The organism is Rathayibacter sp. VKM Ac-2928 (assembly GCF_022815545.1).
In the GTDB taxonomy this organism is placed as follows: domain Bacteria; phylum Actinomycetota; class Actinomycetes; order Actinomycetales; family Microbacteriaceae; genus Rathayibacter; species Rathayibacter festucae.
Window position 1 is genome coordinate 110509 of the sequence record NZ_JALGRU010000005.1, and the last position, 56317, is coordinate 166825.

The following is a 56317-nucleotide window of genomic DNA, read 5'->3' on the forward strand; positions in this document are numbered from 1 at the left end:
GGTCGCCGCGCGACGAGGCGGATCGGCGCGATCGCAAAGAACGGACGCACGGGCGGGATCGCAGCGAGAGGAACCACAGCGGCGACGAACGCCGGGCGATGCTTCGACTCTCGCGAGCACTTCAGTGCTGGGGTACCTGGACTCGAACCAAGAACAACTGAACCAGAATCAGTCGTGTTGCCAATTACACCATACCCCAATGGTCATCCGGCGGTGAGGCCGGGACCAGGCGGCGACCGGAGTGGAACTCGGCGCCGAGAGACGACAGTACCCTACGGACGCACGCCGCTCAAATCGGCTCCGCGATCGTGCACGGCGAGGGCCTCCGACTCGGGCGCGGCCTCGCCGAGGCGGGCACGGACGAGGTCGCGGTTGATCGCCGAGGCGACCTGCGCGCCGGAGCCCGCGGCGACGATCAGCTGCTGCGGTCCGGGGGCGGTGACCTCGCCGGCGGCGTAGAGGCCGGGGACAGAGGTGCGGCCGCCGGCGTCGACGCGGAGGAAGCCGTCGGGGTCGACCTCGGGGCCGGCCGGGTCGAGGTAGTCGAGGACGGGGACCCAGACCGGGCGGACGAAGGCGCCGGTGCGCGGGATCACATCGCCGTCGGCGAGGGCGACGCCGGTCATCACGGCGCGCTCCCCCACCAGGTCGGCGACGGGGCGGCGCTCGATGCGGATGCCGATCGAGTTCAGGAGCGACTCGTCGGTGTCGCTGACGACTCCGACGCCGTTGGTGAAGACGATGAGGTCGGTCGACCACTGCGAGAGGAGCATGGCGCGCTCGGCGAGGTCGGCGGTCTCGCCGATCAGGGCCAGCGGCTCGCCGGCCTTCTCGTAGCCGTCGCACTCCATGCAGCTGTGCACGGCGGTGCCGTAGTAGGCGCGGAGGCTGGGCAGCGTCGGGAGGCGCTCGGAGAGGCCGCCGGCGACGACGACCGCGGTCGCCAGCACCGAGCGGTCGGCCGAGCCGCGGACGCCCTTCGCGGTGACGACGAACTCGCCGCCGGAGCGCTCGACGGCGGTGACCATCGCGTTGTGCACCTCGGCCTCGTCGTACTGCTCGAGCTCGGCGCGGCCGAGGCGGCGCAGCTCCAGCGGCGAGACGCCGTCGCGGGTGAGGAAGCCGTGCGAGTGCAGGGTCGCCGCATTGCGCGGCCGGTTGCTGTCGAGCAGCAGCACACTGCGGCGCGCGCGGACGAGGTTCAGCCCCGCCGAGAGTCCCGCGGGACCGGCGCCGATGATGACGACGTCGTAGTGGCCGCCCTGCACCTCCGCCACGATCAGCTCCGGGTGTCGGCGAGGCGGGCGAGGCGGGCGATCGACTCGGACTTGCCGAGGATCTCCATCGACTCGAACAGCGGCGGCGAGACGCGGCGGCCCGAGATCGCGGTGCGCAGCGGCCCGTAGGCGATGCGGGGCTTGAGGCCCAGGCCCTCGATCAGCGCGCCGGCGAGCGCCTCCTGGATCGAGGCGGTCAGCCACTCCCCCTCGGGCACGAGCTCGAGGGCGCCGATCGACGCGGCGATGACCTCGCCGGCGTTCGCGGGCAGGCCCTTCAGCGCGTCCTCGTCGTAGGAGAGGGCGTCGGCCGTGGTGAAGAGGAAGCCGAGCATGCCGGGCGCCTCGCCGAGCAGGCCGATGCGCTCCTGGACGAGCGGGGCGGCGGCGTCGAGGACGGCGCGCTGGTCGGCGGTCGGCTCGGTCTCGAGGACGCCGGCGGCGATCAGGTAGGGGATCGTCCGCTCGGTGAAGTCGTCGACCGCGAGCAGGCGGATGTGGTCGCCGTTGATCGACTCGGCCTTCTTGAGGTCGAAGCGCGCCGGGTTGGGGTTCACGTCGGCGACGTCGAAGGCGGCGATCATCTCGTCGATCGAGAAGACGTCGCGGTCGTGGGTGAGCGACCAGCCGAGAAGGGCGAGGTAGTTGACCAGGCCCTCGGGGATGAAGCCGCGGTCGCGGTGGTGGAAGAGGTTGGCGGAGGGGTCGCGCTTGGAGAGCTTCTTGTTGCCCTCGCCCATCACGTAGGGCAGGTGGCCGAAGCGCGGGACGAACGTGGTCAGTCCGATGTCGATCAGCGCGTGGTACAGCGCGATCTGGCGCGCGGTCGAGGGCAGGATGTCCTCGCCGCGGAGGACGTGCGTGATCTGCATCAGCGCGTCGTCGACCGGGTTCACCAGCGTGTAGAGCGGCTGGCCGTTGGGGCGGACGACGACGAAGTCGCTGAAGGACCCGGCCGGGAAGGTGATTTCGCCGCGGACGAGGTCGTCGAAGGAGAGGTCGGCGTCCGGGACGCGCAGGCGCAGCGCCGGGCTGCGGCCCTCGGCGCGGAAGGCGGCGCGCTGCTCCTCGGTGAGGTCGCGGTCGAAGTTGTCGTAGCCGTGCTGCTTGGCGCGGCCGGCCGCCTCGTTGCGCGCGTCGATCTCCTCGGCGTTCGAGTAGCTCTCGTAGAGGTGGCCGGAGGCGAGCAGGCGCTGGATGACGTCGGTGTAGACGTCGCTGCGCTCGGACTGGCGGTACGGGCCGTGCGGGCCGCCGACGCCGACGCCCTCGTCCCAGTCGAGCTTCAGCCAGCGGAGCGCGTCGATGAGCTGCTCGTAGCTCTCCTCGCTGTCGCGGGCCGCGTCGGTGTCCTCGATCCGGAAGACGAAGGTGCCTCCGGTGTGCCGCGCGTAGGCCCAGTTGAACAGGGCCGTGCGGATGAGGCCGACGTGCGGCGTCCCGGTCGGGGACGGGCAGAAGCGGACGCGGACGTCGCTCCCGGTCGCGGTCGTGAACGGGTGCGCGTCGTGGGCGCGATCGGAGGGCGGGGTGAGCTCAGACATACGGGGCGATTCTAGCGGCGGGGCGGGGATCGGCGCCCGGACTGGACAGGGGGCCGACTCGGGCGTCGGTCCGGCTCGCGGGACCGATCCGGCTCGCGGGCGGCAGGAGCTCTTAGCGCGAAGCAGTGCTCCGAGTCAACGGACTTCTCCAACGGGAGGAGCAGTGGTGGCCTGTGGCTACTGCTTCTCCCCCGGGGCCGCTCGACGACGAGCGCGCCGCATCCCGCCGCCCCGGACGCGCCAGCATGCCCGGAAAGGGGTCCCGATGAGCACGGTCGTTCTCGACACCGCCCTCTCAGCGCTCGCCCCCGCGACCGACTCGCCGAGCGAGCCCGCCTCGCCGCGCGAGGAGAAGGACGCCCGCACCCTCTCGCTCTTCCACGCGGCGGCGACCGCCGATGACGCCGAGGGCGCCCGCATCCGGGAGCGCATCGTGCTCGACCACCTCGGGCTGGCCGAGGCGATGGCGAACCGGGTGTCCCGCGCCGGCGGCGACCGCGCGGATCTCCGCCAGGTCGCCTACGTGGGGCTGGTCAAGGCCGCCCGCCGCTTCACGCCGGAGCGCGGCGACAGCTTCGCCGCCTTCGCGGTGCCCACCATCACCGGCGAGCTCAAGCGCCACCTGCGCGACCTCGGCTGGATGATCCGCCCGCCCCGCGGCGTGCAGGAGCTGCACCGCCGCTCGGCCGTCGTCGCCGACGAGCTCGCGCAGGAGCTCGGCCGCCACCCGAGCGATCGGGAGATCGCCGCGCGGCTCGGCGTCGAGCCGGCCGAGGTCGCCGACGCGCGCGCGGCCGGGCATCCGCTCTCCCTCGACGAGACCGTCGGCGAGACCGGCGTCCGGCTGGCCGAGACGATCGGCGGGGAGGACGAGGACCTCGCGGCGATCGACCGCCGGCACGGCCTGGCCCGGGCGCTCGCCGAGCTCGAGAACGGCCAGCGCGAGCTGCTCCGGATGCGCTTCGTCGAGGAGATGACGCAGCAGCAGATCGCCGACGCGCTCGGCACCACGCAGATGCAGGTCTCGCGGCTGCAGCGCCGGATCCTCGCGCAGCTCGCCGACCGCCTCGGCGCCCCGTCGCGCAGTCATCAGCCCACGAACCGCGCGCGGGTCGCGTCGGTCGCCGTGGTCACGCCCGTCCACCCTGCGGCGCGGCTGCGGACCGCCTGAGGTGCGCGTCGGCGCGCGAGGGCAGGGTGGCGAGCGCGTCGAGGACGTGCTCGGTCCGCACCGCGAGCAGCGCCGGGTCGGGCTCGGAGGAGAAGACGTCGCCGCGGCGCAGCGACGCGTCGGTCAGCACGACGTGCGGTCCGCTCACCGGCGGGCCCCACGCCTCGGGCGGCGCCGGTCCGAAGATCACGACCGACGGGATGCCGTAGGCGGACGCCAGGTGCGCGGCACCGGTGTCCACCGTGACGAGCACCTCGGCCGCGGCGACGACCGCGGCGAATCCGCTCAGGTCGATCGCACCGGCGAGCACCTCGCCCGTTCCGGCCAGCTCGGCGACGCGGCGGGCGCGGTCGGCCTCGTTCGCGCCTCCGGTGTAGACGACGCGGTGCCCCTCGGCGGCCAGCGACTGCGCGACCGCGGCGAAGCGCTCCTCCGGCCACTCGCGCGAGCCGTAGAACGCGCCGATGTGCACGATCGCCGCGCCGTCGACGGGCGCGGGCACGGCCGGGGCGGCGATGCCGACGTCCTCGGGGTCGGCGTCGAGGCCGATGGAGTTGACCAGGCGGGCCCAGCGCGCGCGCTCCAGTTCGCCGTCGAGCCAGAGCGGGCGCGGGTCGTCGTGGCTCGCGTCGGGGTCGAGAGCGGGCACGCGGAACTCGAGGCGGCGCTCGGGCTCGAGCGCGATCAGGGCGTCGCGGGACTCCGGGCCGTTGCCGTGCAGGTTGACGGCGAGCTCGATGCGCCCGGGCGCGACCGGCAGCGGATCGTCCAGCCCGCGCAGGGTCGGCACGAGGGCGTCGAGGCCGTCGATGAGGTCGACGATCGGCTCCAGCCAGGGCGTGGTCGCGAGGATCAGCCGGTGCTCGGGGAAGCCGCGGCGCAGCGCCTTCAGGGCGGGGACGGCCACGAGGATGTCGCCGAGCTTGAGGGCTCGCAGGGCGAGGATCTCCGGGGTTCCGTCCGGGTCGGTGAGAGCGCGCACGGCGCCTCCTTCCTGTCGGAGGTCCCGTACCCCGCTCCGGCGACCTCAGACGCGCGGATCTCGCCCAGGCGGTCCCGCGGCTCCGACGCGCCCGAGCGGACCACTTCTCCTCCCCCGCGTTTGGAACCCGGAGGAGGGGGGTACGAGGGAGAGGTGAACGACTCGATCCAGCCGGGCTCCGCGCACCGCACCGCGGAGGACGCCCCCGCCCCGCGCGCCGCGCGGCTGCGCGGAATCCTCTTCGACCGCGACGCGACGCTCGTGATCGACGTGCCCTACAACGGCGACCCGGCACTGGTCGAGCCGATGCCCACCGCGCTGGACGCGGTCGAGCGGGCCCGCGAGGCGGGACTGAAGCTCGGCGTCGTCACGAACCAGTCCGGCATCGCCCGCGGCATCATCGACCGCGCGCAGGCCGACGCCGTGAACCGCCGCGTCGACGAGCTGTTCGGCGGCTTCGACGCCTGGATGCTCTGCCCGCACGGCCCCGAGGACGGCTGCGCCTGCCGCAAGCCCGCGCCGGGCATGGTGCTCGACGCCGCGCAGAGCCTCGGGCTGCCCGCCGGCTCCCTCGCGGTGATCGGCGACATCGGCGCGGACGTCGGCGCGGCTGCGGCCGCGGGGGCCCGCGGCGTGCTCGTGCCCACCCCGATCACCCGGGCCGAGGAGGTGGCCGCCGCTCCGCTGCGCGCGGCGACGCTCCTCGAGGCCGTCGAGCTGCTGCTGGCGATGCAGCCGGACGAGGACGCCGAATGACCCGCCGCGTGCTGGTGGCGCGCCTCGACAGCGCCGGCGACGTGCTGCTCTGCGGACCGGCCGTCCGCGCGATCGCGGCCGACGCCGAGGTGCTGCTGCTCGCCGGACCGCAGGGCGCGCCCGCCGCGGCGCTGCTGCCGGGGCCGACGCGGGTCCGCACCTGGTCCTGCCCGTGGATCGGCGACGCCTCGCGCCCGGTCGACGCCGCCCTCGTGGCGGAGCTGCGGTCGATCGTCGAGGAGTTCGCTCCGGACGAGGCCGTGATCCTCACCTCCTTCCACCAGTCGCCGCTGCCGCTCGCGCTGCTGCTGCGCCTGTCCGGCGTCGCGCGGATCTCCGGCGCCTCCGTCGACTTCGCCGGCGCGCTGCTCGACGTGCGGCTCGTCCCGGGCGAGACGCTCGAGGAGGACCAGCCCGAGCCGGAGCGCGCCCTCGCCATCGCGGCGGCCGCGGGCTTCGCGCTGCCCGAGGGCGACGACGGGCTGCTGCGGGTGAACCGCGAAGGCGTCCTCCCGGCCGCGCTCGAGGGCGTCGGACCGTACGTGGTCGTGCATCCCGGTGCAGCGGTTCCCGCGCGGGCCTGGCCCGCCGAGAACGCGGCGCGCGCGGTCGAGCTGCTCGCCGACTCCGGAGTCGCGGTCGCCGTCACCGGCGGCCCCGGTGAGCGCGCGCTGACCGCGCAGGTCGCGGGCAGCCGCGGCATCGACCTCGGTGGCGCGACCGACTTCGCCGGCGCGGCCGAGGTGCTCGCCCGCGCCGAGGTCGTCATCAGCGGCAACACCGGGCCGGCGCACCTGGCGGCGGCTGTCGGCACCCCGGTGGTCAGCCTGTTCGCGCCCGTCGTCCCGGCGATCCGCTGGGCGCCCTACGGCGTCCCGGTCGAGCTGCTCGGTGACCAGCAGGCCGCCTGCGCCGGCTCGCGCGCCCGCGTCTGCCCCGTTCCCGGCCACCCCTGCCTGGCGGGGGTGAGCGCCGAGGAGGCGGTCGCCGCCGCCCACCGGCTCCGCGCGCTCCCGCGGCGCGACTCCACGACATCCACCACGACACCCTCGGAGGCGCTCGCATGAGGATCCTGCTCTGGCACGTGCACGGCGGCTGGGCGGACGCGTTCGTCCGCGGCGACCACGAGTACCTGCTGCCCACCACCCCCGCCCGCGACGGCTGGGGCCTCGGCACCGGCGGCCGCGACTGGCCGAACACGATCGAGATCGCACCGGAGGAGCTGCGCGACGCCGACGTCGACGTCGTCCTCCTCCAGCGCCCCGACGAGCTGGCCGAGGCGGAGCGCCTGCTCGGGCGGCGGCTCGGCCGCGAGATCCCGGCGGTCTACGTCGAGCACAACACGCCCCGCGGCGACGTGCCCGACAACCGCCACCCGCTCGCCGACCGCGACGACCTCCTCCTCGTGCACGTCACGCACTTCAACGCGCTGATGTGGGACACCGGATCGACGCGCACCACGGTGATCGAGCACGGGATCAACGACCCCGGCCCCCTCTACACCGGCGAGCTCGCGCGCTTCGGCGTCGTCATCAACGAGCCGGTGCGCCGGCAGCGGGTGACCGGCACCGACCTCCTGCCGCGCTTCGCCGCGGTCGCCCCGCTGGACGTCTTCGGGATGAAGACCGAGGGCCTCGTCGGGACGCCCGGGCTGCCCGCCGACCGCCTCGACGTGCTCGGCGACGTGAAGACCGGCGCGATGCACGCGGAGCTGGCCCGCCGCCGGGTCTACCTGCACCCGTTCCGCTGGACCTCGCTCGGCCTCGCGCTGCTCGAGGCGATGCACCTGGGGATGCCGGTCGTGGCGCTGGAGACCACGGAGGCCGGCCGCGCTGTGCCGCCCGAGGCCGGGGCGGTCTCGAACGACCTCGACGCGCTGGCGGCAGCCGCCCGTGCGCTGATGGAGGACCCGGAGCGGGCCGCCGTCGCCGGTGCGGTCGCCCGCGAGGCCGCGCTCGCGCGCTACAGCCTCGGCCGGTTCCACCGCGACTGGGACGAGCTGCTCGGCGACCTCGCTGCCGCCCCGCGCACCCTCTCCACCGCCGGAACCCGCGAAGGGAGCACCCGATGAGCACCCCCCGTCCCCTCTCGATCGCGATGGTCTCCGAGCACGCCAGCCCGCTGGCGACGCTCGGCGGCGTGGACGCCGGCGGCCAGAACGTGCACGTCGCGGCCCTCGCTGACGCGCTCGCACGCCGCGGCCACCGCGTCACCGTCTACACCCGGCGCGACGACGCGTCGCTCCCCCGCCGGGTGCCCTTCACCTCCGGCGTCGAGGTCGTGCACATCGACGCCGGCCCGGCCGCCAAGGTCTCCAAGGACGAGCTGCTGCCGTTCATGGGCGACTTCGCCGTCGACCTCGCGAACGACTGGCTCGACTCCCGCCCCGACCTGGTGCACAGCCACTTCTGGATGTCCGGGGTCGCCGCGCTCGACGCCTCCGAGCGGGTGGAGCGCGCCACCGGGCGCCGCGTGCCCGTCTTCCACACCTTCCACGCGCTCGGCGTGGTCAAGCGCCGCCAGCAGGGCGCGCTCGACACCAGCCCCGAGGAGCGCGCCTGGCTCGAGCCCGGCGTCGGCCAGCGGGCGGACGGCGTCGTCGCCACCTGCTCCGACGAGGCCTTCGAGCTCAAGGGCCTCGGCGTGCCGACCTCGAGCATCTCGGTGGTGCCCTGCGGCGTGGACCTCGAGCGCTTCACGCCCGACGGACCCGTCGCCGAGCGCACCGCGCGCGTCCGGCTGATGAGCATCGGCCGGCTCGTGCCCCGCAAGGGCATGGGCCACGCGATCGAGGCGCTCGCCCGCCTGGTGGCCGACGGCTGCGACGCCGAGCTGGTCGTCGTCGGCGGCTCCGGCTCGGGCGACGCGCTCATCGCCGACCCGGAGTACCAGCGCCTGCACGGCGTCGCCGAGGGCCTCGGAGTCGCCGACCGCGTGGTCTTCGCGGGCCAGCTCTCGCAGACCGAGATGCCGGCGATGCTCCGCTCCGCCGACATCGTGATCTGCGCGCCCTGGTACGAGCCGTTCGGCATCACCCCGCTGGAGGCGATGGCGTGCGGCGTGCCGGTGGTCGCCTCCTCCGTCGGCGGCCTGATCGACACGGTCGTCGAGGACGTCACCGGTGTGCACGTGCCGCCGCGCGACCCCGCTGCTCTCGCCGAGGCCCTCGCCGCGCTGATCGCCGACCCCGAGCGCGCCCGCGCCTACGGAGCCGCCGGCCGCGCCCGCGTCGAGTCCCGTTACTCCTGGGACCGCGTCGCCGCGGACACCGAGCGCGCCTACCTGACCACCCTCGCCGGACTCGGCGACGGCGATGCCGCCAGGAGCGGCACCGCTCGCACCTCCCTCTCCTCCACCCCCCGGAAGGCGGCCCCGCGCAGATGAGCATCGACACCGTTCTGGACACCCCGACGGACACGCCGTCCGGCTCCCCGACGGACGCCGCCCGGCGCCTCGTCGACGACCACGTCGCCCGCGCGCTCGACGTCGTCGCGCAGCTGGAGCGGCACTCCGACCGGATCGTCGCCTGGGGCGTCGAGCTGGCCGACCGCCTGCACACCGGCGCCCGGCTGCTCGCGGCCGGCAACGGCGGCTCGGCCGCGGAGGCGCAGCACCTCACCGCCGAGCTGGTCGGCCGCTTCGACGGCGACCGCATCCCCTTCTCCGCGATCTCGCTGCACTCCGAGACCTCGAGCCTCACCGCGATCGGCAACGACTACGGCTTCGACCACGTCTTCGCCCGCCAGGTCACCGCGCACGCCCGCAGCGGCGACGTCGTCGTGCTGCTCTCGACCAGCGGCCGCAGCGCCAACCTGCTGCACGCGGCCGAGGCGGCCCGCGCGGCCGGCGCCCGCACCTGGGCGCTCACCGGCGACGGACCGAACCCGCTGACCGAGGCTTGCGACGAGTCGATCGCGCTCGAGGGCCACGGCTCGAACGTGCAGGAGGCGCAGCTCGTGCTGGTGCACGCGCTCTGCCGGGCGTTCGAGCACCGGATCCGCGTGCGGACGGGGGCGGCCGCGTGAGCCGCCTGCGGATCGCCGTGGTCGGCGACGTGATGCTCGACGTCGACCTCTCCGGGCCGGCCGAGCGGCTGAGCCCCGACGCGCCGGTGCCCGTGGTCGACGTGTCGACCCGCGGGGTGCGCGCCGGCGGCGCCGGGCTGGTGGCGCGGATGCTGGTGCGCGACGGCCACGAGGTCGTGCTGGTGACGGCGCTGGCCGACGCCGCCGATGCCGATGCGGCCGAGCTGCTCGCCGCCCTCGACGGCGTGCGAGTGGTCGCCGGGCCCTCCGGCGCGCCGACGCCCGTGAAGACGCGGGTCGCCGCCTCCGGTCAGGCGGTCGTCCGCTTCGACCGCGGCTGCGAGCGCCCGCCGGTGCCGACCGTGACCGAGGAGATGCTCGCCGCGCTCGGCGAGGTCGACGCGGTCGTCGTCGCGGACTACGGCCGCCGGCTCACCGAGGACGCCTCGCTCCGCGCGGCCCTCGACGCGCTCACCGTGCCGCTGGTCTGGGATCCGCATCCGCGCGGGACCGAGCCGGTCGCCGGGACGACTCTCGCGACGCCGAACCTGGGCGAGGCGACCGGCTTCTCCGGGGCGAGTGGCCGCGGCGTCACCCTCGCCGAGACCGCCGCGACGACGCTGCTCGAGCGCTGGGGCTGCGGCGCGGTCGCGGTGACGATGGGCTCCGGCGGCGCTCTGGTCCGCTCGCGCGGCGCCGGCGTGCCGGTGGTGCACCCCGCCGCCGCCGTGCCGCCGACCGATCCCTGCGGGGCGGGCGACCGCTTCGCCGCCTCCGCCGCCGTCGCGCTGGCCGGCGGGGCCACCCCCTCCGAGGCGGTCGGCGCGGCCGTCGCCGCGGCCGGCGCCTACCTGCTCGCGGGCGGAGTCTCCTCCCTCGGCGCTCCGGCCGACACCGCCGCCCTGCACGGGGCGTCCGGAGTGGACGCGCTGCGCGTCGCCGAGGCCGTCCGCGGCGCCGGCGGCACCGTGGTCGCGACCGGCGGCTGCTTCGACCTGCTGCACGCCGGCCACGCCCGCACCCTCTCGGCCGCCCGGGCGCTCGGCGACTGCCTGATCGTCTGCCTCAACTCCGACGACTCCGTGCGCCGGCTCAAGGGACCGGCCCGGCCGATCATCCCCGAGGACGACCGGGTCGACCTGCTGCTCGCGCTCGAGTGCGTCGATGCGGTCCTCGTCTTCGGCGAGGACACCCCCGACGAGGCGCTGCGCCGCATCCGCCCGGACGTCTGGGTGAAGGGCGGCGACTACTCCGCCGAATCGCTGCCCGAGACCGCGACGGTCGCCGAGTGGGGCGGCCGCGTCCTGACGGTGCCGTACCACGCGGGCCGCTCGACCACCCATCTCGCCGCCGCGCTCGCGCGCGTCGGCTGACCGCGTCGGCTCCGGCCGACCACCGCCCCGCTGCGCCGATCCCGTCGGCGCTGACGATCCTGGAAGGGACACCCATGACCACCACCCCCACCCCCATCGGCCGCGTCCTGATCACCGGAGGCGCCTCCGGACTCGGAGCCGCCGTCGCCGCCGCCGTCACGGCCGCGGGCGGCACCCCGATCGTCCTCGACCGCGACGTCTCGAACGTGCAGGAGGGCGTCGCCGCCTACCAGGTGGACGTCGCCAAGACCCGTGAGGCCGAGAAGGCCGTCGTCGAGATCGCCCGTGAGCACGGCGGCCTCGACGCCGTCGTCACCGCGGCCGGCATCGACCGCTGCGGCCGCCTCGTCGACGTCGACCCGGAGGAGTGGGAGCGCGTGATCTCGGTCAACCTGCTCGGCACCGCCGCCGTCGTCCGCGCCGCGCTGCCCTTCCTGACCGAGACCCACGGCCGCGTCGTCACCGTCGCGTCCTCGCTCGCGATCAAGGCGGTCTCGGACGCCACCGCCTACTGCGCGTCGAAGTTCGGCGTGCTCGGCTTCACGCGGGCGCTCGCTGCCGAGACCAAGGGTGAGATCGGCGTCACCACGCTGATCCCCTCCGGCATGAAGACCCGCTTCTTCGACGACCGCGACGCCCAGTACAAGCCGGGACCCGACGCGCTCCTCAACGACCCGGAGAACGTCGCCAACGCCGTGATGTTCGTCCTCGGCCAGCCCCGCGGCTGCGAGGTCCGCGAACTCGTCATCACCCACGAGGAGGAGCCCTCCTGGCCGTGACCTGACGCCCCGGACGTCTGACGCTCCCCCGCGTCCGACCCCTCCCGCGAGATGCCACTTATGAGCGCGACACGCCGGTGTCGGCGCTCATAAGTGGCATCTCGTGGTGGGGGGGCAGGGCCCGGGCGACGTCAGCGGGTGGAGGCGAGGACGCCGCGGACGTCCTCGAGGACCCGGGCGACGGGGACGTCGTCGACGAAGGACAGCTCGTGCTCGCAGCGCGGAGCGGTCCAGCCGACCTGGGTGACGTCGATGCCGCAGATCGGGCAGCGGGTCGTCCAGCTCAGCTGCACGCGGTGGCGCTGGCGGCCGAGGGGCTGCGCGTTGATGGCGTTGCCGACCCAGAAGACGCCGACCGTGGGCGCGCCGACCGCCGCCGCGAGGTGCCGCGGTCCGCTGTCGTTGCCGAGGACGAGGTCGGCGAGCGAGAGCAGCGGACCGAGATCCGGGAGCTCGACCCGGTCCGCCCAGGACACCGCGCCCGGAGCGCCCGCGACGATCGCCTCAGCGGCGGGCGCGTCGGAGGCGTCGCCCACGACGAGCACGCGCGCGCCGTCGGCCAGCAGGGCGCGGGCCACCTCGGCGAAGTTCGCGGAGCTCCAGCGGCGCCGGACGTCGGTCGCGCCCGGGTGGATCAGCACCAGCGGCCCGCCGGCGGGCAGGGCGGCGGCGAGGCGGTCGCGGCGCTCCGGGTCGACCTGCAGCGACGCCTCGAGCCGGACGGCCGGGGCCCCCGCGAGCCCGACGATCTCGAGCGCGCGCAGCATCTCGTGCTGGTAGTAGACGTAGGGGATCGTGCGCTCCAACTCGGCCGCGTCGTCGGTGCGCGAGCCGACGGTGTGCCGTGCGCCGAGGCGCTGCAGGAACGGGTTGGAGAAGCGGCCGCCGCCGTGCAGCTGCACCGCGAGGTCGAAGCGGCGCGCGCGCATCCGCTCGGTGAAGTCCTCGACGACCCGCGGGTCCTCACCCTCGCCGTCGCGGACGCCCTGCGCCACCGGCAGGATCTCGACGTCGCTCACCGGCGACTCCACGCCCTGCAGCAGCACGCGGTGCGCCGGAGTGCCGAGCAGCACGATCTCGGCGCCCGGGTAGGCGGCGGCGAGCGCGTCCACGGCGGGCAGCGCGAACAGCAGGTCGCCGAGTCCGCCGCCGCGCAGCACGGCGATCCTCTCGACTCCGTCGAAGCGGTCTCGGAGCGGGGCGATGGCGACCACGGGCGTTCCTCTCGATGGGGCGGAGTCGCGCGCGGCGACTCCGGGGAAGGGGCACTCCTCCTCTTCCCCGTCCGAGGCGATCCGAAACCGTCGGCGACCGGTGCGGGAGCATCGCAGCGGACCGAGAATCCCTTCGAGCCGCCCTGCTGAGGCCCGCGGGTCTCGATACGCCCCTCCGGGGCTACTCGACCAGCATGGTCGGGTCATGCTGATCGAGTAGCCCGCGCAGCGGGCGTGTCGAGATCCACCAGCGTCAGAACGTGAGTCTGCAGACCCGCCCTGCTGATCACGGCGGGTCTCGAGACGCCCCTCCGGGGCTACTCGACCAGCATGGTCGGGTCATGCTGATCGAGTAGCCCGCGCAGCGGGCGTATCGAGATCCACCACCGTCAGAACGGGGGTCTGCAGACCCGCCCTGCTGGTGACGGCGGGTCTCGATACGCCCCTGCGGGGCTACTCGACCAGCATGCAGGGAGGGGCGCCGCCGCGTTGCTCTCGGCGCTCACTCCGCGGCGAGCGCCCCGCGGCGGATCTTGCCCGCGTCGTCGCGCAGCGGTGAGCGCTGGAGCCGCAGAGCCCGCGGCGCCCGCGAGCCGAGGTGCTCGCGCGCAAAGGCGAGCAGCTCCTCCTCCGTCACGTCGCTCTCCGCGATGTCGACCACCGCCTCCACCGCCTGGCCGAGCTCCGCGTCCGCGACGCCGAAGGCGACCGCTCCGCGCACCGCTGGGTGCTCCTCCAGCACCCGCTCGATCTCCGCCGGGTAGACGTTCACCCCGCCGCGCAGGATCAGGTCGTCCTCCCGGTCCAGCACCGTCAGGTAGCCGTCCGCATCGACGGAGCCGAGGTCGCCGAGGGTGTCCCAGCCGTCGTCGGTCCGCTTCGACTCCCCGCCGAGGTAGCGGTAGGTCGGCTCCCCGCGGCGCATCTGCACGAGCCCGGGCTCGCCGGACGCGCACCCCGACCCGTCCGACCGCAGCACCCGCAGCTCCGTCCCGCCGATCGGCCGGCCGACGCTCCCCGGCCGCTCCCGCCACTCGTCGCCGCGGATCATCGTCAGCCCGTTCGACTCACTGCCCGCGTAGACCTCGACGACCCGCTCGGCGCCGAGCCACTCGATCAGCGCGCGCTTGTCCGCGGGCGGGCACGGCGAGCCGAGGTGCAGCACCGTCTCGAGCGAGGAGACGTCCACGTCCCGGTGCCCGGGCGTCCGCAGCAGCCGGTGGATCATCGTCGGCACCAGCAGCGCCCAGGTCACCCGGTGCTCCGCGATCGCCGCGAGCACCCGCGCCTCGTCGAAGCGCGGCAGGACCACCAGCCGCTGCCCGGTCAGCAGCCCGCGGAAGGCGTAGGTGAAGGTCGCGGAGTGGGTGAGCGGCCCGGCCACGAGCTGCACCCCCTCCCGCGGCAGGAAGGCCGCGACCGGCTGCGAGGGATCCATCAGCGCGGGCGCCGCCGCGAGCACGATCTTCGGCCGCCCGGTGCTGCCGGAGGAGGCGGGCGCCTTCCACGACGCAGCCCAGATGTCGGGCAGCTCGTCGTCCGGCAGCGCCGGGTCGGGCTCGAAGCCGGCGGGGACGAACGGCACGCCGTCGAGCTCGACCCCGATGCTCAGCGAGGGCCGCCCGAGCGCGCCCACCTCGGCGAGCTCCCGCGCCGACAGCCCGCGCGACAGCGGCTGCGGCGTCGCGCCCGCCTTCCAGATAGCCGCGCAGGCGAGCACCAGCTCGGCGCTGTTCGGCAGCGAGACCGCGACGAGCGAGTCCGGAGTGACGCCGAGCGCCGCGTAGGCGCGCGCGAGCCGGTTGGAGGCCCGGTCCAGGGCGCCCGCGGTAAGGGTCGCGTCATCGGCGACGACCACGACGCCCTCGGGGTCCTGCTCGGCGAGCGCCGAGAAGCAGCGCGAGAACGACCGGCGCATCACAGGCCCACGGATCGGCGGCCGAGGTGAGCCCGGTACAGCGCCTCGTGACTCGCGGCGACGTCGTCCCAGGAGTGCGAGAACGCGAGGTCCCGCCCCGCCCCGGGCTCCGGCGCCTCCCCCGCGAGCGCCGCGGCGAGCGCACCCCGGATCCCCGCCACGTCGCTCCCGAACGCCACCGTCTCCCCGAACACCTCGCGCAGCACCGGCAGATCGCGCGCGACGACCGGCACCCCCGCGGCGAGCGCCTCCATCGCCGCCAGCCCGAAGCCCTCCTTGGTCGAGACGAAGCCGAGCACCGCCGCACCGGCGACGAGCGCCGCGAGCCGCTCCTCCGGCACCGTGCCGAGCACGAGCGGCGTCACGCCCAGCTCCGCCGCCCGGCGCTCGAACTCCTCGCGGTAGCCGCGGTAGTCGAACAGCGTCTCCCCGCCGCCGAAGACGAGCGCGGTCCCCGGAGCCAGCCCCGCGAACGCCTCCAGCAGCTCGATGCTGCCCTTCCGCGGCTCGATGCCGCCGAGCGCGAGCACGTAGCGGCCGAGCTCGGCCCGCCACTCCCCCGCGGCAGCACCGCCGGCCGCGGCCGCGAACCGCGCGGCGTCGACGCCGTTCGGGATCACCGCCGGCGCCCGCCCCCAGCCCGCCGCCACCTCGTCCGCGACCGCCCGCGACACCGCGAGCAGCCCGGCCGGTCCGGTGATCGCGCGCTCGTGGCAGGCGATCAGCGCCGGCGTCGTGAAGGCGTCGAGATGGTGCACCGTCCGGAGCAGCCCGCCGGCCCCCGCGAAGCCCGCGTCGAGCGCGGCGTTGGCCGAGATGCAGTCCTGCGCGTGCACGACGTCCCACTCCTCGCCGTCCTCCCCCAGCGCCACAGCCATCGCATCGAGCGAGCGGACGATCCGGTCGCCGACGTCCTCCCCGTCGCGCGCCGCGAACGGCACCACCCGGACCGCCACCGCGGGGTCGACCGCGCGGAAGAAGGCGGAGTCGCCGCCGCGGCCGAGCGTCCAGACGGTCACCTCGTGCCCGCGCCGGGCCAGCGCCTCCGACAGCGCGAGCGTGTGCACCACGCCGCCGCGGGGCTTCGTGGAGTAGGTCAGCTGCGCGATCCGCACGGGGTCTCCTTCAGGCGGGGCGGCGCCCACGGGCGGCACCGGTCGGACGGGCGGGCCGGGAGCTCAGACGGTGGGAGCCGCGCGGTGGTACGCGTGCTCGGCGCGGTCGCGCAGGTGGTCCATGCTGCGGCGGGCCCGGGCGACGGAGGCCGAGACGTCGTCGGTCGCGACCGCCAGCCCGCCCTTCGCCCAGGTCTTCGCGAGGATCTCGCCGGCCGGATCGACGACCTTCGCCTGCCCGAGGAAGCGCAGCCCGCCGAGCACCCCGGTCTGGTTCGAGGAGACCAGGTAGACCTGGTTCTCCGCGGCGCGCGCGCAGTCGTAGAGGTCGAACAGGTGCGCCTGGCGGTCGTTGCGGATCCGGTCGGAGCGGTCGGTGACGCTCGCCGGCCAGGCGCTGAGGCAGCAGAGGATCTCGGCCCCGTCGAGGGCGAGCGAGCGCGCCGACTCCGGGAAGGTCTTGTCGAAGTCGATCATCATCCCGATCCGCCCCACGGCCGAGTCGAACGAGCGGAAGGAGTCGCCCGCGGCGTACGCCTCGGACTCGCCCAGCGGCAGGTGCACCTTGCGGTGCGTCCCGATCACCTCACCGCCCTGCACGCAGACCGCCGAGTTGTAGCGCCGCACCTCACCGCCCTCGAGCGCGCGCTCCGCGATGCCGAAGCACACCGTGGTGTCCCCCGCCATCGCCGCGACGGCCGCCACCTCCGGCCCGTCCACCTCCACGGCCTGCGGCAGGTCGTCGGGGCCGGGGTGGTGCATGTCGAGGAGGTAGCCGCCGAGGGTCGCGTCGGGCAGCACCAGCAGGTCGATCCCGCGCTCCTGCGCGCTCGCGATCATGCCGGGCAGCTTGACGAGGGTGCGCTCGATGTCGCGGCCGAAGTGCGCCGCGACCGCGGCCATCGTGATCGTCGACATGGTCCTTCTCTCCCGCCCTCTGCGGGCGGCCGGTGCGCCGGGGCGGACGGAGAGCCTCCGCCCTCCTCCGCCCCGCGCGGCAGAGCGGTGCGCTCGGGCCGAGCGCGTGGCCGTCACCGTACCGCGGCGCCCTCGAGCCGGTCCATCCGCGCGCCGCCGAGCAGCTGCTCCGCCACGTGCTCCGCGTCGCGCGCGATCGCCTCGAAGCGCCCGGAGCCCCAGGTGTTCAGCCACGGCAGCCCGAGGAAGTGCAGCCCGGGCACGGCGGTCGCGCCGCGCCGGTGGGTGGGGTGCCCGGCGCCGTCGAAGACGCCGATCTGCATCCAGGAGTAGTCGGAGCGGAAGCCGACCGCCCAGACGATGCTCGTGATGCCGGCGGCCGCCAGGTCCAGCTCCTCGATCTCGCGCTCCGGCCGCCAGACCGGCGCGTACCGGGCCTCGGTCGGCGCCGAGCCCCCCGAGCGCTCGATGTAGGCGTCGATGTCGTTCTTGATCGACTCGGCGACCGAGTCCGCGTAGTCGAGCGACGCCTCCGCCGTCGGGGCGAATCGGAGCGACCCGCCGTCGACCTGCTGCAGCCGGCCGTAGAGCGTCATCCCGTCGCGCGCGAACGCCCGCAGGTCGATGTCGCGGCCGCCGCCGCGCCCGGTGACGTAGTGGTTGGTCGACTCCCGCTTGGAGAGCCCTCCGACCTGCGCGTGCACCGGCACGTCGTAGACGCCCATGTCGGCGAGCCAGGCGACGCAGTCGCGGCCGCGGTAGAACCGGGCGACCCGCGGGGCCGTTCCCAGCGCCAGGTGCACGTCGCGGCCCTCGAGGAAGAGGTCCTCCGCGATCTGCGCGCCGGACTGGCCGGAGCCGACCACGAGCACCCCGCCCTCCGGCAGCGCCGTGGCCGAGCGGTAGTCGGCCGAGTGCAGCTGCACGATCGAGTCCGGGATGCGGTGCGCGACCGCCGGGAGCACCGGCCGGTGGTAGCCGCCGGTGGCGACGACGACCTGATCGGCGGTGATCGTGCCGCGCGAGGTGACGATCTCGAACGCCCCGTCCGCGCTCTCGCGCATCCGGAGCACCTCGGTGTCCTCGGCCACCGGCGCGCCGAACGACTCGGCGTAGCGCCGCACCCAGGCGTGCACCTCGGCGCGGGTCATGAAGCCGTCCGGGTCGTCGCCGTCGTAGGGGTAGCCGGGCAGCCGGCACTGCCAGTTCGGCGTGACGAGGGTGAAGTTGTCCCAGCGGCGGTCGATCCAGTCGTGCGCGATCGTGTCGCGCTCGATCACGAGGTGCTCGACGCCCTGGTCAGTGAGCAGGCGGCTGATCGACAGCCCGGCCTGGCCGGCGCCGATCACGGCGACCGGCAGGTGCCGGCCGTTCTCGAGCGCGGTCATGCGCGCGCCCCCTGCGCGGACGCCGGGACGGAGGCCGGAGGCAGCGGCGGGTCCATCGCCAGCACCCGCACCCGCCCGCCGTCGAAGCGCGCGGCGGCCGCGAGGATCTCCGACTCCTGCTGCAGCGCGGAGGTGCAGGCGAAGCCGAACTTCGCGCGCACCCGCTCGCTCGCCAGCCGCAGAGCCTCGGTCGAGCGCCCGACGAAGTCCTCGATCGGGTAGCTCTCGCCCTCGGCGAGGTAGTCGTGCATCACCAGGCTCGGCGAGTAGCAGCGCTCCTCGACGCCGTCCGGCCAGCGGACGTGGAAGGTCATCTCAGGCATGGACCAGCCCTCCGCTCCAGACGCGGTCGATGTCGTAGGCGTCCGGCCGGCGGTCGCGGAGGTGGAACATCCCGCCGCGCATCGCCTCGAAGGTGCCGCGCACGTCGATGTCGGCGACCGCCATGCCCGAGCCGAGCAGCGTCGTCGCCAGGACGTTGCCGCCCGGATCGACGACCTTCGCGTTGCCCACGTAGCGGAGCGACCCGAAGGTGCCCGACTGGTTCGACGCCAGCCAGAACACCTGGTTGTCCAGGGCCCGCGCGATGTCGAACTGGTTGAAGCGGTAGGTCCAGCGGTCCTCCTGGAGGTTCTCCGCCGTCGCCGTCCGCGCGGCCGGCCAGGCCGAGAGCGAGGCGATGATCTCCGCTCCGTCCAGCGCCATCGAGCGGGCCGCCTCCGGGAAGGCCTTGTCGTAGCAGATCTGCAGCCCGACCCGGCCGACCGGGGTCTCGAAGACCGAGTAGCCGGGCCCGGGCGAGTACGACATGTGCTCGCCGAGCGGCTGGTGCACCTTGCGGTAGCTGCCGTAGATCTGCCCGCCGTCGAGCAGGGCGGCCGCGTTGTAGCGGGTCTCCCCGTCCGCGTCGAGCTCGCAGAAGCCGATCGCGACCAGCAGGTCGCCGGCGATCTCCTGCACCCGGCGCAGCTCCGGCCCGTCCAGCGCGATCGCCGGGGGCATCGAGCGGGTGGTCGTCTTGACCGTGTCGCCGTGGTTGCCGAGGGAGGAGAGGTAGCCGCCGATCGCGGCCTCGGGCAGGACGAGGAACTCGACCCGCTTCTCGCGGGCCTCCTCGGCCAGCGCGGCGATGAGCGCGTAGTTCTGATCGAGGTCGCGGGTGAAGTTCGCCGCGACCGATCCGACGACGGTCATGGCGGGCGCCTAGAGGTTGTAGGTCGAGTTGATGATGGCGCCCTTGCGGGCGTAGTGGATGACGGCGTCCTGGACGTCGAGCGGGTGGCAGGGGATGGTGCCCTCGATCAGGTCCTCCTCGCGCAGGCCGTGCAGCGCCATGCCGAAGCGGCAGACGAAGACGCGGTTGCCCTCGTCGATGAAGGTCTTCAGGGCGTCGTTGATGTTCTGCTCGCCCGGGAAGCCGGAGTCGCCGACCGTCGGGAAGCCGCGGGTGGCCATCGCGTTGATCGTGCCGGGGCCGTAGAAGTAGACGGCCGACTCGAAGCCCTTGCGAGCCGCGCGGGTCGCCTGCAGGATCGCGACGAAGCTGACCGAGGACTCGTGCGCGATGCCGTGCACGAGGGTGAAGTAGGACTGGCCGGGCTCGGCCTGGTAGTCGGGGAAGACCTTGGTGGAGCCGTAGAGGTTGCTGCCCTTGGGCAGCGAGGGGTGCGCGATCTCGGAGCGCGACTTCTCGATGTTGGCGCTGATCTGCTCTTCGATCGAGGCCTGGTCGTCGGTGCTGTGGTCGGCGGGGGTGGTCTGGTCGTCGGTCATGAGAACCTCCGGGGTTCGGTGAGGAGCGCGCCGGACGGGGCGCGAGCGAGTGGTGCAGGGACAGGAGTGCCGGGTGGAACGGGCGGTGCTGTGATGCAGAGGCCGGTGTCGCTCGGGCGGGACAGAGGACGAGCGGAGCGACGGGGCCGGGTCGGGAGCGTTCGTCCCGACTGCGTCCAGTCAAGGCCGCTCGTGTTTCGGAGTGGTTTCGGCCAGAAGAAGCCTGCGTGACGCCGGGCACGCATCGGGTGGGCGCCGGGGCCGCCGCCGGATGTAACACGATCGCGTTCCCGATGTCATCGCTCCGAAACACCGCGTTGACCTAATGGAGGCTCACGACGTCGGACTCCGCCGTCGCGCACCGCTCGACTCGAGACTCCGAGGAGCACCATGACCGATCTGCAGACGCCCCGCCTCCGCACCGCCGATCCCGCACCCTCCGACTCCGCCGACTCCTCCTGCGCCGCCGACGCCTGCGGTTCCGCCCCCGTCCGCCGCACCGGCTCCTCAGCCCTGCGCACCCGCGTCGACATCGCCCTCCAGGGCATCCGCGTCGACGCCCCCGTGCACCGCGAGGCCGGCGCCGGCCCGAGCGACGACGGGCACGTGATGCTCGGCGGGCTCGGCGCCGCCATCCCGGTGAACCCGAAGAGCCCCTACGCCGTCACCAACGGCCGCCTCCTCCTCGACGGCGCCGACATCGGCCTCGACGTCGAGCCGGTGAAGCGCCCGCGCTTCTACGACCTGAGCACCGCCGACGGCGTCTCCTACGAGAAGATCGCCCGCCTGCACGGCCGGAACATCCTGGCCACCACCGTCGTGCAGACCTGCATGCGCTACGACGAGGCCGAGCGCTGCCGCTTCTGCGCGATCGAGGCCTCGCTCGCCAACGACTCGACCATCGCGGTGAAGACCCCGGCGCAGCTCGCCGAGGTCGCCGAGGCGGCCGCCCGGCTCGACGGCATCCGCCAGATGGTGATGACCACCGGCACCTCCAAGGGCCGCGACCGCGGCGCCCGGCACCTCGCCCGCTGCGTCCGCGCGGTGCTCCAGGCGGTGCCCGGGCTGCCGATCCAGGTGCAGTGCGAGCCGCCGGAGGACCTCGCCGCCCTGCAGGAGCTCAAGGACGCCGGCGCCCTCTCGATCGGCATCCACATCGAGTCGATGGACGACGACATCCGCCGCCGCTGGACCCCCGGCAAGGCGCGCGTCTCGACCGCGAAGTACTGGGAGGCCTGGGACGAGGCGGTGCGGATCTTCGGCCGCAACCAGGTCTCGACCTACCTGCTCGTCGGCCTCGGCGAGGACCCGGACGAGCTGGTCGCCAGCGCCGGCGAGCTGATCGAGCGCGGGATCTACCCGTTCGTGGTGCCGTTCCGGCCGCTCAAGGGGACGCTGGCGACGGAGGTGGACCACATCCTCCCGCCGGCCGGCTCGCTGCTGGAGAAGGTCAGCGAGCAGGTCGCCGCGCTGCTGATCGCCGCGGGGATGCTCTCCTCCGGGCAGAAGGCGGGCTGCGCGGCCTGCGGCGCCTGCGGCGTGCTGAAGACCGCCGGCGCCTGATGGAGCTCTCGATCCTCGAGGGGGTCCGCGCGGTCGCGCCGGCCGCCCGCGAGGCCTTCGTGGTCGTGGTCGCCGATGCGGCCGAGGTGGCCGCCTACCGGGCGCTGCGCCGCGAGGTGTTCGTCGGCGAGCAGGGCCTCTTCGACGCCGACGACCGCGACGCGCTCGACGAGGATCCGCGCACCGTCGTGCTGGTGGCCCGCTCGGCCGACGGCGTGCTCGGCGGGGTGCGGATCGCGCCCGCGCTCGAGCAGGATCTGGGCTGGTGGACCGGCAGCCGATTGGTGGTCCGCCGCAGCGCCCGAGGCGGGGCCGGAATCGGCGCCGCGCTGGTGCGCGCGGCCTGCGCCGAGGCCGAGGCGCGCGGCGTGATCCGCTTCGAGGCGACGGTGCAGACGCAGAACGAGGTGCTCTTCCGCCGGCTCGGCTGGGACCGGCTCGGCGCCGTCGAGGTCGCGGGGACTCCCCACGTGCGGATGCGCTGGCCGATCGACCGCTTCGACCGTCTCGCGCGCGGCGCCAAGGCCGCGCTCGGTCCACTGCTCGACGCCTTCGCCGGCCAGCTCGGCGGCCCGGGCTTCCGCGGCGACGACGGCGCCCCCGTCCCCGGCTCCGACCTCGTCGCCGTCTGCGACGCGATCGTCCCCTCGATGGTCGAGCGCGATCCGGAGTGGGCGGGCTGGTGCTCGGTGCTCGTCAACGTCAACGACCTCACGGCGATGGGCGCGGATCCGGTCGGCCTGCTCGACGCGGTCGCCGCGCGCGACGCCTCCTTCGCCGCCCGCGTCCTCCGCGGACTGCGCGCCGGCGCCGAGGCCTGGGGCGTGCCGCTGCTCGGCGGGCACACCCAGCTCGGCGTCCCGGCCGCACTCTCGGTCACCGGCCTCGGCCGTACCGCGCGCCCGGTCCCCGGCAGCGCCCCGGTCGGCCACGAGCTGAGCCTCACCGCGGACCTCGCGGGCGGCTGGCGCCCGGGCCACGCCGGGCTGCAGTGGGACTCGACCTCGGGCCGCTCACCGGAGGTGCTGCGGGCGCTCGCGGCGAGCGTCGGCGCCGCCGCCCCCGACGGCGCGAAGGACGTCAGCATGGCCGGCCTCGTCGGCACCGTCGGCATGCTCGCCGAGGCGTCCGGCGCGGGCGCCGAGCTCGACGTCGCCGTGATCCCCCGCCCCGCCGCCGCGGGACTCGCCGACTGGCTCTCCTGCTTCCCCGGCTTCGCGATGCTCACCGCCGACCGGCCCGGCGCCTCCCGCATGGGCACGCCGCACACGACGACCGCCGCCCTCGGCCGCGTCGTCCCCGGCGAGGGCGTCACCCTCCGCTGGCCCGACGGCGAGACCACCCCCGCCATCACCTCCGCCGTCACCCGCCTCGGCCCCGCCTGACCCCCGCGGTCCGCGCACAACATCAGCTGAGAGTGGTCGGCCTCGGCTGACAGAGGAGGCCCACCCTTCTCAGCTGATGTTCTGCGGCGGTATCCGTTTGAGCCGCCACAGCGCGGGTATCGGAGGAGGGCATCAGCGTCCGCGACCCCTGCGGACGCCTCCGACCGAGAGGTGACCGTGACCATCGACACCGCGACCCCCGCCGCCGGCACGACCGGCGCCACCGCCGACCTCGCCGCCGACGCCGTCTCCCGCGCCCGCGCCGCCTTCCGCGCCTGGGCCGCCACCGCGCCCGCCGAGCGCGGCGCCCTGCTGCGCGCCGCCGCCCTCCGCGTGGCCGCCCGCGAGCAGGAGCTCGCCGACCTCAACACCGAGGAGACCGGCAAGCCCGCCGGCGACGCCCTCGGCGGCGTCCGCGCCGGCGTCGACACCCTGCTGCAGTACGCCGAGCTCGGCCCCCTGCACCGCGGCAAGAGCCTGCGCGGCGGCGCCCTGAACGTCGACCTCGCCCTGCCGCACCCGCGCGGCGTGGTCCTCGCGCTCACCCCCTGGAACGACCCGGTCGCCGTCGCCGCCGGCATGCTCGGCGCCGCGATCGTCTCCGGCGACGTCGTCGTGCACAAGCCCAGCGAGCGCAGCCCCGGCACCGGCGCCCTCTTCACCCGCCTGCTCGCCGAGGCCCTGCCCGAGGGCGTCCTGACCCTCGTCGAGGGCGACGGCGCCGTGGGCGACGCCCTGGCCCGCACCGACGGCGTCGACGTCCTCGCGCACGTCGGCTCGACCGCCACCGGCCGTGCCCTCGCCCGGATCGCCGCCGTCACCGGCACGCACACCATCCTCGAGAACGGCGGCAACGACGCGCTCGTCGTCGACCGCGACGTCGACCCTGTCTGGGCCGCCGAGCAGGCCGCCCTCGGCGCCTTCGCCAACGCGGGCCAGATCTGCACCTCCGTCGAGCGCATCTACGTGCACCGCGACGTCGCCGAAGCCTTCACGGCCGCGCTGGTCGTCGAGGCCGAGCGCTGGCGCGACGGCCCGCTCCCCCGCCTGGTCGACGCCCGGATGCGCGACGCCGTGCACGAGCACGTCACCTCCGCCGTCCGCGACGGCGCCCGCGTCCTCACCGGCGGCGAGCCCGGCGACGGCACCTTCTACCCCGCCACCGTCCTCGCCGACTGCACCGACGAGATGCTGGTGATGACCGAGGAGACCTTCGGCCCCGTCGCCCCCGTCCTCGTCGTCGACGACTTCGACGAGGCGCTCACCCGCGCCGCCGCCGGTCCCTATGGACTCGCGGCCACCGTCCTCACCGCCGACATGGAGCACGCGCACCGCGCCGCGGCGACCCTCCCGGTCGGCACCGTCAAGATCAACGGCGTCTTCGGCGGCGCCCCCGGCGGCAGCGCGCAGCCCCGCGGCACCAGCGGCTCGGGCTTCGGCTACGGCCCGGAGCTGCTCGACGAGATGACCACCACCACCGTCGTGCACTTCGGCCTCCCCGTCCTCCCCGGCGCCGGGCGATGAGCCTCGAGGGCTCCGCACTCCAGCGGGCGAGCGCGCTGGTCGCGCACGTGCGCGAGCGGCCGCCGGTCGTCGCCGTCGTCGGCGACCTCATCCTCGACTCCTGGTGGCTCGGCGAGGCGGAGCGGGTCACCCGCGAGGCCCCCGCCCCGGTGCTGCGCCTCGAGGACGTCGTCGACGTCGCCGGCGGCGCGGCCAACACCGCGGCGAACCTCTGCGCGCTCGGCGCCGTCGTCCGCACGGTCGGAGTCGCGGGACGCGACCCCGAGGGCGACCGCCTCCTCGCCGCGCTCGAGCGCGCGGGCCTGGACACCGGTGCGATCGTCCGGACCGACGCCGCGACCACGATCAAGACCCGCGTCGTCGGCGGCGACAGCGTCATGCTGCGCGTCGACTCCGGCCCGCACCGCCCGTCCGACCCCGAGCTGGCCGAGCTCGCGGAGGCCGCCGTCCGCGCGGCCGACGGCGCCGACGCCGTGCTCGTCTGCGACTACGGCTCCGGGATCCTCCGCGAGGCCGTCGAGCGCGTGCTCGCCGCTCAGCGCCCCGGCCTCCTCGTGATCGACGCTCACGAGCTCGCCGACTGGGCCTTCGCGGCCCCCGACCTGGTCACCCCGAACGCCAAGGAGGCGGAGCGACTCCTCGGCACCCCGCTCGGCCGCGGCACCGAGCGCGCCGCCGCCGTCCGCGCCGCCGCCGAGAGGCTCCGCGAGCGCTCCGGCGCCCGGCACGTCGTGGTCACCCTCGACCGCGACGGCTCGACCGCCCTCGACGCCGACGGCACCGTCTCCCGCACCTTCGCGCAGCCGGCAGAGGAGAAGCAGGCCTCGGGCGCCGGCGACACCTTCGCCGCCACCGCGACCCTCGCCCTCGCCGCCGGCCGCTCGCTGGCGACCGCCGTCGACCTGGCGCAGGCCGCGGCCGACGTGGTCGTGCAGCGCCCCGGCACCTCCGTCTGCACCGCGGACGACCTGCTCGCCTCGCTCGCCGCGCCCGGCGCCGTCGTGCTCGGCGAGGACGGCCTGGTCGAGGTGCTCGCCGAGGAGGCCCGCCGCGGCCGCCGCATCGTCTTCACCAACGGCTGCTTCGACGTCCTGCACCGCGGCCACACCGCCTACCTCCGTCAGGCGCGCGAGCTCGGCGACGTGCTGGTCGTCGCCGTGAACGACGACGACTCCGTCCGCCGGCTGAAGGGCGAGGGCCGCCCGATCAACCCCGAGGGCGACCGCGCGGGCGTCATCGCCGAGCTGGGCTGCGTCGACTACGTCACGCTCTTCAGCGGCGACACCCCGATCCCGCTGCTCGAGCGCGTGCAGCCCGACGTCTACGTGAAGGGCGGCGACTACGCCCCCGACATGCTCGCGGAGGCGGTGGTCGTCCGCTCCTACGGCGGCACCGTCACCACCGTGGGCTACGTCTCCGAGCACTCGACGACCGAGATGGTCCAGCGCATCCGCTCGTCGTCGGCGCCGTGAGCAGCCGGCGCTGGTCGGGGCTCTGGGGGCGCGACCTGCCCCCGGAGACCCCGGCCGTCGACGTCCTGATCCCGACGGCCGGCCGCTCGGCCGAGCTTGCGGCGACCCTCGCGGGCCTCGCGGCGCAGGACGACCCGCCGTTCCGCGTCGTCGTCAGCGACCAGTCGGACACCGCGGTGACGGAGACGGACCCGACCGTCGTCTCGATGCTGCGGATCCTCGCCGCGCAGGGCCGCGCTCCGCTCGTGCGCCGGCACCTCCCCCGGCGCGGCCTCGCGGAGCAGCGGCACTATCTCCTCTCGCTCGCGACCGCCCCCGCGGTCCTCTACCTCGACGACGACGTCTGGCTCGAGCCGGGCACGCTGGCGCGGCTGCACGACGCACTCGAGCGCCTCGGCTGCGGCTTCGTCGGGTCGGCCGTGCAGGGGCTGTCCTACCTCGGCGACGAACGGCCGCACGAGCAGACCGCCTTCGCGCCCTGGGACGACGGCGTCCAGCCCGAGCGGATCCGACGCGGGACGCCGGAGTTCGAGCGCTGGCCGCTGCACAACGCGGCGAACCTCACCCACGTCGCCGCGCGCCTCGACGTGCCGGAGGGCGCCTGGCGCGCCTACCGCGTCGCCTGGCTCGGCGCGTGCGTGCTCTACCGTCGCGAGGCGCTCGTCGCCTGCGGCGGCTTCGACTTCTGGGAGCAGCTGCCCCCGGAGCACAGCGGCGAGGACGTCGCCGCGCAGTGGCGCGTCATGGAGCGCTTCGGCGGCGCGGGGCTCGTCCCCAGCGGCGCCGTGCACCTCGAGACGCCCACGACGGTCACCGACCGGCGCGTGGACGCCTTCGACCGGCTCTTCACCGAAGAGCACCAGCACTGACCGAACGACGAAAGGACAGCACGATGGATGCACCCAACCCGATCCAGGTCCAGAAGTACCTCTCCGGGATCGACTACCCGGCCTCGAAGGACACGATCGTCGAGACCGCCGAGAAGGAGGGCGCCGACAGCGACGTCCTCGACGCCCTCCGCGCCATCCCGGCCGGCGACTACGACAAGCCCACCGACGTGAGCTCCGCCGTCTCGAACGTCTGACCCCCTCCGCGAGATGCCACTTGTGAGCACGACACGCCGTGTCGCCCGCTCACAAGTGGCATCTCGCACGTGGAGGTCGCACCTGCGGTGCGGCTCCCCTCCATGCGGACCGAGCAGCCCCGGGTCACGAGGTGGCACCTCCGGTGCGGCTGCCCTTCCATGCTGGTCGAGCAGCCGTCCGCAGGACGGCGTATCGAGACCCCGCCCCGCCCGCACTCAGGCCGAGACCGCCTCGCGCTCCTTCAGCACGCCGGACTCCAGCGCCGCGAACGAGAGCACCTTGTAGCCCTCGGACTCGAAGAAGATCGTCGCGCGGTCGTCCTCGACGCTCATGACCGTCCCCGCACCCCACTCGCGGTGCTCGACGGCCTCGTCGACGCTCAACGGCGCATCGGCAGGAGCCGCGGACGCCGCCTCGTCGGCCGCCTCCTGGCGCGCCTCGTGCCGCTCGCAGCCGTCGCAGTTGCCACACCACTCCGGCCCCTCGACGCCGAAGTAGTCCAGCAGCACGCGCCGCCGGCACTGCGAGGTCTCCGCGTAGGCCCGCATCATCGACAGCCGCGACTCCGCGATGCGCTCGCGCGAGGCGAGCCCCTCCTTCACCGCGCGCACCGCGTCGTCCCCGCTGGAGTCGCTCACGGCCCGCAGGCCGCCCTCGGTCTCGAGCAGATCCGCCTCGGCCAGGTCGTTGACCAGCCGCGCGACGGTGCGCGGCGACTTGCCCAGCGCCTCCGCCAGCTCGTCGACCTGCACGCCCGGCTTGTCGGACACGGCCGCCCACACCACGCGCAGCGCGGCCGGCTCGACCCGGCGCTTGGCGAAGAAACGGCGCAGCCCGAGGTCCTCGAGCCGGTAGTGCAGCGCGGCCGTCGCGGGCTCGCTGTCGCGACCGGCGCGTCCGATCTCCTGGTAGTACGCATCGAGCGACTCGGACGTCGTCGCGTGCAGCACGAAGCGCACATCGCCGCGGTCGATCCCCATGCCGAAGGCGGAGGTGGCGACCACGACGTCCAGCTCGCCGTCGCGCCACTGCCGGTGCACGTCGCGCCGCTCGCTCGTCTTGAGCCCCGCGTGGTACGCCGCGACGGAGCGGCCCTCGGCAGCGATCTCCGCCGCGTAGGTCTCCGTCTCCTTGCGAGTGGCCACGTAGACGAGCCCCGGAGCGGTCCAGCTGCGGGCCTCCTCGGCGACGGCCGCGCGCTTCTCGTTCTCGCTCTCGTGGCGGTGCACCACGAGGCGGATCTCGGGGCGGTCGACGCCGTGCACCTGCACCTCGGGGTCGGTCATGCCGAGCCGGTCGATGATCTCCTCGCGCACCGGCCGGGAGGCAGTGGCCGTCATCGCGAGCACCGGCGGGTCGCCCAGCGCACTGCGGACGTCCTTGAGCCGCAGGTAGTCCGGGCGGAAGTCGTGGCCCCAGGAGGAGACGCAGTGCGCCTCGTCGACGACCAGGAGCGAGACGCCGGCCGTGGCGAGCCGGGCGACGTTCTCCTCCTTGGCCAGCTGCTCCGGAGCGAGCAGCACGTACAGCGGGCCGCCCTCGTCGATGCGCTCCCAGGCCCGCGCGACGGCGGCGGTGCCCTGCGCGGAGTTGATGGCGACGGCGGGCGGCGCGGCCGGCGCGGCCTCGATCGAGGCGAGCTGGTCGGCCTGCAGCGCGACGAGCGGCGAGACGACGAGCACGACGCCCCCGCGCTCGGCGCCGGCGATCTGGTACACGGCGGACTTGCCGCCGCCCGTCGCGAGCACGAGCAGCGTGTCCCGGCCCGCGGCGGCCGACTCGATGGCCTCGCGCTGCCCCGGCAGCAGCGACGTCCAGCCGAAGTCCTCGCGAGCGATGCGATCGACGCTGCTGCGCGTGATCTTCTTCGTGGCGGTCTTCTTCGCGCCGGTCTTCTTCGCGGTGGTCGTCTTCGCGGTGGTCTTCTTCGCGCGGCTCTTCTCAGCGGCAGCGGTCGTCGTGGCAGTGCTCTTGGTCGTGGCGGTGGTATCGGAACTGCGGGTCGGGCGGGACGAGCTCATGCTTCGACGCTACGACTCCGTCCCCGTCGAGCGTCTCCACTTGACAGCTCCGGGGAGCACGGTGAAGCCACCGCCCCGCCTCGTGCCGGTCGCAGAGCGCCCCCATGCTGGCCGAGTAGCGCCGCAGGCGCGTATCGGGACCCACCTACCGCCGGAACGTGTCAAGACCCTAACGCCCGCCGCCGCCCGCGTGCTCCGATGGACACTCCGACGAGAGGAGCCCCCGTGCCCGAGAACGTGAACGAGGACCTGCCCGAGCAGGAGTCCGACCTGACCCCGAACACCGGCGGCGCCCAGACCGTGCTGCCCGGCGAGGACGCGACCGACGCGAGCGCCGCGGGTGCCGCTCCGGGCGGCACCGCCATCGACCGCGGCGTCTCCGACTCCGTCACGGAGGGCGACAGCGCCGGTGACACCGTCTCCGGCGACGCCGACCTCCCGGGCGACACGGACGGCCCCGTCACCGACGACCGCGCCTCCGCCGACTGAGTCGAGCCCGTCGACGTCCGCGAGATGCCACTTGCGCACGCGACACGCCGTGAAAAGCGTGCACAAGTGGCATCTCGCGAAGACGCGTCAGGCTCGGGTCACCACCGGGCTGAAGAGCGTGCCGATGCCCTCGATGTCGATCGCGACCGTGTCGCCGTTGGCGATCGGCCCGACGCCGGCGGGCGTCCCGGTCAGGATGATGTCGCCCGGCAGCAGCGTGAACACCCGCGAGACGTAGGCGATGATCTCGGGCACCCCGTGGATCATGTCGCCGGTGTTCCCGGACTGCAGCCGCCGTCCGTTCACCCGCGTCTCCAGCGCGCTCTCGTTCCAGACGAACTCGGTCTCGATGACCGGCCCGATCGGGCAGAACGTGTCGTAGCCCTTCGCCCGGGCCCACTGCCCGTCCGACTTCTGCAGGTCGCGCGCCGTGACGTCGTTCGCGATCGTGTACCCGAAGACGACGTCCTCGTAGTCCTCCGCCCGCACGTTCCGCGCGATCGCCCCGATCACGACCGCGAGCTCGCCCTCGAACTCCACCTGCTGGCTGTCCTCGGGCAGCACGATCGCCTCGTCCGGCCCGATCACCGAGGTGTTCGGCTTCAGGAACATCAGCGGCTCGGCCGGAGCGTCGCCGCCCATCTCGGCCGCGTGGTCGGAGTAGTTCTTGCCGATCCCGATCACCTTCGAGCGCGGGATGACCGGCGCGAGCAGCTTCGCCTCGGCGAGCGGGATCCGCTCGCCCGTGGTCTCGAAGCCCGCGAACATCGGGTCGCCGGCGAGCACGACCAGGTCGTCCTCGTCCAGGATCCCGAAGTGGATCGCGCCCCCGTTGTCTCCGGAGCGCTGCGTGGCGAATCGTGCGATCTTCATGCGTCCAACCTCGTCATCCAGCCGTGCGTGTCCTCGCGACGTCCGTACTGGATGTCGGTCAGCTCCTCGCGCAGCGACATCGTCAGCGCGCCGGCCGGCGCGCCCTCGTGGCCCACCGAGAAGCCGTCGCCCTTGAGCTCGGCGATCGGAGTGATGACCGCCGCGGTCCCGCAGGCGAACACCTCCACCACGTCGCCGGACTCGACCCCGTCGCGCCACTCGTCGATCGACACCTGGCGGCGCTCCACGCGGTGGCCGCGGTCCTCGGCGAGCTGCAGCACGCTGTCGCGGGTGATCCCCTCGAGGATCGAGTCCGACTCCGGCGTGACGAGCGTGCCGTCCTTCTTCACCAGCACCACGTTCATGCCGCCGAGCTCCTCGATCCAGCGCGACTCCTGCGAGTCGAGGAAGAGCACCTGCGCGCAGCCGTGCTGGTACGCCTCCTGCTGCGGCAGCAGCGACGAGGCGTAGTTGCCGCCGGTCTTCGCCGCGCCGGTGCCGCCCTTGCCCGCGCGGGCGAAGGACGTCGACAGCCAGATCGACACCGGGGCCACGCCGCCGGAGAAGTAGGCGCCGGCCGGGCTCGCGATCACGTAGTAGCCGACCTCCTCGGCCGCGCGCACGCCGAGGAACGCCTCCTTCGCGAACATGAACGGCCGCAGGTAGAGGCTCGTCTCCGGCTCGGACGGCACCCAGGCACCGTCCGCCGCGATCAGCTGCCGCAGCGACTCGACGAACAGCTCGGTCGGCAGCTCGGGCAGTGCGAGCCGCCGGGCGGAGCGCTGCAGCCGGCCGGCGTTCGCCTCGGGGCGGAAGGTCCAGATCGAGCCGTCCGCGTGGCGGTAGGCCTTCATCCCCTCGAAGATCTCCTGCGCGTAGTGCAGGACCGCCGCGGCGGGGTCGAGCTGGATCGGGCCGTAGGGCTCGACGCGCGCCTGGTCCCAGCCGCCGGCGCGCGACCAGCGGATGTCGACCATGTGGTCGGTGAAGTGGACCCCGAAGCCGGGGTTCGCGAGGATGCGGGCGCGCTCCTCGTCGGAGCGGGGCGCGGGGTTGGCGGTCACCTCGAAGGCGAGGGCCTGCGCGGGGAGAGTGTCGGTCATGAGGGGTTCTTCCTGGAGTGGCGTGGGGCCCGGGGGCGGGGGCCGGAGAGGAGGGTCAGCGGAGCCGCGAGACGACGGAGTCGCCGATCGCGGCCGTGGAGCGCGGGGTGCCGTCGCGCGACTCGATGTCGGCGGTCACGGCCGCCGTCACGCGGGCGGCCTCGTCGCCGCGACCCAGGTGGTCGAGCAGCAGCGCCACCGACAGGATCGCGGCGGTCGGATCGGCGAGCTGCTTCCCGGCGATGTCGGGCGCGGATCCGTGGACCGGCTCGAACATGCTGGGGAACGCGCCGTCGGGGTTGATGTTGCCCGAGGCCGCGAGTCCGATGCCGCCGCTGATCGCGCCGGCCAGATCGGTCAGGATGTCGCCGAACAGGTTGTCGGTGACGATGACGTCGAACCTAGCAGGATCGGTCACCAGGAAGATCGTCGCCGCGTCCACGTGGAGGTAGTCGACGGCCACGTCCTCGTAGGTGGCCCCTACCTCGTCCACGAGCCGCTTCCACAGCGAGCCCGCGAAGACCAGCACGTTCGTCTTGTGCACCAGCGTCAGCTTCGAGCGGCGCTTGCGGGCCAGCTCGAAGGCGTGCCGGACGACGCGCTCGACGCCGTAGGCCGTGTTCACCGAGACCTCGTTGGCGATCTCGTGCGGCGTCCCCTGGCGGATCGACCCGCCGTTGCCGACGTACGGCCCCTCGGTGCCCTCGCGGACGACGACGAAGTCGACCTCGCCGGGCGCCGACAGCGGCGACGGCACGCCAGCGTAGAGGCGGGTCGGACGGAGGTTGACGTAGTGGTCGAGCGCGAAGCGCAGGCGCAGCAGCAGCCCGCGCTCGATGTTCGCGTCCCTGAGGCGCGGGTCGCCGGGCACGCCGCCGACGGCGCCGAGCAGGATCGCGTCGTGCGCGGAGATCGAGGCGAGGTCCTCGTCGGTGAGGACGTCGCCGGTCTCGAGGAACCGGCCGGCGCCGAGCGAGAACGGCGTCTTCTCGATCACCAGGTCGGAGTCGGCGGTGACGGCGTCGAGGACCTTCACGGCCTCGGCGATCACCTCCGGTCCGATCCCGTCTCCGGGGATGACGGCGAGCTTCACGGTGCGGGTCATGGCGGTCCTCAGACGTGCGGGGGGCACGGGCCGGAGTGCTGCGCGTCCAGAGGACTGGGTGCGCGGAGCACTCGAGCGTGCGGGGCAGGAGACCAGCCCAGCGTACTCTCGGGCCGCGCCGCCCGCCGGTCGCGCCGCGTCAGCTCCGGCGCAGGCGCCAGGCCGCCACTACACCGGCGAGCAGCACCAGTCCGACGCCGATCCAGGCCGACCAGCCGACGCCCGCGTCGAACGCGGCTCCGGCCGAGGCGAGCAGGCTCGACGCCGACTCCGCGGGGATCTCGCCCGCGACCGCGACCGCACCGCCCAGGGTCTCCCCCGCGCGCTGCGCCTGGCCGGCGTCGAGGCCCTCGGGCAGCACGACGCCGCTCCGGTAGGCGGCCGTCAGCACCGTGCCGAGCGTCGCCGTGCCGAGCACCGCGCCCAGCTCGTACGCCGTCTCCGACACCGCCGAGGCGGATCCGGCCTTGTCGGCCGGCGCGTTCGCGAGCACCAGCTCGTTGGAGACCGTCTCGGCCGCGCCGATCCCGAGGCCGAGGAAGGCGAACGAGATCGCGACGGTCAGCGCGGAGGCGCCGCCGGGCGCCGCGCTGCCGATGGCGAGCAGCGCGTAGCCCACCGCCGAGATCACGAGTCCCGCCGGCACGACGATCCGCGGCGAGATCCGCCGGGCGACCGGCACCACGCCGAGCCCCGCGCCGATCATCACGACGAGTCCCGGCACCAGCACGAGCCCCGCCTCGAGCGGCGAGAGGCCGACCACGAGCTGGAGGTGCTGCGAGACGAAGAACAGCCCGCCGACCAGCGCGACGACGCTGAGCAGGTTGACCAGGATGGCCGCGCTGAACGAGCCGCGGCGGAAGAGCGAGAGGTCGAGCATCGGCACCTCGCGGCGCTGCTGCCGGCGCACGAAGAGCACGCCGCTCACGACGCCGACCACGAGCGAGAGCACCGCGACCGCGTCGATCCCGTGCTCGGCGGCCGACTTGATCGCGTAGACGATCGGCGCCATCGTCGCGAGCGACAGCACGATGCTGACCACGTCGACCGGGCCCGGCTTCGGGTCACGCGACTCCGGCACCAGGATCGGCGCGAGCACCACCAGCGGCAGCAGCACCGGCACCGCGAGCAGGAACACGGAGCCCCAGGCGAAGTTCTCCAGCAGCACGCCGCCGACCAGCGGGCCGACGGCCGAGCCGACCGCGAACCCGGTCGCCCAGATCGCGATCGCCATCCGGCGCTGGTCGCGGTTCGGGAAGAGGCTGCGCAGGAGGGAGAGGGTCGAGGGCATCAGGGTGGCGCCGAAGAGACCGAGCGCCGCGCGGGCGGCGATGAGCGCGCCGGCCGTCGGAGCGAAGGCCGCCGCGACGGAGACCACCGCGAAGCCGACCGCGCCGATCAGCAGGAGCTTCCGCCGGCCGATCCGGTCGCCGAGGCTGCCCATCGCCACCAGCAGTCCGGCGAGCACGAGCGGGTAGGCGTCGACGATCCAGAGCAGCTCGGTGCCGGAGGGGCCGAGGTCCTCCGCGATCAGCGGCAGCGCGAAGTTGAGGACGGTGTTGTCGACCGACACGAGGAGCACCGGCAGCATCAGCACGGCCAGCGCGAACCAGGCGCGGCGCCCGACGCGGGGACCGTCGGGCTCGACGGCGGCGCGCGAGGCGGGGCCGGGGGTCGTGACGGTGGTGACGGGTGCGGTGCGGGCGGACACAGTGGTGCTCTCTCTCGAACGGGGTGATCGCGACCGAGTATACCGTCCAGCCGGTACAGTAGCCAGGGGCGGAACCGGGATCCGTCCCTAGGATGGAGCCCATGCCCGCCGCCCCCGCTCGCGACCGCGTCCTCGACGCGTTCGAGGCCCTGCTGATCGAGCAGGGCGAGCGCTCGGCCACCCTCGACGCCGTCGCGAAGGCCGCCGGAGTCTCCAAGGGCGGGCTGCTGTACCACTTCCCCTCGAAGGACGCCCTCGTCGACGGACTCGTCGGACGGCTCGACGACCGCCTCGCCGAGGACATCGACCGGATCCGCACGTCCGACGAGGGCGTCGTCCCGTACCTGATCCGCACCTCGTTCGCCGCGGACACCCCCTTCGACCGCACCATCCTCGCCGTCTCGCGCGTGGCCCAGGGCCACGACGAGCGCGCGAGCGCCGGCCTCGCCCGCATCCACGACAGCTGGTACGCCGTCGTCGCCGAGGCCGTCGGCGACCCCCTGGTCGCCCGCGCCATCGTCCTGCTGAGCGACGGCCTCTACTACAACTCCGCCCTGCTCCCCACCGGCGACAGCCCCCGCGGCGAGGCCGCCGACGTCCTCGCCGTCATCGCCCGCCTCCTCCCGAGCTGACCCCGGAGGAGCGGCGCCGTCCCGGCCGCCGGTGGAGCGGCCGCATCCGCGACCACCCGAGCCCTTTGCTGGTCGAGTAGCCGGCCGCAGGCCGGCGTATCGAGACCCACCACCGCCGGCACGCCGGATCTCGATACGCCCGCTCCGCGGCCTACTCGATCAGCATGCAAGGAGCAGCGGCTGATGCGCCTGCCACGCGCTGCCATGCCATGCCGGCGGGCATGCTGGTCGAGTAGCCGGCCGCAGGCCGGCGCATCGAGACCCGCCGCCTACAGCCGCACGGTCCCCTCGATCAGCGTCGCCGTCGCCCCGCCGATCCACAGGTCGTCCCCCACGCGCTCCACGAGCACGCGTCCCGCGCGTCCCATCGCGGTCCCCTGCGCCGCGACGTACCGCTCGGGCGCGAGCCCGGCCCCGATCAGCCACTGCGCGATCCCCGCATTCAGGCTGCCGGTCACCGGATCCTCCGCCACCCCCGCGTCCGGGATGAACGCGCGCACCTCGAAGGCGCACTCCGCCCCCGCCGGATGCGGTCCGACCACGCCGACGGCAAGCCCGCCGAGCCGCGCCGACTCCGGGCGGATCGCGAGCACCCGCTCCGCCGACTCCAGCCGCAGCGCCAGCCAGCCCGGCCCGTTGTCCGCCCACTCGTGCCCGAGGATCTCCTCGCGCGCGAGCCCCAGCGCTGCCGCCGCACGCGCCAGCGTCGGCTCGTCCACCGGCCCCGTGCGCTGCCGCGGCGGCGCCGCGAACGCGATCGCCCCGTCCGACACCCGGAGCAGCACGAGCCCCGCCGCGCACTCCTGCACCAGCACTCCGGAGTCGCGGGGCACTCCCCCGGCCGCGAGCCACGCGTGCGCACTGCCGAGCGTCGGGTGCCCGGCGAACGGCAGCTCGCGCCGCGGCGTGAGGATCCGCAGCCGGTAGTCGGCCTCCGGGGTCGTGGGCGGCAGCAGGAACGTCGTCTCCGAAAGGTTCGTCCAGCGCGCGAACACGGCCATCGACGCGTCGGACACGCCGTCGCCGTCGACGACCACCGCCACCGGGTTGCCGAGGAACGGCTCCGCGCCGAACACGTCGACCTGGGCGAACCTGCGCTCCATGCTGCCGTCTCCTCCGCCGCGCTCGGACCTACTCGGTGATGTCGATCTCCTGCATCAGGTCGGCGTCGATCGCGACGCGGACCTTCTCCAGCAGTCCGTCCGGCGCCGGCGAGTCGATCGTGATCACCGAGAGGGCCTTGCCGCCCGCCTCGGTGCGCGCGATCTGCATGCCCGCGATGTTGACGGAGGCCTCGCCGAACTCGCGCCCGTAGACCGCGACGATCCCGGGACGGTCGACGTAGCTCATCACCACGTGGTGCTTCGCGAGCGGCACCTCGACGTCGTAGCCGTTGATCGCGACGAGCTTCTCGACCTGCTTGGTGCCGGTCAGCGTGCCCGAGACCGAGATCTGCGAGCCGTCCGAGAGGGCGCCGCGGAGTGTGATCACGTTGCGGTACTCGTCCGAGACCGCGTCCGTGATCAGCCGCACCTCGATGCCGCGCTGCTCCGCGAGCACCGGCGCGTTGACGTACGACACCGTCTCCGACACCACGTTGCTGAAGACGCCCTTGAGCGCCGCGAGCTTGAGCACCTTGACGTCGAAGCCGGCCAGCTCGCCGCGCACCTCGACGTCGATCGACGTGACCGGCGAGGCGGCGAGGCCGGAGAAGACCTGGCCCAGCTTCTCGACCAGCGGGATGCCCGGGCGGACGTACGGGTCGATGACGCCGCCGGCGACGTTCACCGCGTCCGGCACGAGCTCGCCCGAGAGCGCGAGTCGCACCGACTTCGCGACCGAGACGCCGGCCTTCTCCTGCGCCTCGTCCGTCGACGCGCCGAGGTGGGGAGTGACGACCACGTTCTCGAGGGCGAGCAGCGGCGAGTCGGTCGGCGGCTCCTTGACGAACACGTCGAGCCCGGCGCCGGCGATGGTCTTGGCGACGAGCGCGCGGTGCAGCGCGTCCTCGTCGATCAGCCCGCCACGCGCGACGTTCACCAGGAACGCGGTCGGCTTCATCAGTGCGAGCTGCGCGTCCGAGATCATCCCGGTGGTCTCCGGGGTCTTCGGCATGTGGATGGTGATGAAGTCGCTCTGCGCGAGGAGCTCCTCGAGCGGCAGGAGCGTCACGCCGAGCTGCTGCGCGCGGGCGCTGGTGACGTAGGGGTCGTAGGCGACGACGTTCACGCCGAAGGCCTGCAGGCGCGCGGTGATCAGCGCGCCGATACGGCCCAGGCCGATGATGCCGACCGTCTTCTCGTAGAGCTCGACGCCGGTGTACTTCGAGCGCTTCCAGAGACCCTGCGCGAGCGCGCTGTGCGCCGCCGGGATGTGACGGGCGAGGCTCAGGATGTGGCCGACGGTGAGCTCGGCGGCCGAGATGATGTTCGAGGTCGGCGCGTTCACGACCATGACGCCCGCGGCGGTCGCGGCGGTGATGTCGACGTTGTCGAGGCCCACGCCGGCGCGCGCGACGACCTTGAGCGAGGGCGCCGCGGCGATCGCCTCCGCGTCGACCTGCGTCGCGGAGCGGACCAGGATCGCGTCGGCCGAGCCGAGCGCCTCGAGCAGCGCGGGGCGGTCGGTGCCGTCCACGGAGCGGATCTCGAAGTCGGGACCGAGGGCGTCCACGGTGGCGGGCGAGAGTTCTTCGGCGATCAGGACGACCGGCTTAGTCACGAGAGGCGCTTCCTTCGGAGAGGGGACGGAGCGGGCACCGAGCACGAGGGCCGGTGGAGCCCCCGCCACTGTAGCGGAGGCGCGCAGCCGTCCCCGGCCGTGTGACGCCCGGCCTCGACGGCGGGCGCGACGGCGGCCTAGAGCGAGACGAGGCTCTCGAATCCGAGGATCAGCTGCACGTCGAGCGACAGCGCCGCGGAGAGGCAGAGCGCCGCGAACAGCAGCCCGGTCCGCGCCAGGAGCCCGCGCCGGCGGCCGAGAATCAGTGCCAGCACGAAGCAGACCACCGGCAGCGCCAGCCCGAGCAGCAGCACCGTCCAGCCCGTGCCGTTCAGGTCGGTGCCGAGCGTGGCGGCGTAGGTGCGCAGGCCGACCAGGTTGCCGATCCCCTCCCAGACGTCCCAGGCGAAGAAGAGAGCGAAGACCGCGGCGATCAGCACCGAGAGCAGGAGGCGCTTCCGACGGCCGTCACGGTGTCCGGTCCCGCCGAGGGTCGCCTTCACCGTGCTCCCGGTCGCGGCGAAGTCGGTCGATGCGCTGTCGCTCATCACGCCCCCTTCAGGAACGGCAGGGGTGCCAGCAGGATCAGCCCGGCGATCAGCCAGAGCACCCGGGTGCGCGTGCGGGCGCTCCGCGTGCCGAGCAGCACGGCGGCGAACCAGGCCGCCGGCCCCGCGACCGCGAGCCAGAGTCCGAGGCCGTAGAGTCCGCCGCCGAGCGGGTCGCCCCCGAACGTCCCGGCGACCGTGGCGTTCTGCCGTGTCGCGGTGATCATCCAGCCGATCGTCCAGAGCAGGTACAGGCCCGCGGCGACACCCATCGCGACCAGCAGCACGGAGGAGGCGGCCGCCGCGTCGGCGGCGTCGCGCTCGTCGTCCTCATCGTCCTCGAGCTCGTCGTCGTCCTCACGGAGCTCGTCGTCGTCCTCGCGGAGCTCGTCCGGCAGCTCGTCGACGTCGCCCTCGCGCGTCTCACGGACCTCCGGAGCCGAGCGCACCGCACGGGGTGTCCGGCGTCGTACCGGGGCGTCGCCCGCCACCAGGGTGGGGTCGCCGCCCTCGCCCGCCCAGCTGAGCGCGTCGTCGTCCCGGTCGTCCTCGGGTCTGCTGTCGATCACCGCAACACCCTAGCCGCGCGGCCTCGCCGTCGGCTCGGAGCAGCCCGACACCTCCCCGCCACCGCGGCGTCACCGCCCGGCCTCCCCGGCGGGCGACCCTTCGGGGATGGCGGAGCAGTCGGGGACGGACGAACGCGGGGTGGAGGGCGGCCGGCGCCGCTACGTCGCGATCGGCGACTCCTTCACCGAGGGCGTCGGCGACCCGCACCGGCTCCTGCCCAACGGCGTGCGCGGATGGGCCGACCGCGTGGCCGACCGGCTCGCCCGCGCCGAACCCGGCTGGGAGTACGCGAACCTCGCGATCCGCTCCAAGCGGCTCGCCCAGATCACCGCGGAGCAGCTGACGCCCGCGCTCGAGCTGCGGCCGACCCTCGTCACCCTCTACGCCGGCGGCAACGACATCCTCGACCTCGGCACCGACATGCGCGTCCTGATCGACGGCTACGAGCACCTGGTCGACGCCCTGGCGACGACGGGCGCGTCGCTCGTGCTCTTCACCGGCTTCGACATCCCCGGGCTGCCCGCCCCACGGATGTTCGTCAAGCGCAACCGCGTCTACAACCGCGCCGTCCGCCGCATCGCCCGCGAGCGCGGCGCCGTCCTCGTCGACTACTGGCGGATGCAGGCGTTCCGCGACGCCGCGATGTGGTCGAGCGACCGGATGCACCTCTCCAAGCGCGGGCACCGCGTGCTCGCCGCCCAGGTGCTGGACGTCCTCGGCGTGCCGCACACCATCTCCGCCGGCCCGTGGGACCCGCCCGAGCCGCTCACGCCGCGCGAGCTGCTGCGCGACCAGTACCGCTGGGCGCACGACTGGGTGCTCCCCCTCGTCGGCCGGAAGATCCGCCGGGTGACCCTGGGCGACCACCTCTCCCCGCGCTGGCCGGAGCCCGTGCTCGTCCCGCCCAAGGGCGGCCTGCGCCGCCTCGCCCGGGACACCGCCCGCTGACGAGCGTTCACGCGCAGAACATCAGCCGAGAGCACTCGTCATCCGCCATCGGCGATGAGCAGCACTCTCCGCTGATGCTCTGCGCGACGAGTCGCCCGATCCCGAAGCGTCGGCCGCTAGGACAGCAGCGGCAGTCCCGCCACCAGCAGCAGCGCCACCGCGAGCATCACGATCGGCGCCACCCGCCCCGCACCCGCGCTCGACGGCGCGGGCCTCCGCGCCAGTCCGGTCAGCCGGCGGCGGTCGATCGCCGCCGCTCCCCCGCGCACCGACAGCGGTCCCTCCTCGAGATCCCCCGGCCAGCGCTCGACCAGCAGCCCGCGGCTCCGGGCCAGGGCGGCGTCGGACGCGCGCAGCACCGCCAGCGGCAGCCCGTTCGCCTGGGACGAGCCGATCCCGGCCGCAGCTCCGGCCGCGACGACGACCGCCGCGGTGACGACGGCCCCCTCCGAGCCCTGCAGCGCGATCACCGCGATCATCAGCAGCACGCCGGCGAGCGCGAGGACGATGCCGACGAGCGAGAGCGCCGAGAACAGGAGGGAGTGGGCCCGCAGATCCCGCGTGGCCGCCCTCCTCCTCGCCTCGGCCCGTGCGGCACGCGACGGCGCGAGGATGCCGACGAGGTCCGCCGGCGAGAGCGCGTCCTCCGGCAGTCGCAGGTCGAACGGCAGATCGGCGGTCTCCGCGAGGTCGTCCCGGCCGAGGTCGGCGGGGACCGGCCACACGGCCCGGGCGAAGCGGGCTCCCGCGGCCTCCGTCCGTCGCCGCAGGGCGGTGGCGGTCGCCACGAGGACCGTGCCGGCGATCAGCGCCAACGCGAGGGCCGTGACCGTCCGCAGCGCCACCGGCGCCGACTCGAGGATCCCGCCCGACGCCAGCGCGAGCGCCGCCGCCAGCCCGCCGCCGGCCACCCCGCACAGCACGATCCCCGCCGACACCTCGTACGACAGCCCGTCCCGCGCCGCCGCCACGCCCTCGTCCCACTGCCGCAGCCGCCGTGCCCGTCGCTCCATCCGCCCCACGCTACCCGCGCCTCCCGTGAGCTCTCCCGCGGTCCGCCTGCTGATCGAGTAGCCCGCGCAGCGGGCGTATCGAGATCCACCCCCGCCAGAACACGGGCCTGCAGACCTCCCTGGACGAACCGCATCCGAGGAACGCCCCGTTTCATGCTGATCGAGTAGCCCGCGCAGCGGGCGTATCGAGATCCACCCCCGCCGGAACGAGGGTCTGCAGGCCACCCGCTCCGGCGACGGCGGGTCTCGATACGCCCCTCCGGGGCTGCTCGACCAGCATGCGGACGCGCGGAGCGCCCCGGACGCGACGGAGCCCCGGCCCCGCCGACGTGCACCGCAGAAGCGGTGTCCGTCGACGGCCCGGGGCTCCGAGGTCCGTCCGTGCGGGCGACTAGCGCGCGACGCTGCCGTCGGTGTAGTCCTCGTCGGTCTGCTTCCAGGCGAAGAGCTTGCGCAGCTCGCGGCCGGTCTCCTCGATCGGGTGCTTCTCGCCCTTGGCGCGCAGCTCCTGGAACTCGGGCGCTCCCGCGTCCTGGTCCGCGATGAAGCGCTTCGCGAAGGCACCGTTCTGGATGTCGCCCAGGACGGCCTTCATGTTCTCCTTGACGCTCGGGTCGATGACGCGGGGGCCCGACACGTAGTCGCCGTACTCGGCCGTGTCGGAGACCGACCAGCGCTGCTTGGCGATGCCGCCCTCCCACATCAGGTCGACGATCAGCTTCAGCTCGTGGAGCACCTCGAAGTAGGCGATCTCGGGCTGGTAGCCGGCCTCGACGAGGGTCTCGAAGCCGTACTGGACGAGCTGCGAGGTGCCGCCGCAGAGCACGGCCTGCTCGCCGAACAGGTCGGTCTCGGTCTCCTCGGTGAAGGTCGTCTTGATGACGCCGGCGCGGGTGCCGCCGATGGCCTTCGCGTAGGACTTCGCGGTCTCCCAGGCGGTGCCGGTCGCGTCGTTCTCGACGGCGATGATGTCCGGGATGCCGCGGCCGGCGACGAACTCGCGGCGCACGGTGTGGCCGGGGGCCTTCGGCGCGATCAGGATCACGTCGACGCCCGCGGGGGCCTCGATGTAGCCGAAGCGGATGTTGAAGCCGTGCGCGAAGGCGAGGGTCTTGCCCTCGGTCAGCTTGTCCGCGATCTGCTCGCTGTAGATGGCGCGCTGGTGCTGGTCCGGCGCGAGGATCATGATCAGGTCGGCCCACTCGGCGGCGTCGGCGACGCTCTTGACCTCGAACCCGTCGTCCTCGGCCTTGGCGGTCGACTTCGACCCCTCCTTGAGAGCGATGACGACCTGGACTCCGGAGTCGCGGAGGTTCTGCGCGTGCGCGTGGCCCTGCGAGCCGTAGCCGACGATCGCGACCTTCTTGGACTGGATGATGGAGAGATCGGCGTCGGCGTCGTAGATGAGCTCGGTCACGTGATGCTTCCTTTTCTGGTTGTGGAGTGGGCGGAGCAGAGGGGACGGCGCGGAGCCGTCAGTTCTTGAAGACGCGCTCGGTGATCGACTTCGAGCCGCGGCCGATGGCCAGCAGGCCCGACTGGGCGATCTCCTTGATCCCGTAGGGCTCGATGACCCGGAGGAACGCGGTGGTCTTGCCGGAGTCGCCGGTGACCTCGATGACCAGGGCGTCCGTCGCGACGTCGACCACGCGGGCGCGGAAGAGGTTCACGGCCTCGAGCACCTGCGAGCGGGTGACGTTGTCGACGCGCACCTTCACGAGCAGGTGCTCGCGGTGCACCGACTGGTCGGGATCGAGCTCGACGATCTTGATGACGTTGATCAGCTTGTTCAGCTGCTTGGTCACCTGCTCGAGCGGCAGGTCCTCGACGTCCACGGCGACCGTGATGCGCGAGAGCCCCTCGAGCTCGGTCGGCCCGACGGCCAGGGACTCGATGTTGAAGCCGCGGCGCGCGAACAGCCCCGCGACGCGGGTGAGCAGTCCCGGCTTGTCCTCGACGAGCAGGGAGAGAACGTGGTGGGTCATGCGGTCTACTCCTCGTCGTCCCAGGTCGGGCTGTGGTCTCTGGCGTACTGGACGTAGCTGTTCGAGACGCCCTGCGGGACCATCGGCCACACCATGGAGTCGCGGCTGACCACGAAGTCGATGACGACCGGCCGGTCGTTGGTGGCGATCGCCAGCTCGATGGCCGCGTCGATCTCCTCCGGCTTGGTGACCCGGATGCCCAGGGCGCCGTAGGCCTCCGCGAGCTTCACGAAGTCCGGCACCCGGACGGTGTCGTGCCCCGTGTTGAGGTCGGTGTTCGAGTAGCGGCCCTCGTAGAACAGGGTCTGCCACTGGCGCACCATGCCGAGCGAGGAGTTGTTGATCACCGCGACCTTGATCGGGATGTCGTTGATCGTGCAGGTGGCGAGCTCCTGATTGGTCATCTGGAAGCAGCCGTCGCCGTCGATCGCCCAGACCGTGCGGTCCGGCTCGCCGACCTTGGCGCCCATCGCCGCGGGCACGGAGTAGCCCATCGTGCCGGCGCCGCCGGAGTTGAGCCACGAGTTGGGGCGCTCGTACTTGATGAACTGCGCCGCCCACATCTGGTGCTGGCCGACACCCGAGGCGAAGACGCCCTCGGGACCGGTGATCTCGCCGATCCGCTTGATCACGTACTGCGGCGACAGCAGGCCGTCGACCGGCTCGGTGTAGCCGAGCGGGAACTCCCCCTGCAGGCCCTTGAGGTAGGTCCACCAGTCGGCCGTGTCGGGCGCGGCGCCGTCGATCGCCTTCGCGAACGCGTCGGTGAGGTCCGGCAGGACGTCCTTGAGGTCGCCCACGATCGGCACGTCGGCCGTGCGGATCTTGGAGATCTCCGCCGGGTCGATGTCGACGTGCACGACCTTGGCGTTCGGCGCGAAGAGCGCCGCCTTGCCGGTCACCCGGTCGTCGAAGCGCGAGCCGAGCGCGAGGATCAGGTCCGACTCCTGCAGCGCGAGCACAGCGGGGACGGTGCCGTGCATGCCGGGCATGCCGAGCTGCTGCTCGTGCGAGTCCGGGAACGCGCCGCGCGCCATCAGCGTCGTGACGACGGGAGCGCCGCAGGCCTCGGCGAACGCCAGGAGCTCGGCCGCCGCACGGGCGCGGATGATGCCGCCGCCGACGTACAGCACGGGCTTCTTCGCCTCGGCCAGGAGCTGCGCCGCGGCCTGGATCTGCTTGCCGTGCGCCTTCGTCACCGGGCGGTAGCCGGGCAGGTCGACCTTGGGCGGCCAGACGAACGGCGCCGCGTCCTGCTGCGCGTCCTTGGTGATGTCGACGAGCACCGGGCCGGGGCGGCCCGTCGTCGCGATCAGCACCGCGGAGGCGAGCGCCGAGGGGATGTCCTCGGGGCGCGTGACCAGGATGGAGTGCTTGGTGATCGGCATCGTGATGCCGACGATGTCCGCCTCCTGGAAGGCGTCGGTGCCCATCAGCGTCGAGAACACCTGGCCGGTGATCGCGAGCATCGGCACGGAGTCCATGTAGGCGTCCGCGATCGCCGTGACGAGGTTGGTCGCACCGGGCCCGGAGGTCGCGATGCAGACGCCGAGCTTCCCGGTCGCCGCGGCGTAGCCCTCGGCCGCGTGGCCGGCGCCCTGCTCGTGGCGGACCAGGATGTGGCGGATCTTCGACGAGTCCATCAGCGGGTCGTAGACGGGCAGGATCGCGCCGCCGGGCAGGCCGAAGACGTCCTCGATCCCGAGCATCTCGAGCGAGCGGACGACCGCCTGCGCTCCGGTGAGCGACTCGGCGGCGGGAGCGACCGCCGTCGCGGACGCGGCGGAGCGTGGTGGCTGGGGGGTCGGGGCGGGAGGCGCGGCGGACGGGTCCGGGGTCATGCGGGTGTCGATTCCTTCGAAGCGGTGTGCGGCGGCGGGCACCGGGGGCTCGGAGTGCGAGCGAGCGGTGCCCGGGAGGCGCGAGTGCGCGGCCGGCCCGAGCGGGCCGGGATCAACCCGTGGTGGCGCCCTCGGCGGCCGAGCGGACGAGCTTGGCGTACTTGGCGAGGACACCGCGGGTGTAGCGCGGAGGGAGGGGCGCCCAGCCTTCTCGGCGGGCGGCGAGCTCGGATTCGTCGACGAGTAGGTCGATCGATCGAGCGGCGATGTCGACCCGAATCGGGTCTCCGTCGCGAACGAATGCGATGGGACCTGCGTCCACCGATTCGGGAGCTATGTGGCCGATGCACAGGCCGGTTGTGCCGCCTGAGAATCGTCCGTCGGTCAACAGTAGTACATCTTTTCCGAGCCCGGCCCCCTTGATGGCGGCCGTGATGGCCAGCATCTCGCGCATGCCCGGGCCGCCCTTGGGGCCCTCGTAGCGGATGACCACCACGTCGCCCTTCTTGATCTCGCCGTCGGTCAGCGCGTCCATCGCGGCGCGCTCGCGCTCGAACACCCGCGCGGGGCCCTCGAAGACGGAGGCGTCGAAGCCGGCCGTCTTGACGACCGCGCCCTCGGGAGCGAGCGAGCCCTTGAGCACGGTCAGTCCGCCGGTGGCGTGGATCGGGTTGTCGAGGGTGCGGATGACCTCGCCGTCCAGCGGCGCGATGTCCATCGCCGCGAGGTTCTCGGCGACGGTCTTCCCGGTGACAGTGAGGCAGTCGCCGTGCAGCAGGCCCGCGTCGAGCAGGGCCTTCATCACGGCGGGGACGCCGCCGTGGCGGTCGACGTCGTTCATGACGTACTTGCCGAACGGCTTGAGGTCGCCGATGTGCGGGATCGTGTCGCCGATGCGGTTGAAGTCGTCGATCGTGAGGTCGACCTCCGCCTCGTTCGCGATCGCGAGCAGGTGCAGGATGACGTTGGTCGAGCCGCCGAAGGCCATCGCCACGGCGATCGCGTTCTCGAACGCCTCCTTGGTCAGGATGTCGCGCGCGGTGGTGCCGTTGCGCAGCAGCTCGACGACCGCCTCCCCCGACTTGCGGGCGAAGTAGTCGCGGCGGCGGTCGGCCGCGGCGGGCGACGCGGAGCCGGGCAGGCTCATTCCGAGCGCCTCGGCGACGCTGGCCATCGTGTTCGCGGTGTACATGCCGCCGCACGAGCCCTCGCCCGGGGCGAAGGCGCACTCGATGCGCTTGGCGTCCTCCTCGGACATGATCCCGGCCTTGACGCCGCCGACCGCCTCGAAGGAGTCGATGATCGTGATGTCCTTCTCGGTGCCGTCGGACAGCTTGACCCAGCCCGGCGCGATCGAGCCGGCGTAGACGAAGACGGCGGCGAGGTCGAGCCGCGCGGCGGCCATCAGCATGCCGGGCAGCGACTTGTCGCAGCCGGCCAGCATGACGGTGCCGTCGAGGCGCTCGGCCATCATCACGGTCTCGACGGAGTCGGCGATGACCTCGCGCGAGACGAGCGAGAAGTGCATGCCCTCGTGGCCCATCGAGATGCCGTCCGAGACGGAGATGGTGCCGAACTGCAGCGGGTACCCGCCGCCCGAGTGCACGCCCTCCTTCGCGCTGCGCGCGAGGCGCTCCAGCGAGAGGTTGCAGGGGGTGATCTCGTTCCAGGACGACGCGATGCCGATCTGGGGCTTCTCCCAGTCGTCATCGCCCATTCCCACGGCGCGCAGCATCCCGCGCGACGTCGTGGCCTCGATGCCGTCCGTGACGGTGCGCGAACGAGGCTTCCAATCGATTTCCGGCATGTGACGAGGCTACCGCCTCGCGCGCGATGCTCCCGCGCTCCCGCGGCGGCGCTACGGCGCGCGGAAGCGGCCCGCGGAGAAACAGAGAACCCCCGTCAGTGACGGGGGTTCCCGGGGTATTACGCGCCGGTCCGAGCCCGGCGCTCGGCGACCAGAATAGCATCCCTCTCGTGATTTCCCGAGCCTCCCTCATCGCACTCCTGGGGCGATCGCGCTTCGAGGCCCACCTCAGGGCGTCGGGCGGCGAGTACGAGCGGGCGGTCGAGCTCTGTCAGTGGGCGACTCGGGTGGCCGGAGCACTGCACTCCCAGCTCCTCTTCGTGGAGATCGCGGTGCGGAACGCGGTGGACAGGGAGCTGCGCACATGGAACGCGGACCGAGGATCGAGCCCCGACTGGACGTCGCCGCACGCGACCTCCGACCCGCTCTACAGTCTGCTTCGCGCTCCGCTCACGACGGCACGGCGACGTTCCCACGGTGAGACGGACAGGCGATCACGATCGGGACGTTCCGGACCTCCCACACCCGAGCACGACGATGTCGTGTCGAGGCTGACCTTCGGCGCGTGGGTGGGCCTCCTCCACGCGACGTCCGATTCGACTCGGCAGTCCCTCCTGTGGTCCGAGGCGCTGCACAGCGCGTTCCCGAATGCTCCGCGGGACGACGCGTCACGCGTCGCTCTCGGGCATCAGCTCGAGACGCTCCGGAGGCTGCGCAACCGGCTCGCCCATCACGACGATCTGCTCGACGTCGCACTCCCGCACCGGCTGAACGACATGCTGTCGATCCTCGGCCGGATCGACACCGCGTACCCGTCCTTCGCCGCGGCGAGCGGGGAGCTCCGCCGCCTGCACCGTGAGGACCCCCGCCGCGGCTGGTGACGACTCAGTCCGCCGTGGCGCGGAAGTCGGCGAGGAGCGACAGCACGTGGGCGATCTGCTCGGGGCCGCGGACGCGGTAGGCGGCCGAGGTCGTGCCGGGACCGCTCTTCACACCGACGTCGCCGGTGCCGAGGACCGCGAAGGCGTCCTCATCCGTGACGTCGTCGCCCGCGTAGAGCACGGCGGTCGCGCCGGTGTAGCGGCGCAGGTGCTGCACGGCCTCGCCCTTGGTGGTCGAGCGGACCGAGAACTCGAGGACGTTCTTGCCCTCGCGGACGGTGACGCCCTCGACCTCGGCGCGCGCCTCCGACAGGGCGACGACGTGCGCGACGCGGCTGTGCCGGTCGGTGGCCAGGCGGGTGTGCAGGGCGAAGCCGGCCGGCTTGTCCTCGATCCAGACGTTGTCGATCCCGCGGGCGATGCCCTTCAGCACGTCCTCGAGCACGCCGACCTTGGCGAGCTCGGTCTCGTCGAGGCGGACGGCGTCGTCGCCCGGGTCCAGGCGGATCTCGATGCCGTGCGAGCCGACCAGCAGCGCCTCGTCGGGCAGCTGCGCGACCTCCTCGAGGCTGCCGAGCGCGCGGCCGGAGACCAGCGCGACGCGGGTGCCGGGCAGCGCGAGCAGTCGGAGGACCGCCTCGCGCGCCTCGGGCAGGGCGCGGGCGTGCGCCGGGTCGTCGACCTCGGGCGCGAGCGTCCCGTCGAAGTCGAGCGCCACCAGCAGGCGGCCGGTCGCGGCGAGCTCGTGCAGCGCGGCGACGAGGCGGTCGGGCACGCCGGGCAGGTGCTCGCCCGGGGTCGGGGTCACGATGGTCATCGCGTCGCCTCCGCCGTCTCGTGGTGCGCGTCCTCGGCCGCGCGACCGCGGACGCCGTCCTCGTGGTGCTCCGCCTCCTGGCCGAGCGGCGCCTCCTGGCCCCGCGCGGCCGGCCGCACGTCGAGCTGCTGGCCCGCGGCGTGCTCGCTCAGCGCGTCGAGGAAGCTCGCCGACCAGCGCGAGACGTCGTTCTCGAGCACCCGGCGGCGCAGCGCACGCATCCGGCGGCTGCGCTCGGCCCGTGGCATGCGAGCCGCGTTCTCGATGGCGTCCTTGAGCCCGGAGATGTCGTGCGGGTTGATCTGCACGGCCTGCTTCAGCTCGTCCGCCGCACCGGTGAACTCGCTCAGCACGAGCACGCCGTCGTTGTCGAAGCGGGAGGCGACGTACTCCTTGGCGACCAGGTTCATCCCGTCGCGCAGCGCCGTGACCAGCATCACGTCGGCGGCGAGGTAGAGGGCGACCATCTCCTCGCGCGGGTAGCCGTGGTGCAGGTAGCTGATCGCCGGGTTGCCGATCGTGCCGTAGTCGCCGTTGATCCGGCCGACCTGCAGCTCGATGTCGTCCCGCAGCTGCTTGTACGTCTCGACCCGCTCGCGGCTCGGGCTCGCGACCTGCACGAGCACCGCGTCCTTGGTGCTGAGCCGGCCGTCGGCGAGCAGCTCGCCGAACGCCTTCAGCCGGTGGCCGATGCCCTTGGTGTAGTCGAGGCGGTCGACGCCGAGCATGACGGTCTCGGGATCGCCCAGATCGGAGCGGATCTGGCGCGCCCGCTCCTGGATCTCGGGGGTGCGCGCCATCGCCTCGAAGGCGGCCGCGTCGATCGAGATCGGGAAGTGCCGGGCGACGACCGGGCGGACGCTGGCACCGCGGCGCGAGCGGTTGACCCGCCGGGTGCCGTCGACCGCGTCGTCCTCGACCGGCACCTCGACGACGGTGCTGCGGGTGTCGTAGCCGAGCAGGCGGCGGACCGCGCGGAGGAAGCTGCCCGCGTCGCCCTGGCGCTGGAAGCCGATGACGTCGGCGCCGAGCAGGCCCTCGACGATCTGCTTGCGCCACGGGAGCTGGGCGAAGATGCCGTAGGGCGGGAACGGGATGTGGTTGAAGAAGCCGATCGTGACGTCCGGGCGCAGCTCGCGGAGCATCTTCGGCACGAGCTGCAGCTGGTAGTCCTGCACCCAGACCACGCCGTCCTGCTCGGTGACCGCGGCGGCGGCCTCGGCGAAGCGGCGGTTCACCCGCACATAGGCGTCCCACCACTCGCGGTGGTAGGTGGGCGGCGCGATCACGTCGTGGTATAGCGGCCAGAGGGTGTCGTTGGAGAAGCCCTCGTAGTAGTCCTCGAGCTCCTGGGCGCTGAGGGCGACCGGGACGATCAGCACGCCGTCGTTCTCGAACGGCGCGACCTCCTCGTCCGCGACCCCGGGCCAGCCGACCCAGGCGCCCTCGTTGGCCCGCATCACGGGCTCGAGTGCGGTGACCAGCCCGCCGGGCGACGTCTTCCACGAGGCCGTGCCGTCGGCGTCGACGACGCGGTCGACCGGGAGGCGGTTGGAGACCACGACGAAAGCGTTGCGCGCTCCGGCGGTGTGGTCGGCGGCGGCTGGAGTCGTCCCGTCGGCGCTGTCCTCGAGGGGTGCGGGGGCGGAGGCGGAGTGCGGAGGAATGGTGGTCCCGATCGTCGGTCGTGCCCGTCTTCGTACCCGCCGAGGCTACCAGCCGCACTCGAACGGGGGCCGGGCTCAGCCCTGGGCGAGGGCCAGCGCGAGCACCGCACCGCCGACCGTCGGCACCACCGCGACGGCGCCGAGCAGCGCGTACTGCCGCCAGGAGATCGTCACGCCGAGCGCGGTCAGCCGCTGGTGCCAGAGCAGGGTGGCGAGCGACGCCCACGGGGTGATCAGCGGGCCGGCGTTCACGCCGATCAGCAGGGCGACCAAGCGCACCGGGTCGGCGGCGACCGGCTCGAGCGCGAGATAGGCGGGCAGGTTGTCGACGAGGTTCGCGGCCACGACGCCGGAGCCCGCGAGGCGGAGCAGGTCGCCCACGCCGCTCCCGTCGCCCGCGACCACGGCGAGCGCCGCTCCGAGCCCGAGCTGGTGCGCCGCCTCCATCACGACGAAGAGCCCGGAGGCGAAGACGACCAGCTGCCAGGGCAGCAGCGAGACCTTCAGCGCGGACGGCCGCCGCACCGCGAAGAGCACGACGAGGGCGAGCGCCGCGACGGCCGCGGGGATCCACACCTCGAGCCCGGAGACGAGGGCGGGCAGCAGCAGCGCGACGACGACGCCGGCGCCGATCAGCAGGACGCGGTCCTCGACCGGGGTCCGCTCCCCCGTCCGGTAGCGGCCGGCCAGCTCGCGGCGGTAGCGGATCGCGAGCACGAGCACCGGGACCACGGCGGCGACGAGCGCGGGCGCGGCGGTCAGCGCGGCGAAGGCGAGCGGCCCGTCGACGCCGAGCCGCCTCTCTGCCAGGAGGTTGGTGAGGTTCGACACAGGGAGCAGCAGGGAGGCGCAATTGGCGAGCCAGACGGTCGCCATCGCGAACGGCAGCGGCGACACCCGCACGTGCGCGGCGAGCAGCACGACCACCGGCGTGAGCAGCACGGCGGTCGTGTCGAGGGAGAGGAAGACGGTGCTGACGATCGCCATCGCGACCACCAGGAGCCAGAGCAGCGCGGTCCGCCCGCGGCCCCAGATCGCCGCCCGCTCCGCCACGACCGTGAAGACTCCGGCCTCGGAGGCCAGCTCCGCCACCACGGTGACGGCGACCACGAAGGCGAGGATCGGCGCCGTGCGCTCGACCAGCTCGCCGAGCGCGTCCATCGGCAGGACCCCGGTGAGAGCGGCGATCACGCCGAGCACGAGGAGCACCGCCCCGATCACAGCCGTGCGCATCTCGTATCCGTCCTCCTCGGTCCCTGCCGCGGCCCGGCGCCGAGCAGCGGTTCACCGTAGCGGGCGGGACCGACGACGGAACCGTCCGCTGGCCGTCGGCGGTGTCAACCGTTGGGAGGGAACGGGGCCGGGCCACTAGCGTCGTGGTGAACACAGGAGGCAATCGATGCGCAAGTTCATCCTCAATTCCAGCGTCATCAGCGCGATCGTCGGAGGCTGGTCCATCCTGCAGACGACGCGCAAGGGTCCGCGCGACTGGCGGCTGGCCCTGCAGTGGGTCAGCTGGGCGATCGCTCTCGCGGTCGCCATCGGCTCCGTCTCCTACGACTCGAAGGAGCTCGTCAAGGAGCAGAACGGCAAGAAGCGCGACCGCTGACCGCCTTCTGACACGCCGCGCGCCCTCGGCCGCGGCGTGTCAGCGCGCTCCGGCGCCGTCGCCCCTGGACACTGGAGTCTCAGCACGCGGCACGGGAAACGGGGTTCGTCATGAGGTTTCGTCTGAGGCGCCGTCAGCCGGCCCCCGAGGTCGTCGCGGCCCCCGCGCTCACGCAGGACGAGCTCTTCGCCGTCGTGCACGAGCGCCTCTCCGCCTTCGTCGGCGCCGAGGGCGCCTGGGTCGTCACCCGGCGCAGTCATGACGACCGCGACCCGATCTTCCACGGGATGCTCGCCCGCTCGCTCGCCCACGAGCTGTCCGCCGCCATCCAGGCCGAGCAGCTCCGCGCCGGCGTCGAGGCCACCGCCAACCCGGTCACCTCCGCCATCCCCGTCATGCGCGCCTCCACTCCCCCCGTCACCGCGGAACCGACCGCCCCCGTCACCGAGCCCGCCGCCCTCACCTGGGACCCGAAGCCGATCGCCGTCTGGGCCGAGCCCGATGCCGCGCCCGTCGCGACTCCGGCAGACGCCACCCGCTGACCAGTCGGCCCCCTGCATGCTGATCGAGTAGCCCTCGCAGAGGGCGCGACTCATGCTGATCGAGTAGCCCTCGCAGAGGGCGTATCGAGATCCACCCCCCTGAGCACGCCGGGTCTCAATACGCCGCTCCGCGGCTACTCGACCAGCGCGGGCTGCCTCAGAGCACGTCGAGGATGTCGTTCTTCAGCACCTCCGCGCGGGGGCCGAAGACGGCCTGCACGCTCTCGCCGACCTCCAGCACGCCGGCCGCGCCGAGAGCCTTCAGCCGTGCGGGATCCACCAGCGCCCGGTCACCGACCTGGACGCGCAGCCGGGTGATGCACGCGTCGACGTGGACGAGGTTGTCGCGCCCGCCGAACGCCGCGATGAGCGACTCGGCCTCGGACTCCGGCGGTTCGTTCGATGCGGAGGTCGGCTCCGCCACGACCGCGACGGGTCCGCCCTCGTCCACTGCGGAGGCGGCTTCCTCCCGGCCCGGCGTGCGGAGGTTCCACCTCCGGATGACGACCCGGAACAGCAGGTAGTACACGGCGAAGTACACGACGCCCATCACCACGAGCAGCCCCACGTTCTTCGCGGCCGGCGCCGTGCCGTAGAGAAGCAGGTCGACGAGCCCGGCCGAGAACGAGAAGCCGAGGTGGATGTCGAGGAGGTCAGCGATCGCGAGGGACAGCCCGGTCAGCACGGCGTGCACGACGTAGAGCGGGAACGCCGCGAACATGAACGCGAACTCCAGCGGCTCGGTGATGCCGGTGAGGAAGGCGGTCAGCCCGGCCGCACCGAGGATGCCGATGGCGGCCGCGCGCTGCGAGCGGTTCGACACGTGGATCATCGCCAGCGCCGCCGCCGGGAGTCCGAACATGAGCACCGGGTAAAAGCCCGAGGTGAGCGCGCCGGCCGTCGGGTCGCCCGCGGCGAAGCGCGTCAGCTCCCCCGTGACGACGCCGCCGTCGGCGTTCGCGTAGGAGCCCTGGAGGAACCAGACGTACGAATTGAGGATGTGGTGCAGCCCCAGCGGGATCAGCATGCGGTTCGCGAAGCCGTAGACGAAGGCGCCGAGCGCCCCGGTGCCGCCGATGAACGCTCCGAGACCGGTGAGGCCGGACTCGAAGACCGGGTAGAACCAGCTCAGACCGAAGCCGACGACGAGGCACGCGAGTGAGACGACGATCGGGACGAACCGCCGGCCGCTGAAGAATCCGAGGTAAGCGGGGAGCGCGATGGTGTGGAACCGGTCGAACAGCACGGCCGTGAGCAGACCGACCACGATCCCGCCGAAGACGCTGTAGTCGATCTGCACCTGGTCGCCGGCGGCCGTCGTCCGCCCCGCCAGGACGATCGGCGACAGGACGGTGAAGACCTTCGCGAGCACGAGGTGGCCGACGACGGCCGCGAGCGCGGTCGACCCGTCCGGCTTCCTGGTGAACCCGATGGCGACGCCGACGGCGAACAGCAAGGCCAGGTTCTCGAAGAGGGCACCGCCCGCCGCGCTCATCGCCTGGAAGAACGGGCCGATCACGGGCAGATCGATCCGCCCGAGCAGGTCGGGTTGTCCGATCCGGAGGAGGAGTCCGGCGGCGGGGAGCACCGCGATCGGGAGCATGAGGCTCTTGCCGAGGCGCTGCAGACCCGCGAAGCCGGGGACGACGAGTCGTCGACGCGAGGCGGGCGCGCTCCGAGTACGGGCGGTCATGCGGACAGCAGAGGATCACCGGCGAGGACGGACGCGCCGTCCTCCACGAGGGCGTCGACGTGGTCCGCGGTCCGCTCCAGCACCACCACGGGCACCACCGTCGGGAGTCCCGCGGCGAGGATCGCCGGGACGTCGTACTCCAGGACCGGCGTCCCGGCCTCGACGCGGTCGCCCTTGGCGGCGAGGACCGTGAAGCCGGCGCCCTTCAGCCCCACCGTGTCGATCCCGAGGTGGACGAGCACCGCTCGTCCGCTGTCCGCGACGACCACGAAGGCGTGCGGCAGGACCTGGAGCAGGACCCCGCGGACCGGCGAGAGGACCTCGACGCGCTCCGCGGGAGGCTCGATCGCCGTCCCCGCTCCCATCACGCCGGCCGCGAAGAGCTGATCGGGGACGGCCGAGAGGGGCACGGCGCGCCCGGCGAGTGGGGACAGGACGACGACCACGGGGACTCCCTCGAACCGGAGACCGGCGCGTACTCACCACCGGTCGCCGATCACAGTAGGTCGGGGCGGAGCCCGGCCGTGCTGTGGCGCGAAACGCCCTGCGCGCCTGCCGCCGGGTCTCGATACGCCGCTCCGCGGCTACTCGACCAGCATGAAACGACACGGCCGCCGAGCAGGCAGCGCCGCTTCTGATGCAGCAGCCCTCGCAGACGGCGCCTTCCCCGCTGATCGAGTAGCCCGCGCAGCGGGCGTATCGAGATCCCGCGCGCTCAGACCGCCGGCCAGCTCTCCGGGCCCTCGCTGCCGGCCGGGTACTCGTCCAGCGGCACGTCGTCGGCGCGCCAGGCGTCGATCGCGGGCTGGACGATGCGCCAGCACTCCTCGGCCGCGTCGCCGCGGACCGAGAGCGACGGGTCGTCGTCGAGGATCCCCGAGATGACCTCGCCGTACGCCAGCAGCTCCCCCGCACCGAAGGTCGCCTCGAGCGACGCGCGCTCGAGCGTGTACGGGTCGCCCGGGCCGTTGATGTTCAGCTCCAGCGCCATCTGGTCCGGCGCGAGGAACAGCCGCAGCACCGACGCCTCGGCCGTCCCGTGGAAGCCGGCCGGCAGGTGCGGCACCGGCTTGAAGCGGATCACGATCTCGCGCCGCCGCTCGCCCAGCGCCTTGCCCGAGCGCAGCGTGAACGGCACGCCCGCCCAGCGCCACGTGTCGATCTCGACGGTCAGCTCGGCCAGCGTCTCGGTCTTGCGCGACGGGTCGACGCCCTTCTCGTCCGTGTAGGCGGGGAGCTCGCGCCCGTCGACCGAGCCGGCGGTGTAGCGGGCCCGGCGCGAGTTCGCGCTCAGATCCTCACCGTGCAGCCGCGTCGCCCGCAGCACGATGCCCTTGGCGTCGCGCAGGTCCGCCGCGCCGAGGGTCGACGGCGGCTCCATCGCGACGACCGCCAGCACCTGCAGCAGGTGGCTCTGGATCATGTCGATCAGCGCACCCGCGCCGTCGTAGTAGCCCGCGCGCCCCTCGAGGCCCAGCTGCTCGTCGTAGACGATGGCGACGCTCTCGATGTGCTCCGCGGACCACAGCGGCTCGAGGATCCGGTTCGCGAAGCGCAGCCCGAGCAGGTTCATGACGGTCGCGCGGCCGAGGAAGTGGTCGACGCGGTGCACCCGGTCCTCGGGGACGAGCGCGGCGACGCGCACGTTCAGGTCCCGGGCGCTCTTCTCGTCGGTGCCGAACGGCTTCTCGAGCGCGAGCACCGTCCCCTCCGGCAGCTCGTGCGCGGCGAGCGCGTCGCAGGCCTTCGCGGCGATCGCCGGCGGCAGGGCGAAGTAGATCGCGACGGGTCCCTCGCAGCTCGCGAGCAGCGCGGCGAGCGCCTCCGGATCCGTCACGTCCACCTGCTGGTAGCGGGTGCCCGAGACGAGGGCGTCGATGCCGGCACCCGAGGCGGTCTCCGTGGCGAACGACGTGGACACGACCTCGTGCCAGTGCTCCTGCGTCCAGTCCTCCTGACCGGCGCCGACGAGGTGCAGGCGGCGATCGGGCTCGCGGGTCAGGAGCTGACCGACAGCGGGGAGGAGGAGGCGGGCGGACAGGTCGCCCGTCGCACCGAGGATGAGCAGCGTGTGGACCGACTGAGGCATGCGCCACACCCTACGGCGCCCCCGCCGACCGTTTCCCGGCCTTGACGGCGGTGCGCCCCGGCCGGCCGGACCCGCCCGCTCGCAGGAGCGCCCAGTGTTCTGCTGCCAGGATCAGCCCATGGTCTCCCCGATCGAGGACTACGCCGTCCTCTCCGACTGCCGCACCGCCGCTCTCGTCTCCCGCGACGGAGGAATCGACTGGCTCTGCCTCCCCCGCTTCGACTCCGCCTCGATCTTCGGCGCGCTCCTCGGCGGTGACGACCAGGGCCGCTGGTCGCTCCGGCCGGTGGACGCGGAGGCGACCGTCGAGCGGCACTACCTCGGCGACACCCTCGCCCTCGTCACCACCTGGACCACCGCGACCGGCGTCGTCGAGGTCACCGACGTGAT

The 56317-nt window shown here is 73.6% G+C and carries 52 protein-coding genes and 1 tRNA gene (1 of these 53 cut by a window edge); 21 read left to right on the plus strand and 32 right to left on the minus strand.

What is annotated here, in order from left to right; genetic code table 11:
* Positions 1 to 127: 127 nt before the first annotated feature.
* From MT350_RS17755 to gltX, 3 genes are all read right to left on the minus strand, one after another.
* A tRNA-Gln gene (locus MT350_RS17755) sits at positions 128 to 199 on the minus strand.
* A gap of 73 nt (positions 200 to 272) precedes the next feature.
* Complete coding sequence (locus MT350_RS17760) at positions 273 to 1268, minus strand: NAD(P)/FAD-dependent oxidoreductase (RefSeq protein ID WP_374204636.1); 996 nt, start codon at positions 1266 to 1268, stop codon at positions 273 to 275.
* Between the two features lie 11 nt (positions 1269 to 1279).
* Complete coding sequence (gene gltX, locus MT350_RS17765; RefSeq protein WP_127887112.1) at positions 1280 to 2821, minus strand: glutamate--tRNA ligase; 1542 nt, start codon at positions 2819 to 2821, stop codon at positions 1280 to 1282.
* A 265-nt stretch (positions 2822 to 3086) separates the two neighbouring features.
* Here gltX and MT350_RS17770 point away from each other — a divergent pair, with 265 nt between their 5' ends.
* A complete protein-coding gene (locus MT350_RS17770) occupies positions 3087 to 3992 on the plus strand; it encodes a sigma-70 family RNA polymerase sigma factor (protein WP_243616339.1) in 906 nt (301 codons plus the stop codon).
* On the opposite strand, the gene MT350_RS17775 is transcribed toward MT350_RS17770, so the two are convergent.
* Positions 3952 to 4974: a glycosyltransferase family 9 protein gene (locus MT350_RS17775; RefSeq protein WP_243616340.1), complete on the minus strand. Its 1023-nt coding sequence runs from the start codon at positions 4972 to 4974 to the stop codon at positions 3952 to 3954. The genes MT350_RS17770 and MT350_RS17775 overlap by 41 nt on opposite strands.
* 153 nt (positions 4975 to 5127) lie before the next feature.
* On the opposite strand from MT350_RS17775, the gene MT350_RS17780 reads away from it, so the two are divergent.
* The 7 genes from MT350_RS17780 to MT350_RS17810 all read left to right on the plus strand — a co-directional run bounded on the left by MT350_RS17780 (position 5128) and on the right by MT350_RS17810 (position 11907).
* Complete coding sequence (locus MT350_RS17780; protein WP_308197296.1) at positions 5128 to 5730, plus strand: HAD family hydrolase; 603 nt, start codon at positions 5128 to 5130, stop codon at positions 5728 to 5730.
* The gene (locus MT350_RS17785; RefSeq protein WP_243616341.1) at positions 5727 to 6797 is read left to right on the plus strand and encodes a glycosyltransferase family 9 protein; all 1071 of its coding nucleotides are present in this window, start codon (positions 5727 to 5729) and stop codon (positions 6795 to 6797) included. Before MT350_RS17780 ends, MT350_RS17785 begins: the two co-directional genes overlap by 4 nt.
* The gene (locus MT350_RS17790) at positions 6794 to 7801 is read left to right on the plus strand and encodes a glycosyltransferase (protein ID WP_243616342.1); all 1008 of its coding nucleotides are present in this window, start codon (positions 6794 to 6796) and stop codon (positions 7799 to 7801) included. The genes MT350_RS17785 and MT350_RS17790 overlap by 4 nt, the downstream gene beginning before the upstream one ends.
* Positions 7798 to 9114: a glycosyltransferase gene (locus MT350_RS17795; RefSeq protein ID WP_243616343.1), complete on the plus strand. Its 1317-nt coding sequence runs from the start codon at positions 7798 to 7800 to the stop codon at positions 9112 to 9114. The genes MT350_RS17790 and MT350_RS17795 overlap by 4 nt, the downstream gene beginning before the upstream one ends.
* On the plus strand, positions 9111 to 9755 hold the full coding sequence (locus MT350_RS17800) for an SIS domain-containing protein (RefSeq protein WP_243616344.1): 645 nt from the start codon (positions 9111 to 9113) through the stop codon (positions 9753 to 9755). The genes MT350_RS17795 and MT350_RS17800 overlap by 4 nt, the downstream gene beginning before the upstream one ends.
* 5 nt (positions 9756 to 9760) lie before the next feature.
* Positions 9761 to 11128, plus strand: coding sequence for a PfkB family carbohydrate kinase (locus tag MT350_RS17805; protein ID WP_243616402.1), 1368 nt, complete (start codon positions 9761 to 9763; stop codon positions 11126 to 11128).
* 74 nt (positions 11129 to 11202) lie between these two features.
* Positions 11203 to 11907: an SDR family oxidoreductase gene (locus MT350_RS17810; RefSeq protein ID WP_127887118.1), complete on the plus strand. Its 705-nt coding sequence runs from the start codon at positions 11203 to 11205 to the stop codon at positions 11905 to 11907.
* A 131-nt stretch (positions 11908 to 12038) separates the two neighbouring features.
* Here the strand turns inward: MT350_RS17810 and MT350_RS17815 are convergent, their stop codons facing one another.
* The 8 genes from MT350_RS17815 to MT350_RS17850 form a co-directional block, all read right to left on the minus strand.
* Positions 12039 to 13121, minus strand: coding sequence for a glycosyltransferase family 9 protein (locus MT350_RS17815; RefSeq protein WP_243616345.1), 1083 nt, complete (start codon positions 13119 to 13121; stop codon positions 12039 to 12041).
* Positions 13122 to 13623: 502 nt separating this feature from the next.
* Positions 13624 to 15039, minus strand: coding sequence for an AMP-binding protein (locus tag MT350_RS17820; protein WP_243616403.1), 1416 nt, complete (start codon positions 15037 to 15039; stop codon positions 13624 to 13626).
* Positions 15039 to 16154, minus strand: coding sequence for an MSMEG_0565 family glycosyltransferase (locus MT350_RS17825; RefSeq protein ID WP_243616346.1), 1116 nt, complete (start codon positions 16152 to 16154; stop codon positions 15039 to 15041). Before MT350_RS17825 ends, MT350_RS17820 begins: the two co-directional genes overlap by 1 nt.
* Positions 16155 to 16217: 63 nt before the next feature.
* On the minus strand, positions 16218 to 17072 hold the full coding sequence (locus MT350_RS17830; protein ID WP_123734002.1) for a carbon-nitrogen hydrolase family protein: 855 nt from the start codon (positions 17070 to 17072) through the stop codon (positions 16218 to 16220).
* Between the two features lie 113 nt (positions 17073 to 17185).
* Complete coding sequence (locus MT350_RS17835; RefSeq protein ID WP_243616347.1) at positions 17186 to 18460, minus strand: MSMEG_0569 family flavin-dependent oxidoreductase; 1275 nt, start codon at positions 18458 to 18460, stop codon at positions 17186 to 17188.
* Positions 18457 to 18783 (minus strand): MSMEG_0570 family nitrogen starvation response protein, encoded by a 327-nt coding sequence (locus tag MT350_RS17840; RefSeq protein ID WP_127887124.1) that lies wholly within the window; start codon positions 18781 to 18783, stop codon positions 18457 to 18459. Before MT350_RS17840 ends, MT350_RS17835 begins: the two co-directional genes overlap by 4 nt.
* On the minus strand, positions 18776 to 19654 hold the full coding sequence (locus MT350_RS17845) for a carbon-nitrogen hydrolase family protein (protein ID WP_243616348.1): 879 nt from the start codon (positions 19652 to 19654) through the stop codon (positions 18776 to 18778). The genes MT350_RS17840 and MT350_RS17845 overlap by 8 nt, the downstream gene beginning before the upstream one ends.
* A gap of 9 nt (positions 19655 to 19663) precedes the next feature.
* Entirely contained in the window at positions 19664 to 20233 is a 570-nt protein-coding gene (locus MT350_RS17850; protein WP_123447959.1) for an MSMEG_0572/Sll0783 family nitrogen starvation response protein, read from the minus strand.
* A 390-nt stretch (positions 20234 to 20623) separates the two neighbouring features.
* Here MT350_RS17850 and MT350_RS17855 point away from each other — a divergent pair, with 390 nt between their 5' ends.
* The 6 genes from MT350_RS17855 (at position 20624) to MT350_RS17880 (ending at position 27261) form a co-directional block, all read left to right on the plus strand.
* The gene (locus tag MT350_RS17855) at positions 20624 to 21796 is read left to right on the plus strand and encodes an MSMEG_0568 family radical SAM protein (protein ID WP_243616349.1); all 1173 of its coding nucleotides are present in this window, start codon (positions 20624 to 20626) and stop codon (positions 21794 to 21796) included.
* Positions 21796 to 23181 carry an MSMEG_0567/sll0787 family protein gene (locus tag MT350_RS17860; RefSeq protein ID WP_243616350.1) on the plus strand — a complete coding sequence of 462 codons (1386 nt, stop codon included), beginning with the start codon at positions 21796 to 21798 and terminating at the stop codon, positions 23179 to 23181. Before MT350_RS17855 ends, MT350_RS17860 begins: the two co-directional genes overlap by 1 nt.
* 177 nt (positions 23182 to 23358) lie before the next feature.
* Positions 23359 to 24705, plus strand: a complete 1347-nt coding sequence (locus tag MT350_RS17865) for an aldehyde dehydrogenase (RefSeq protein ID WP_374206654.1) — start codon at positions 23359 to 23361, stop codon at positions 24703 to 24705.
* Complete coding sequence (gene rfaE2, locus MT350_RS17870; protein ID WP_243616351.1) at positions 24702 to 26177, plus strand: D-glycero-beta-D-manno-heptose 1-phosphate adenylyltransferase; 1476 nt, start codon at positions 24702 to 24704, stop codon at positions 26175 to 26177. Before MT350_RS17865 ends, rfaE2 begins: the two co-directional genes overlap by 4 nt.
* Positions 26174 to 27046 carry a glycosyltransferase family 2 protein gene (locus MT350_RS17875; RefSeq protein ID WP_243616352.1) on the plus strand — a complete coding sequence of 291 codons (873 nt, stop codon included), beginning with the start codon at positions 26174 to 26176 and terminating at the stop codon, positions 27044 to 27046. Before rfaE2 ends, MT350_RS17875 begins: the two co-directional genes overlap by 4 nt.
* A 23-nt stretch (positions 27047 to 27069) precedes the next feature.
* Positions 27070 to 27261 carry a DUF2795 domain-containing protein gene (locus MT350_RS17880; protein ID WP_123737261.1) on the plus strand — a complete coding sequence of 64 codons (192 nt, stop codon included), beginning with the start codon at positions 27070 to 27072 and terminating at the stop codon, positions 27259 to 27261.
* A 216-nt stretch (positions 27262 to 27477) separates the two neighbouring features.
* Here the strand turns inward: MT350_RS17880 and MT350_RS17885 are convergent, their stop codons facing one another.
* Positions 27478 to 29283: a RecQ family ATP-dependent DNA helicase gene (locus MT350_RS17885; RefSeq protein ID WP_243616353.1), complete on the minus strand. Its 1806-nt coding sequence runs from the start codon at positions 29281 to 29283 to the stop codon at positions 27478 to 27480.
* 225 nt (positions 29284 to 29508) lie between these two features.
* Between MT350_RS17885 and MT350_RS17890 the strand changes: the two genes are divergently transcribed.
* Positions 29509 to 29772, plus strand: coding sequence for a hypothetical protein (locus tag MT350_RS17890; RefSeq protein WP_243616354.1), 264 nt, complete (start codon positions 29509 to 29511; stop codon positions 29770 to 29772).
* Between the two features lie 87 nt (positions 29773 to 29859).
* Here the strand turns inward: MT350_RS17890 and MT350_RS17895 are convergent, their stop codons facing one another.
* From MT350_RS17895 to MT350_RS17910, 4 genes are all read right to left on the minus strand, one after another.
* Entirely contained in the window at positions 29860 to 30645 is a 786-nt protein-coding gene (locus MT350_RS17895; RefSeq protein WP_243616355.1) for a fumarylacetoacetate hydrolase family protein, read from the minus strand.
* On the minus strand, positions 30642 to 31748 hold the full coding sequence (locus tag MT350_RS17900; protein WP_243582333.1) for a branched-chain amino acid aminotransferase: 1107 nt from the start codon (positions 31746 to 31748) through the stop codon (positions 30642 to 30644). The genes MT350_RS17895 and MT350_RS17900 overlap by 4 nt, the downstream gene beginning before the upstream one ends.
* Positions 31749 to 31803: 55 nt before the next feature.
* Positions 31804 to 32853, minus strand: coding sequence for a 3-isopropylmalate dehydrogenase (locus MT350_RS17905; protein WP_243616356.1), 1050 nt, complete (start codon positions 32851 to 32853; stop codon positions 31804 to 31806).
* A gap of 139 nt (positions 32854 to 32992) precedes the next feature.
* Entirely contained in the window at positions 32993 to 34564 is a 1572-nt protein-coding gene (locus MT350_RS17910) for an MFS transporter (RefSeq protein WP_243616357.1), read from the minus strand.
* Between the two features lie 101 nt (positions 34565 to 34665).
* Here MT350_RS17910 and MT350_RS17915 point away from each other — a divergent pair, with 101 nt between their 5' ends.
* Positions 34666 to 35196, plus strand: a complete 531-nt coding sequence (locus tag MT350_RS17915) for a TetR/AcrR family transcriptional regulator (protein WP_123447970.1) — start codon at positions 34666 to 34668, stop codon at positions 35194 to 35196.
* 269 nt (positions 35197 to 35465) lie between these two features.
* Here the strand turns inward: MT350_RS17915 and MT350_RS17920 are convergent, their stop codons facing one another.
* From MT350_RS17920 to MT350_RS17935, 4 genes are all read right to left on the minus strand, one after another.
* Positions 35466 to 36299: a PhzF family phenazine biosynthesis protein gene (locus tag MT350_RS17920; RefSeq protein WP_243598584.1), complete on the minus strand. Its 834-nt coding sequence runs from the start codon at positions 36297 to 36299 to the stop codon at positions 35466 to 35468.
* A 28-nt stretch (positions 36300 to 36327) separates the two neighbouring features.
* Positions 36328 to 37917, minus strand: a complete 1590-nt coding sequence (gene serA, locus MT350_RS17925; RefSeq protein WP_123447972.1) for a phosphoglycerate dehydrogenase — start codon at positions 37915 to 37917, stop codon at positions 36328 to 36330.
* A gap of 137 nt (positions 37918 to 38054) precedes the next feature.
* Entirely contained in the window at positions 38055 to 38465 is a 411-nt protein-coding gene (locus MT350_RS17930; RefSeq protein WP_243598583.1) for a hypothetical protein, read from the minus strand.
* Entirely contained in the window at positions 38465 to 39034 is a 570-nt protein-coding gene (locus MT350_RS17935; RefSeq protein WP_243616358.1) for a hypothetical protein, read from the minus strand. Before MT350_RS17935 ends, MT350_RS17930 begins: the two co-directional genes overlap by 1 nt.
* A 106-nt stretch (positions 39035 to 39140) precedes the next feature.
* On the opposite strand from MT350_RS17935, the gene MT350_RS17940 reads away from it, so the two are divergent.
* Positions 39141 to 39983: an SGNH/GDSL hydrolase family protein gene (locus MT350_RS17940; protein WP_243616359.1), complete on the plus strand. Its 843-nt coding sequence runs from the start codon at positions 39141 to 39143 to the stop codon at positions 39981 to 39983.
* A 116-nt stretch (positions 39984 to 40099) separates the two neighbouring features.
* Here the strand turns inward: MT350_RS17940 and MT350_RS17945 are convergent, their stop codons facing one another.
* From MT350_RS17945 to ilvD, 5 genes are all read right to left on the minus strand, one after another.
* Positions 40100 to 40996, minus strand: coding sequence for a hypothetical protein (locus MT350_RS17945; RefSeq protein WP_243616360.1), 897 nt, complete (start codon positions 40994 to 40996; stop codon positions 40100 to 40102).
* Between the two features lie 391 nt (positions 40997 to 41387).
* A complete protein-coding gene (gene ilvC / locus MT350_RS17950) occupies positions 41388 to 42413 on the minus strand; it encodes a ketol-acid reductoisomerase (RefSeq protein WP_123447977.1) in 1026 nt (341 codons plus the stop codon).
* 58 nt (positions 42414 to 42471) lie between these two features.
* Positions 42472 to 42981 (minus strand): acetolactate synthase small subunit, encoded by a 510-nt coding sequence (gene ilvN, locus MT350_RS17955; RefSeq protein ID WP_123447978.1) that lies wholly within the window; start codon positions 42979 to 42981, stop codon positions 42472 to 42474.
* Positions 42982 to 42986: 5 nt separating this feature from the next.
* On the minus strand, positions 42987 to 44822 hold the full coding sequence (locus tag MT350_RS17960; protein ID WP_243616405.1) for an acetolactate synthase large subunit: 1836 nt from the start codon (positions 44820 to 44822) through the stop codon (positions 42987 to 42989).
* A gap of 112 nt (positions 44823 to 44934) precedes the next feature.
* Positions 44935 to 46629 (minus strand): dihydroxy-acid dehydratase, encoded by a 1695-nt coding sequence (ilvD, locus tag MT350_RS17965; protein WP_123447980.1) that lies wholly within the window; start codon positions 46627 to 46629, stop codon positions 44935 to 44937.
* A 542-nt stretch (positions 46630 to 47171) separates the two neighbouring features.
* Between ilvD and MT350_RS17970 the strand changes: the two genes are divergently transcribed.
* Complete coding sequence (locus MT350_RS17970) at positions 47172 to 47510, plus strand: hypothetical protein (RefSeq protein ID WP_243616361.1); 339 nt, start codon at positions 47172 to 47174, stop codon at positions 47508 to 47510.
* 4 nt (positions 47511 to 47514) lie between these two features.
* Here the strand turns inward: MT350_RS17970 and otsB are convergent, their stop codons facing one another.
* The 3 genes from otsB to MT350_RS17985 form a co-directional block, all read right to left on the minus strand.
* Positions 47515 to 48327: a trehalose-phosphatase gene (gene otsB / locus MT350_RS17975; protein WP_243582327.1), complete on the minus strand. Its 813-nt coding sequence runs from the start codon at positions 48325 to 48327 to the stop codon at positions 47515 to 47517.
* The gene (locus MT350_RS17980) at positions 48324 to 49889 is read right to left on the minus strand and encodes a trehalose-6-phosphate synthase (RefSeq protein ID WP_123737271.1); all 1566 of its coding nucleotides are present in this window, start codon (positions 49887 to 49889) and stop codon (positions 48324 to 48326) included. Before MT350_RS17980 ends, otsB begins: the two co-directional genes overlap by 4 nt.
* Positions 49890 to 50069: 180 nt before the next feature.
* Positions 50070 to 51227 carry an SLC13 family permease gene (locus MT350_RS17985; RefSeq protein WP_132438509.1) on the minus strand — a complete coding sequence of 386 codons (1158 nt, stop codon included), beginning with the start codon at positions 51225 to 51227 and terminating at the stop codon, positions 50070 to 50072.
* Between the two features lie 166 nt (positions 51228 to 51393).
* On the opposite strand from MT350_RS17985, the gene MT350_RS17990 reads away from it, so the two are divergent.
* Positions 51394 to 51603: a hypothetical protein gene (locus MT350_RS17990; protein WP_123447985.1), complete on the plus strand. Its 210-nt coding sequence runs from the start codon at positions 51394 to 51396 to the stop codon at positions 51601 to 51603.
* Positions 51604 to 51713: 110 nt separating this feature from the next.
* On the plus strand, positions 51714 to 52145 hold the full coding sequence (locus MT350_RS17995; RefSeq protein ID WP_243616362.1) for a hypothetical protein: 432 nt from the start codon (positions 51714 to 51716) through the stop codon (positions 52143 to 52145).
* Between the two features lie 157 nt (positions 52146 to 52302).
* Here the strand turns inward: MT350_RS17995 and MT350_RS18000 are convergent, their stop codons facing one another.
* From MT350_RS18000 to MT350_RS18010, 3 genes are all read right to left on the minus strand, one after another.
* Positions 52303 to 53838: a PTS transporter subunit EIIC gene (locus tag MT350_RS18000; protein ID WP_243616363.1), complete on the minus strand. Its 1536-nt coding sequence runs from the start codon at positions 53836 to 53838 to the stop codon at positions 52303 to 52305.
* A complete protein-coding gene (locus tag MT350_RS18005; protein WP_243598573.1) occupies positions 53835 to 54284 on the minus strand; it encodes a PTS glucose transporter subunit IIA in 450 nt (149 codons plus the stop codon). Before MT350_RS18005 ends, MT350_RS18000 begins: the two co-directional genes overlap by 4 nt.
* A 269-nt stretch (positions 54285 to 54553) precedes the next feature.
* Entirely contained in the window at positions 54554 to 55927 is a 1374-nt protein-coding gene (locus MT350_RS18010; protein ID WP_243598572.1) for a glucose-6-phosphate dehydrogenase, read from the minus strand.
* 118 nt (positions 55928 to 56045) lie between these two features.
* Between MT350_RS18010 and MT350_RS18015 the strand changes: the two genes are divergently transcribed.
* A protein-coding gene (locus MT350_RS18015; RefSeq protein ID WP_243598571.1) for a glycoside hydrolase family 15 protein crosses the window boundary here: on the plus strand, positions 56046 to 56317 show its beginning. 1501 nt of this gene lie beyond the right edge of the window; the window shows 272 of its 1773 coding nt (coding positions 1-272); its start codon is at positions 56046 to 56048; the stop codon falls past the right edge of the window.

Bases quoted from the DNA above. Each gene is read 5' to 3' on its own strand.
- MT350_RS17915 (WP_123447970.1), top strand. From the start codon at position 34,666: ATGCCCGCCGCCCCCGCTCGCGACCGCGTCCTCGACGCGTTCGAGGCC.
- MT350_RS17895 (WP_243616355.1), bottom strand. From the start codon at position 30,645: ATGAAGATCGCACGATTCGCCACGCAGCGCTCCGGAGACAACGGGGGC.
- MT350_RS17820 (WP_243616403.1), bottom strand. From the start codon at position 15,039: ATGCGCCGGTCGTTCTCGCGCTGCTTCTCGGCGCTCGCCGAGCAGGAC.
- MT350_RS17930 (WP_243598583.1), bottom strand. From the start codon at position 38,465: ATGAGCGACAGCGCATCGACCGACTTCGCCGCGACCGGGAGCACGGTG.
- MT350_RS17985 (WP_132438509.1), bottom strand. From the start codon at position 51,227: ATGCGCACGGCTGTGATCGGGGCGGTGCTCCTCGTGCTCGGCGTGATC.
- MT350_RS17860 (WP_243616350.1), top strand. From the start codon at position 21,796: ATGGAGCTCTCGATCCTCGAGGGGGTCCGCGCGGTCGCGCCGGCCGCC.
- MT350_RS17905 (WP_243616356.1), bottom strand. From the start codon at position 32,853: ATGACCCGCACCGTGAAGCTCGCCGTCATCCCCGGAGACGGGATCGGA.
- MT350_RS17885 (WP_243616353.1), bottom strand. From the start codon at position 29,283: ATGAGCTCGTCCCGCCCGACCCGCAGTTCCGATACCACCGCCACGACC.
- MT350_RS17800 (WP_243616344.1), top strand. From the start codon at position 9,111: ATGAGCATCGACACCGTTCTGGACACCCCGACGGACACGCCGTCCGGC.
- otsB (WP_243582327.1), bottom strand. From the start codon at position 48,327: ATGACCATCGTGACCCCGACCCCGGGCGAGCACCTGCCCGGCGTGCCC.
- ilvD (WP_123447980.1), bottom strand. From the start codon at position 46,629: ATGCCGGAAATCGATTGGAAGCCTCGTTCGCGCACCGTCACGGACGGC.
- MT350_RS17795 (WP_243616343.1), top strand. From the start codon at position 7,798: ATGAGCACCCCCCGTCCCCTCTCGATCGCGATGGTCTCCGAGCACGCC.
- MT350_RS17940 (WP_243616359.1), top strand. From the start codon at position 39,141: ATGGCGGAGCAGTCGGGGACGGACGAACGCGGGGTGGAGGGCGGCCGG.
- MT350_RS17830 (WP_123734002.1), bottom strand. From the start codon at position 17,072: ATGTCGACGATCACGATGGCCGCGGTCGCGGCGCACTTCGGCCGCGAC.
- MT350_RS17945 (WP_243616360.1), bottom strand. From the start codon at position 40,996: ATGGAGCGACGGGCACGGCGGCTGCGGCAGTGGGACGAGGGCGTGGCG.
- MT350_RS17770 (WP_243616339.1), top strand. From the start codon at position 3,087: ATGAGCACGGTCGTTCTCGACACCGCCCTCTCAGCGCTCGCCCCCGCG.
- MT350_RS18010 (WP_243598572.1), bottom strand. From the start codon at position 55,927: ATGCCTCAGTCGGTCCACACGCTGCTCATCCTCGGTGCGACGGGCGAC.
- ilvN (WP_123447978.1), bottom strand. From the start codon at position 42,981: ATGACCCACCACGTTCTCTCCCTGCTCGTCGAGGACAAGCCGGGACTG.
- MT350_RS17785 (WP_243616341.1), top strand. From the start codon at position 5,727: ATGACCCGCCGCGTGCTGGTGGCGCGCCTCGACAGCGCCGGCGACGTG.
- MT350_RS17810 (WP_127887118.1), top strand. From the start codon at position 11,203: ATGACCACCACCCCCACCCCCATCGGCCGCGTCCTGATCACCGGAGGC.
- MT350_RS17960 (WP_243616405.1), bottom strand. From the start codon at position 44,822: ATGACCCCGGACCCGTCCGCCGCGCCTCCCGCCCCGACCCCCCAGCCA.
- MT350_RS17990 (WP_123447985.1), top strand. From the start codon at position 51,394: ATGCGCAAGTTCATCCTCAATTCCAGCGTCATCAGCGCGATCGTCGGA.
- MT350_RS17845 (WP_243616348.1), bottom strand. From the start codon at position 19,654: ATGACCGTCGTCGGATCGGTCGCGGCGAACTTCACCCGCGACCTCGAT.
- MT350_RS17850 (WP_123447959.1), bottom strand. From the start codon at position 20,233: ATGACCGACGACCAGACCACCCCCGCCGACCACAGCACCGACGACCAG.
- MT350_RS17835 (WP_243616347.1), bottom strand. From the start codon at position 18,460: ATGACCGCGCTCGAGAACGGCCGGCACCTGCCGGTCGCCGTGATCGGC.
- MT350_RS17840 (WP_127887124.1), bottom strand. From the start codon at position 18,783: ATGCCTGAGATGACCTTCCACGTCCGCTGGCCGGACGGCGTCGAGGAG.
- MT350_RS17900 (WP_243582333.1), bottom strand. From the start codon at position 31,748: ATGACCGACACTCTCCCCGCGCAGGCCCTCGCCTTCGAGGTGACCGCC.
- MT350_RS17920 (WP_243598584.1), bottom strand. From the start codon at position 36,299: ATGGAGCGCAGGTTCGCCCAGGTCGACGTGTTCGGCGCGGAGCCGTTC.
- MT350_RS18000 (WP_243616363.1), bottom strand. From the start codon at position 53,838: ATGACCGCCCGTACTCGGAGCGCGCCCGCCTCGCGTCGACGACTCGTC.
- MT350_RS17855 (WP_243616349.1), top strand. From the start codon at position 20,624: ATGACCGATCTGCAGACGCCCCGCCTCCGCACCGCCGATCCCGCACCC.
- MT350_RS17880 (WP_123737261.1), top strand. From the start codon at position 27,070: ATGGATGCACCCAACCCGATCCAGGTCCAGAAGTACCTCTCCGGGATC.
- MT350_RS17995 (WP_243616362.1), top strand. From the start codon at position 51,714: ATGAGGTTTCGTCTGAGGCGCCGTCAGCCGGCCCCCGAGGTCGTCGCG.
- rfaE2 (WP_243616351.1), top strand. From the start codon at position 24,702: ATGAGCCTCGAGGGCTCCGCACTCCAGCGGGCGAGCGCGCTGGTCGCG.
- MT350_RS17790 (WP_243616342.1), top strand. From the start codon at position 6,794: ATGAGGATCCTGCTCTGGCACGTGCACGGCGGCTGGGCGGACGCGTTC.
- gltX (WP_127887112.1), bottom strand. From the start codon at position 2,821: ATGTCTGAGCTCACCCCGCCCTCCGATCGCGCCCACGACGCGCACCCG.